Annotated in this window: 48 protein-coding genes and 4 pseudogenes (1 of these 52 running past the window's edge); 22 read left to right on the forward strand and 30 right to left on the reverse strand. The window is 38.7% G+C overall.

Features of this window, described 5'->3' with window-relative positions:
* Positions 1 to 63: 63 nt before the first annotated feature.
* The 5 genes and pseudogenes from PX700_RS00005 to PX700_RS00025 form a co-directional block, all read right to left on the reverse strand.
* A pseudogene (locus tag PX700_RS00005) lies at positions 64 to 213 on the reverse strand (transposase); the annotation flags it as partial.
* Positions 214 to 384: 171 nt separating this feature from the next.
* A complete protein-coding gene (locus PX700_RS00010; protein ID WP_479519475.1) occupies positions 385 to 747 on the reverse strand; it encodes a hypothetical protein in 363 nt (120 codons plus the stop codon).
* Positions 748 to 1,026: 279 nt separating this feature from the next.
* Entirely contained in the window at positions 1,027 to 1,551 is a 525-nt protein-coding gene (locus PX700_RS00015) for a hypothetical protein (protein ID WP_479519476.1), read from the reverse strand.
* Positions 1,551 to 1,898, reverse strand: a complete 348-nt coding sequence (locus tag PX700_RS00020; protein ID WP_479519477.1) for a hypothetical protein — start codon at positions 1,896 to 1,898, stop codon at positions 1,551 to 1,553. Before PX700_RS00020 ends, PX700_RS00015 begins: the two co-directional genes overlap by 1 nt.
* A 283-nt stretch (positions 1,899 to 2,181) precedes the next feature.
* The gene (locus tag PX700_RS00025) at positions 2,182 to 2,847 is read right to left on the reverse strand and encodes a cold shock domain-containing protein (protein ID WP_479519478.1); all 666 of its coding nucleotides are present in this window, start codon (positions 2,845 to 2,847) and stop codon (positions 2,182 to 2,184) included.
* 460 nt (positions 2,848 to 3,307) lie between these two features.
* On the opposite strand from PX700_RS00025, the gene PX700_RS00030 reads away from it, so the two are divergent.
* Positions 3,308 to 3,925, forward strand: a complete 618-nt coding sequence (locus tag PX700_RS00030) for a trimeric intracellular cation channel family protein (RefSeq protein ID WP_165728663.1) — start codon at positions 3,308 to 3,310, stop codon at positions 3,923 to 3,925.
* Positions 3,926 to 4,016: 91 nt separating this feature from the next.
* Here PX700_RS00030 and PX700_RS00035 read toward each other — a convergent pair whose 3' ends face one another.
* Positions 4,017 to 4,520 carry a DUF421 domain-containing protein gene (locus tag PX700_RS00035; RefSeq protein WP_479519479.1) on the reverse strand — a complete coding sequence of 168 codons (504 nt, stop codon included), beginning with the start codon at positions 4,518 to 4,520 and terminating at the stop codon, positions 4,017 to 4,019.
* Between the two features lie 63 nt (positions 4,521 to 4,583).
* A complete protein-coding gene (locus PX700_RS00040) occupies positions 4,584 to 5,036 on the reverse strand; it encodes a DUF302 domain-containing protein (RefSeq protein ID WP_479519480.1) in 453 nt (150 codons plus the stop codon).
* 200 nt (positions 5,037 to 5,236) lie between these two features.
* Here PX700_RS00040 and gloA point away from each other — a divergent pair, with 200 nt between their 5' ends.
* The 3 genes from gloA to PX700_RS00055 all read left to right on the forward strand — a co-directional run bounded on the left by gloA (position 5,237) and on the right by PX700_RS00055 (position 7,530).
* On the forward strand, positions 5,237 to 5,764 hold the full coding sequence (gloA, locus tag PX700_RS00045) for a lactoylglutathione lyase (RefSeq protein WP_479519481.1): 528 nt from the start codon (positions 5,237 to 5,239) through the stop codon (positions 5,762 to 5,764).
* A gap of 303 nt (positions 5,765 to 6,067) precedes the next feature.
* Positions 6,068 to 6,994 carry a permease gene (locus PX700_RS00050; RefSeq protein ID WP_415636125.1) on the forward strand — a complete coding sequence of 309 codons (927 nt, stop codon included), beginning with the start codon at positions 6,068 to 6,070 and terminating at the stop codon, positions 6,992 to 6,994.
* 134 nt (positions 6,995 to 7,128) lie between these two features.
* Positions 7,129 to 7,530 (forward strand): ArsR/SmtB family transcription factor, encoded by a 402-nt coding sequence (locus tag PX700_RS00055; protein WP_415636126.1) that lies wholly within the window; start codon positions 7,129 to 7,131, stop codon positions 7,528 to 7,530.
* A gap of 233 nt (positions 7,531 to 7,763) precedes the next feature.
* Here the strand turns inward: PX700_RS00055 and htpX are convergent, their stop codons facing one another.
* The 6 genes from htpX to bioB all read right to left on the reverse strand — a co-directional run bounded on the left by htpX (position 7,764) and on the right by bioB (position 14,480).
* Positions 7,764 to 8,627, reverse strand: a complete 864-nt coding sequence (htpX, locus tag PX700_RS00060; RefSeq protein ID WP_165741594.1) for a protease HtpX — start codon at positions 8,625 to 8,627, stop codon at positions 7,764 to 7,766.
* Positions 8,628 to 8,909: 282 nt separating this feature from the next.
* Positions 8,910 to 10,463, reverse strand: a complete 1,554-nt coding sequence (locus tag PX700_RS00065) for an FAD-dependent oxidoreductase (RefSeq protein ID WP_479519482.1) — start codon at positions 10,461 to 10,463, stop codon at positions 8,910 to 8,912.
* A 163-nt stretch (positions 10,464 to 10,626) separates the two neighbouring features.
* Complete coding sequence (gene bioD, locus PX700_RS00070; protein WP_197175146.1) at positions 10,627 to 11,310, reverse strand: dethiobiotin synthase; 684 nt, start codon at positions 11,308 to 11,310, stop codon at positions 10,627 to 10,629.
* A gap of 45 nt (positions 11,311 to 11,355) precedes the next feature.
* The gene (locus PX700_RS00075; RefSeq protein WP_479519483.1) at positions 11,356 to 12,273 is read right to left on the reverse strand and encodes a methyltransferase domain-containing protein; all 918 of its coding nucleotides are present in this window, start codon (positions 12,271 to 12,273) and stop codon (positions 11,356 to 11,358) included.
* On the reverse strand, positions 12,270 to 13,427 hold the full coding sequence (locus PX700_RS00080) for an aminotransferase class I/II-fold pyridoxal phosphate-dependent enzyme (protein WP_479519484.1): 1,158 nt from the start codon (positions 13,425 to 13,427) through the stop codon (positions 12,270 to 12,272). The genes PX700_RS00075 and PX700_RS00080 overlap by 4 nt, the downstream gene beginning before the upstream one ends.
* Before the next feature lie 12 nt (positions 13,428 to 13,439).
* Entirely contained in the window at positions 13,440 to 14,480 is a 1,041-nt protein-coding gene (gene bioB / locus PX700_RS00085) for a biotin synthase BioB (protein WP_479519485.1), read from the reverse strand.
* A gap of 94 nt (positions 14,481 to 14,574) precedes the next feature.
* On the opposite strand from bioB, the gene bioA reads away from it, so the two are divergent.
* Positions 14,575 to 15,873: an adenosylmethionine--8-amino-7-oxononanoate transaminase gene (gene bioA, locus PX700_RS00090; protein WP_479519486.1), complete on the forward strand. Its 1,299-nt coding sequence runs from the start codon at positions 14,575 to 14,577 to the stop codon at positions 15,871 to 15,873.
* Between the two features lie 57 nt (positions 15,874 to 15,930).
* On the opposite strand, the gene PX700_RS00095 is transcribed toward bioA, so the two are convergent.
* From PX700_RS00095 to PX700_RS00105, 3 genes are all read right to left on the reverse strand, one after another.
* Positions 15,931 to 16,329, reverse strand: a complete 399-nt coding sequence (locus tag PX700_RS00095; RefSeq protein ID WP_479519487.1) for a hypothetical protein — start codon at positions 16,327 to 16,329, stop codon at positions 15,931 to 15,933.
* A 7-nt stretch (positions 16,330 to 16,336) separates the two neighbouring features.
* Complete coding sequence (gene lhpI / locus PX700_RS00100) at positions 16,337 to 17,281, reverse strand: bifunctional Delta(1)-pyrroline-2-carboxylate/Delta(1)-piperideine-2-carboxylate reductase (RefSeq protein WP_479519488.1); 945 nt, start codon at positions 17,279 to 17,281, stop codon at positions 16,337 to 16,339.
* 223 nt (positions 17,282 to 17,504) lie between these two features.
* Positions 17,505 to 20,498 (reverse strand): TonB-dependent receptor, encoded by a 2,994-nt coding sequence (locus PX700_RS00105; protein WP_415636136.1) that lies wholly within the window; start codon positions 20,496 to 20,498, stop codon positions 17,505 to 17,507.
* Positions 20,499 to 20,904: 406 nt separating this feature from the next.
* Between PX700_RS00105 and PX700_RS00110 the strand changes: the two genes are divergently transcribed.
* The gene (locus PX700_RS00110) at positions 20,905 to 21,873 is read left to right on the forward strand and encodes a dihydrodipicolinate synthase family protein (protein WP_415636137.1); all 969 of its coding nucleotides are present in this window, start codon (positions 20,905 to 20,907) and stop codon (positions 21,871 to 21,873) included.
* A 394-nt stretch (positions 21,874 to 22,267) separates the two neighbouring features.
* Here PX700_RS00110 and PX700_RS00115 read toward each other — a convergent pair whose 3' ends face one another.
* From PX700_RS00115 to PX700_RS00130, 4 genes are all read right to left on the reverse strand, one after another.
* A complete protein-coding gene (locus PX700_RS00115; RefSeq protein ID WP_415636138.1) occupies positions 22,268 to 22,936 on the reverse strand; it encodes a GntR family transcriptional regulator in 669 nt (222 codons plus the stop codon).
* A 236-nt stretch (positions 22,937 to 23,172) separates the two neighbouring features.
* Positions 23,173 to 24,669 carry an aldehyde dehydrogenase (NADP(+)) gene (locus tag PX700_RS00120; RefSeq protein ID WP_479519489.1) on the reverse strand — a complete coding sequence of 499 codons (1,497 nt, stop codon included), beginning with the start codon at positions 24,667 to 24,669 and terminating at the stop codon, positions 23,173 to 23,175.
* Positions 24,670 to 24,682: 13 nt separating this feature from the next.
* Positions 24,683 to 25,684: a 4-hydroxyproline epimerase gene (locus PX700_RS00125; RefSeq protein WP_342876133.1), complete on the reverse strand. Its 1,002-nt coding sequence runs from the start codon at positions 25,682 to 25,684 to the stop codon at positions 24,683 to 24,685.
* Positions 25,685 to 25,687: 3 nt separating this feature from the next.
* Complete coding sequence (locus PX700_RS00130) at positions 25,688 to 25,912, reverse strand: hypothetical protein (RefSeq protein WP_294117064.1); 225 nt, start codon at positions 25,910 to 25,912, stop codon at positions 25,688 to 25,690.
* A gap of 255 nt (positions 25,913 to 26,167) precedes the next feature.
* Here PX700_RS00130 and PX700_RS00135 point away from each other — a divergent pair, with 255 nt between their 5' ends.
* The 8 genes from PX700_RS00135 (at position 26,168) to PX700_RS00170 (ending at position 36,762) form a co-directional block, all read left to right on the forward strand.
* Entirely contained in the window at positions 26,168 to 27,457 is a 1,290-nt protein-coding gene (locus PX700_RS00135; RefSeq protein WP_479519490.1) for an NAD(P)/FAD-dependent oxidoreductase, read from the forward strand.
* A gap of 22 nt (positions 27,458 to 27,479) precedes the next feature.
* Positions 27,480 to 28,700 carry a M24 family metallopeptidase gene (locus tag PX700_RS00140; protein ID WP_479519491.1) on the forward strand — a complete coding sequence of 407 codons (1,221 nt, stop codon included), beginning with the start codon at positions 27,480 to 27,482 and terminating at the stop codon, positions 28,698 to 28,700.
* A 307-nt stretch (positions 28,701 to 29,007) separates the two neighbouring features.
* On the forward strand, positions 29,008 to 31,470 hold the full coding sequence (locus PX700_RS00145; protein ID WP_479519492.1) for a hypothetical protein: 2,463 nt from the start codon (positions 29,008 to 29,010) through the stop codon (positions 31,468 to 31,470).
* Between the two features lie 243 nt (positions 31,471 to 31,713).
* On the forward strand, positions 31,714 to 32,526 hold the full coding sequence (locus PX700_RS00150) for a hypothetical protein (protein WP_415636474.1): 813 nt from the start codon (positions 31,714 to 31,716) through the stop codon (positions 32,524 to 32,526).
* Positions 32,527 to 33,567: an extracellular solute-binding protein gene (locus PX700_RS00155; RefSeq protein WP_166419599.1), complete on the forward strand. Its 1,041-nt coding sequence runs from the start codon at positions 32,527 to 32,529 to the stop codon at positions 33,565 to 33,567.
* A complete protein-coding gene (locus PX700_RS00160) occupies positions 33,567 to 35,066 on the forward strand; it encodes an ABC transporter permease (RefSeq protein ID WP_479519493.1) in 1,500 nt (499 codons plus the stop codon). The genes PX700_RS00155 and PX700_RS00160 overlap by 1 nt, the downstream gene beginning before the upstream one ends.
* A 14-nt stretch (positions 35,067 to 35,080) precedes the next feature.
* Positions 35,081 to 36,097 (forward strand): ABC transporter ATP-binding protein, encoded by a 1,017-nt coding sequence (locus PX700_RS00165; RefSeq protein ID WP_479519494.1) that lies wholly within the window; start codon positions 35,081 to 35,083, stop codon positions 36,095 to 36,097.
* Between the two features lie 35 nt (positions 36,098 to 36,132).
* A complete protein-coding gene (locus PX700_RS00170; protein ID WP_415636147.1) occupies positions 36,133 to 36,762 on the forward strand; it encodes a Vat family streptogramin A O-acetyltransferase in 630 nt (209 codons plus the stop codon).
* Between the two features lie 3 nt (positions 36,763 to 36,765).
* Here the strand turns inward: PX700_RS00170 and PX700_RS00175 are convergent, their stop codons facing one another.
* Positions 36,766 to 37,200, reverse strand: a complete 435-nt coding sequence (locus PX700_RS00175) for an AAA family ATPase (protein WP_166419606.1) — start codon at positions 37,198 to 37,200, stop codon at positions 36,766 to 36,768.
* A 297-nt stretch (positions 37,201 to 37,497) separates the two neighbouring features.
* Between PX700_RS00175 and asnS the strand changes: the two genes are divergently transcribed.
* Entirely contained in the window at positions 37,498 to 38,895 is a 1,398-nt protein-coding gene (asnS, locus tag PX700_RS00180; RefSeq protein ID WP_479519495.1) for an asparagine--tRNA ligase, read from the forward strand.
* A 136-nt stretch (positions 38,896 to 39,031) separates the two neighbouring features.
* Here the strand turns inward: asnS and PX700_RS00185 are convergent, their stop codons facing one another.
* Both PX700_RS00185 and PX700_RS00190 read right to left on the reverse strand, forming a co-directional pair.
* Positions 39,032 to 39,958, reverse strand: a complete 927-nt coding sequence (locus tag PX700_RS00185) for an electron transfer flavoprotein subunit alpha/FixB family protein (RefSeq protein ID WP_479519496.1) — start codon at positions 39,956 to 39,958, stop codon at positions 39,032 to 39,034.
* Complete coding sequence (locus PX700_RS00190; RefSeq protein WP_197239122.1) at positions 39,959 to 40,708, reverse strand: electron transfer flavoprotein subunit beta/FixA family protein; 750 nt, start codon at positions 40,706 to 40,708, stop codon at positions 39,959 to 39,961.
* 221 nt (positions 40,709 to 40,929) lie between these two features.
* On the opposite strand from PX700_RS00190, the gene PX700_RS00195 reads away from it, so the two are divergent.
* The 6 genes and pseudogenes from PX700_RS00195 to PX700_RS00220 all read left to right on the forward strand — a co-directional run bounded on the left by PX700_RS00195 (position 40,930) and on the right by PX700_RS00220 (position 47,877).
* Positions 40,930 to 42,576, forward strand: coding sequence for an electron transfer flavoprotein-ubiquinone oxidoreductase (locus tag PX700_RS00195; RefSeq protein ID WP_479519497.1), 1,647 nt, complete (start codon positions 40,930 to 40,932; stop codon positions 42,574 to 42,576).
* A gap of 133 nt (positions 42,577 to 42,709) precedes the next feature.
* A complete protein-coding gene (locus tag PX700_RS00200; RefSeq protein WP_479519498.1) occupies positions 42,710 to 43,174 on the forward strand; it encodes an acyl-CoA thioesterase in 465 nt (154 codons plus the stop codon).
* Between the two features lie 267 nt (positions 43,175 to 43,441).
* A complete protein-coding gene (locus PX700_RS00205; RefSeq protein ID WP_479519499.1) occupies positions 43,442 to 44,011 on the forward strand; it encodes an outer membrane beta-barrel protein in 570 nt (189 codons plus the stop codon).
* A gap of 206 nt (positions 44,012 to 44,217) precedes the next feature.
* Positions 44,218 to 44,922 carry a tRNA (N6-threonylcarbamoyladenosine(37)-N6)-methyltransferase TrmO gene (tsaA, locus tag PX700_RS00210; RefSeq protein ID WP_479519500.1) on the forward strand — a complete coding sequence of 235 codons (705 nt, stop codon included), beginning with the start codon at positions 44,218 to 44,220 and terminating at the stop codon, positions 44,920 to 44,922.
* A gap of 89 nt (positions 44,923 to 45,011) precedes the next feature.
* A complete protein-coding gene (locus PX700_RS00215) occupies positions 45,012 to 46,736 on the forward strand; it encodes a proline--tRNA ligase (protein ID WP_479519501.1) in 1,725 nt (574 codons plus the stop codon).
* Positions 46,737 to 47,121: 385 nt separating this feature from the next.
* A pseudogene (locus PX700_RS00220) lies at positions 47,122 to 47,877 on the forward strand (UDP-2,3-diacylglucosamine diphosphatase).
* A gap of 42 nt (positions 47,878 to 47,919) precedes the next feature.
* On the opposite strand, the gene PX700_RS00225 reads toward PX700_RS00220, so the two are convergent.
* The 4 genes and pseudogenes from PX700_RS00225 to PX700_RS00240 form a co-directional block, all read right to left on the reverse strand.
* Complete coding sequence (locus PX700_RS00225) at positions 47,920 to 50,979, reverse strand: ATP-binding protein (RefSeq protein WP_479519502.1); 3,060 nt, start codon at positions 50,977 to 50,979, stop codon at positions 47,920 to 47,922.
* Between the two features lie 384 nt (positions 50,980 to 51,363).
* Positions 51,364 to 52,158: a hypothetical protein gene (locus PX700_RS00230; protein WP_479519503.1), complete on the reverse strand. Its 795-nt coding sequence runs from the start codon at positions 52,156 to 52,158 to the stop codon at positions 51,364 to 51,366.
* 95 nt (positions 52,159 to 52,253) lie between these two features.
* On the reverse strand, positions 52,254 to 53,414 hold the full coding sequence (locus PX700_RS00235) for a hypothetical protein (protein WP_479519504.1): 1,161 nt from the start codon (positions 53,412 to 53,414) through the stop codon (positions 52,254 to 52,256).
* Positions 53,415 to 53,766: 352 nt separating this feature from the next.
* A pseudogene (locus PX700_RS00240) lies at positions 53,767 to 54,824 on the reverse strand (transposase).
* 176 nt (positions 54,825 to 55,000) lie between these two features.
* Between PX700_RS00240 and PX700_RS00245 the strand changes: the two are divergent.
* A pseudogene (locus tag PX700_RS00245) lies at positions 55,001 to 55,290 on the forward strand (IS4 family transposase); the annotation flags it as partial.
* A 48-nt stretch (positions 55,291 to 55,338) separates the two neighbouring features.
* On the opposite strand, the gene PX700_RS00250 reads toward PX700_RS00245, so the two are convergent.
* The 3 genes in view from PX700_RS00250 to PX700_RS00260 are tightly spaced (each overlapping or abutting the next) and all read right to left on the reverse strand, a layout consistent with a single transcriptional unit that may run on beyond the window.
* Positions 55,339 to 56,547 (reverse strand): ABC transporter permease, encoded by a 1,209-nt coding sequence (locus PX700_RS00250; RefSeq protein WP_479519732.1) that lies wholly within the window; start codon positions 56,545 to 56,547, stop codon positions 55,339 to 55,341.
* Positions 56,540 to 57,328 (reverse strand): ABC transporter ATP-binding protein, encoded by a 789-nt coding sequence (locus PX700_RS00255; RefSeq protein WP_479519505.1) that lies wholly within the window; start codon positions 57,326 to 57,328, stop codon positions 56,540 to 56,542. The genes PX700_RS00250 and PX700_RS00255 overlap by 8 nt, the downstream gene beginning before the upstream one ends.
* A protein-coding gene (locus PX700_RS00260; protein ID WP_479519506.1) for a DUF3025 domain-containing protein crosses the window boundary here: on the reverse strand, positions 57,325 to 57,671 show its 3' end. The gene runs 466 nt beyond the window's last position; the window shows 347 of its 813 coding nt (coding positions 467–813); its start codon lies off the right edge, out of view — the gene reads right to left on this strand; its stop codon occupies positions 57,325 to 57,327. Before PX700_RS00260 ends, PX700_RS00255 begins: the two co-directional genes overlap by 4 nt.

Genomic DNA, 57,671 nt, shown 5'->3' on the forward strand with positions numbered 1-57,671 from the left:
ACAAAGGCTAGCCTCTAACTTCGAAAAGCGCAAAATTTAGGGTGGGTGTCTTGTTAATTTAAACTTATCTTCAACCCACCCTCGTCGATGCTCGTAAGATTGACCAGTAAAACGGTCTTCCCCACATAAAAATGCACGTCGCACGCACCGTGAAATACAGTGATAGTATTTTGTATCAACCAAACTTACTTGACGCTTTCTTGCAATTGCCATAAGACACCCTGCCTGTTTTTTACACTAAACAAAGGCTAGCCTCTAACTTCGAAAAGCGCAAAATTTAGGGTGGGTGTCTTGTTAATTTGTTTCAAATTTAGGGTGGGTGTCTTGTTAATTTGCTGTTAATTTGTTTCCATATATGTCATTGTTAATCTTTTTGCTTATTAATTAGCTTGTTAACAAGCTTACGAATGGAGCGCCATACCCCCAAACTAGTGTTCCAATGATAATAATATACAACTCTATTTTACGGATTTTTTTATTCAATTCTTCTTGTCCAGAATTAACAAGAGATTTGATTTCTTTCAATTCTTCAAAGTGTTGTGAACTGAGGTTTTCCGCAAGTTCGTTAAATGCGTCATTATGCTTATTTTCATAATATGCCGCGTAATCATGAAAAGCCATCCAAACACCATAAACTGATAATAATGCGCCAGAACGTTCAAACCATGTCCAATCTGAAGTCATTATACTCGGGGTAATTCCTAATAGAGCCAAAATAATTATTGAGATAAAATATACTTGAATCATAATATTGCCTGTTAACGAGCCTGTAGAGTTTCTATTTTAGAAAAAACAGCCTCATAATTTATTAAAAATTTAGCCTCAAATTGCGTTGCTACGTGAAATCTGAGGGAATAATCCACTAGAAAGTAAATTCTACGGGTTATATGAACACAAAAAACATCCGCTACTTTCCACTTTTGAGTAATTCTACAGCTTCACGCTTTGCTAAGCGGATAAAAACAGTTGGTTAAAATCGCGCAGCGATAACCAATTGTTTTTATCCATTTAAGCAACTTGTTAGAGCTAATTTTCATGTCGATGCCATTCTTTGTACATCTTCCAAATGGCTTCATAGTTTGAAGTAGACTCTGGATGCATCAATCTCTCGTAAGACATTCTTTTAGGATCACAAATATTCTTAATTTCGTTAATGTAAGCTTTCTTAAACCTAGTTTTATCTGTTTTACCATCAATACACTTACCACATGCATCTTCATAAGCATTTAAGTAACTTTCAGTTGAAGAACGCCAGCCATTTTCAAGAAACTCTAGATGTGGAAGCTCTTCTTCAGTAAGAGTTTCCTTTTTTCGTCCTTTTAGAAAATCTTGAATTTTAAAACCACAATCCTCCATGCGATTACGAGCATTCATAATCTGTTCTCTTAAGGATGTTTCTGTTTGACCAATAGCAATATTATTTGCTTTTTCCGCATTATTTAATGATTCTTTACTTGCACTTGAAGCTCTTGACGAGAAATAAATCGAGACAAACATACTTACTACAGCAATCCCTGCACTGCCTATTGCAATATAATCACCTGAATCCATTATTTCTTACCGCCTAACACATTTTCGATAACATCAGCTAAATCAGACAAATCATCATTACTTGCAGACTCAACGATGTTAAAACTTTTCTGGACAGTTGTCGGTAATCCAAGCTCTTGATCGACTTGCTCAATAATATTTCGCTTGTCAATATCACTGATAGGCTTATTGCTAGGAGTGTAAATTAACCCATCAATTTCACGCTTAACTTTTCTTAATTCGATTAATGTCTTCGAATTTTGTAGTTCTTGCGGTGATACTCTAGCTCTGCTAGTAAAACCATCAGATGCGATAGCATCTTTAATTTGTTTGGCGTAACCTCTTGCCAGTTCTTGAATTGTTGCCATTTAAAATTCCTTTGATAAATTTACGGTATTTAGCTCTAACAGCTTATTGAACCCCACTCTGGGTCTTATAACACCCCAAAACGGTGTGCATTACGTTGTTCGGTAATTAAACCAAACAACTCATTTATACAAGTAATAACAATAGCTACTCAGTAGCCTTTGTTATTTAACCCCAAAACGACTTTTAATAGTGTTATGGGACAAAACTCAAATCGCTGAATTTATACACAGCAATTAATTCTATTTTTATTTAACCAAACCTTTAACTAAACGGTTTATAAAATTACCACTCATTTTCAAACCTTTTATCCCTCTCACAAGGGTCACCATCCCTATCGCCATCCATTTTTGTATTAGGGCAATTATTAATAAAAAATACCGCGTCAGCTCTCGAATTCATTTGGCTGCAGTGCTGCCTGCCATCACAAGTAAAATTTTGTGTGTTTGGAGGAATAACTATTTTGGGGTATTTTTCATCAAAAGTGACTAAATCATCATTAGTGGCTAAATCGTCATTAGTAATAACAGGAGTTTGGCTGCTTGAGTGAGCGTTGTATTTATTAATCGCATAAAAGCAAAGTGCAGCAATAAGCGCTATTGAGGCAACTTTACCTAAAAAGCTATTGGCAAAATTAGATTTAGCAATACGGTGCGGCTTGTTATGGCTTGTATTAGGATGTGGTGCATTCGCCGTTTTATTAAATGTTGCATTAGCTGTTTGATGTGGTGCTTTAAGCTCTGTAACGCCTTCTATGCGGCAGTTAATTGCTTTGGTTTTACCGTCGGGCTGCGTTGCTACTTCAAAGTAAATAGTGTCGCCAACTTTAGGCTTGCGGCTCATGTGTTTGAGCGCTGATATGTGTATAAACGTGTCGTGTTCTAGAGTGTCTGATTTAATAAAACCAAAACCTTTGTCTGATTTCCACGACTTTAACAATCCTTTGTGCATATGTGTGCCTTAATAACCTGTAATGCTTAAACTGCGCTTTACGCTAGTTTCATTTAGTTAACACTTGTTATTATACGTCCCTAAATTAAAACCATGGAACTATTTATTCATATTACGTTAATTTTACGCTTTATCTATTAAGCTTAATTATTAAACTTAACTATTAAATTTAGCTATTAATTAAAGCGCTAAAACTAGTGCCCTAACAATGCTCATAGGATTAAAACCAAGTGGAAAATCAACCAGCTTTATTTTATGGCTAACGGATAAATGTCCTTTAAATTTTAATAATTAACCCTCAGCCCCACAGTGACTTAACAGGCTGTTTACACTGTGTTTTGTCATTAGTTATTTCTATCTGAATTAAGCTTTTTTAGTATGATTTCTCATTCGTTTTTTTGCTCATTTATCTATACAATCACTCCTTTATTTTTACGCACATATTTCAAGTGATTATCTCATGCTATTAACGATTGTTTATATTATTGGTATTACAGCAGAAGCCATGACCGGCGCACTTAGCGCAGGAAGAATGAAAATGGATTGGTTTGGCGTAGTGCTAGTAGCCAGTGCGACCGCAATTGGTGGTGGCAGCGTACGAGATATATTACTAGGCAATTACCCGCTTACGTGGGTTCAACACCCTGAGTATTTATTAATTACCTGTATAGCCGGTATTGTAACTACGTGGCTGGCTAAGTGGGTGGTTAAATTTAAAGGTATTTTTATGCGCTTAGATGCCCTTGGTTTAGCTGCATTTAGTATTATTGGCTGCCAAGTGGGGCTTAATATGGGCTTGCACTATGGTATTTGTGTTGTGGCAGCCATTGTTACTGGCGTATTTGGTGGCTTATTGCGTGATTTAATATGTCGTCAAGCGCCGTTGGTATTACACAACGAACTGTATGCGAGCGTGGCGTTAATTGTAGCGTGCTTATATTTAGCGCTGCATCATTACAATATTGACGACAACATAAGCATTATTGTAAGCCTAGTTGCAGGATACTTGATACGTATGGCATCAATACGCTTTAAATGGCGCTTACCTACGTTTAGTTTATTAGAACCGGCTAAATAGCTAAATAGTTATATGAGACAGGCTTGAATCTGCTAGGCAATAAAGCCTGTCCTCGTTTTATTACTCTTTAATACTCTTTATTATTTAATACTCACACTACATCGCTTAACGCGGTTTTAGAGCCGCTGTTATTGTGTGGCATTACGCTAAAGCTGCCGTCTGTTTCGAGCACAACTGCGGCGACCTCTTCTAGTGCAATAATACCTGCGCCTCGCACTGCAGCACGAATTTCTGACTTTGTTACCCGTTGCGATTTAAGAGCTGAATCACAATACTCGCCATTACTTAATAATAACGTGGGTTTTGCTTTTACAAGCGCTGCAAATTTTGACGAGCGCACACTAAACCAGGTAATAGCGTATTGAAGCCCTATTAATACTACAAAGGCTAGTATGCCCTCAGCTAACGGGACGCTTTTTGAAATAATAACAGACGCTAATATTGAGCCCAGCGCAATGGTGACTACAAAGTCGAACACATTCCACTTTGAAAGCGTACGTTTACCCGATACACGTAACCAAAACACCAGTGCTATATAACCCAGCACACCAATTATAAGTACACGTAATAACCCCTGCATGTCATCGTAAAACATAATGGCTCCTTTTCTATTTTAACGCTTAATGTAAGTGCTCGTTACTTGCTTACATTTTTTAATTTATTGCTTAACTGTAGTTGTTGCGAGTGTGTGTAATACTTTGCTTATTTTTTTAGCCGCTGGGCAATTTACAGCATTATGGCGCGCAGCTATATAAGTAGGATCGTTGTAACTTAACCACACTTGCGATTGTGCGTCTTCCCATACCAGTGCTTTTAGTGGTAAATCAATACCTATTGTTTGTGCGCACTGCATAAGTGGTGTGCCGCCTTTAGGGTTACCAAATATAAGAACCTCTGTTGGGCGTAGTTGTTGCTCTACTTTTTTAGCTCCGGCTGCGTGATCTATTCGTGCAAATATATTTAGCCCTTTTTGTTTTGCCAAATTCTCAAACTTATCCATAGTGGCTTTTGCACTTAATGGGCTTTTTACTGAAATTAGCCCCTCTACTGCGTTAGCATTTGTAATAGCAAAGAATAATGCGAGTCCAAAAATAATGTTTAGTGTTTTCATACTTTCTCCTTTGGATATAAGTAACTAAAATTTACAATTTTAAAAGTTAAATCGAAGAGTTTCACTTTACTATATTAAATTTACTTCTTACACGTTGAATTACTCTTGAATAACTTAAAGCGGTTTAAATTTATCTTACGGTTGATTATGATGGGTCAATAATTATTTATTCCGCTTTATAATTTTCAGTAAGGGTTACCATGTCTAGCTATAACGAATCTCCAGAGCAAATTGAACAAGCCACACAAGGCTATGTAATGCAGCAAACAATGTTGCGTATTAAAGATCCAAAGCCGTCTTTAGAATTTTACCAAAATGTATTAGGTATGAAGCTGTTAGGTAAGTATGACTTTCCTGGTATGAAGTTTACGCTTTACTTTTTAGGCTACGAACAAGAGTTGCCAGAAGGCGATGATAAAGCAAAAGCTGAATGGGTGTTTCGCCGCCCTGCGTTAATTGAGTTAACCCATAACTGGGGCACTGAAAACGACGACAGTTTTGAGGGCTACCACAGTGCCAACCAAGAACCTAAAGGCTTTGGCCATATTGGTATTAGCGTGCCCGACGTTTACGAAGCTAGTGAGCGCTTTGCAAAATACGATGTAGAGTTTGTTAAAAAGCCAGATGATGGCTCAATGAAAGGTCTCGCGTTTATTAAAGACCCTGACGGCTACTGGATAGAAATACTCTCTGCTGAAGGAATTACCGAGATTATTCTTTCTCAGTAGTTACTATTTATACCTCTTTAAAATAAGGCCCTCAAACATAGACTGTTTTAGGGCTAAATATGGATCAAAGCTATCCATTTTATAATATAAAAAGCAAATCAAATACTCTCTAACTTATTAATACTAAAGCCTTTAGCGTCATCTAGTATCTCTAATATATAAACCATTACTCTGATAAGCCTACTCTCTAAACTTTATAAAATAAAAAAGCTATATAAAAAATAAATAAAAGCACACTTGCACAAATGTGCTTTTATGATTATATTGCGCTTTCAAATTTAATTCTATTGATAAGAGGTTTTTGTGAATACTGAAAAAATGATGGTTGCACTCGATGAATTTATTCATGTTGGTGGAGGGCTGGTCATAATTATTGCGGCTGTTTCGATTCTGACTGGATTAATAAGAGAGTTTGTACCTCAAGACAAGCTTCAAGAAAAACTAACAAAACACGACAAATGGGGATCTCTTTTAGGCGCAAGCTTTGGCATGCTAACCCCTTTTTGTAGTGCTGCAGTGGTGCCTGTAACAATGGGAATGGCTTCAATGGGCACCTCATTAGGAACGATTTTAAGTTTTCTGATTTCTGCACCGTTATGTAATTTTATTGTACTTGCGATGATTTATGCTGCATTTGGATTTAAAGTAACGGCTATTTATTTGTTACTGACTTTTAGTGCCGCCGTTATAGGTGGATGGCTAATCTCAAAATCGCCATGGAAAAATGAAGTTCGACGTGGTGATGAACTTGAACTGGCTACAGGTGGTCAAAGTTGTAATGCGACTCCTAGCAATGGCACAGCTTCAGAGAGTACTAACTCTGATAAGTTTAAAAATGTTTTAAACTTTGCTTTATCTTTATTTAAGAGAATTATCCCTTATGTTTTATTAGGCGCATTAATTAGTGGTTTATCAGCAGCATATTTACCTTCTGAACTTGTTGAGAAATATGTAGGCGGAGGTGATTTACAATCAATAATTATTGCAGCTTTGATTGGCATTCCATTGTATTTACGAATAGAAATGGCTATACCACTTTTAAACATATTAATACTCAAAGGTATGGGAATGGGCCCTGCTATGGCACTTATTATTGGTGGAACGGGTGCTAGCTTACCAGAGATAGCGTTAGTATCAGCTGTCCTTAAAAGAAAGGCGGTATTTGCATTTGTTTTAATAGTACTTACCACAGCCATAACCGGTGGTGTTATTTTTCAATATATTCTTTAATCAAAACGCATCACTTATCTTAGTGATGCGTAATTAATACAGGACTCATTCTTACCAGAGAACTTTATTTAATATTCTGATATGATCTTCTGGATAAATATATTTTAAGTATTTCTATATTATAAGAAAGGTGCATGATGGATGAGAAATATATTGATGCCCTCAAGGCGTTATCAGACCCTACTCGTTTACGATTATTTTGGTTAGTTGTTGATGCTGGTCAGCGTATCAATGTTGCTGAAGCAATGGATATAATTGGAGATACACAGTATAACGTTTCGCGTAATCTTAAAATGCTCCATAAAGCAGGTCTACTTACTCTTGAGAAGCAAGGTAAGTGGGTTTACTACACGTTAAAAAATCAAACTGCCCCACACTGTGAAGCTTTAGTTAATTCAGTTAAGTTTTTACCTAAAGAAACCTTTAATGATGTAACAAAAAGGTGTGAATTAAGGTTATCAATGCGCGTTAATGGTGAATGTATTATTGGTGCTAACAGTGATGAGTGGTTGGCAACTATAGAGAAAATAAGCTAGAACAAGCCTAAATAACCTAAACTCTGGATAATAAATATATATATCGTCATGATTCAATATGTTAGTAAGTCTCAACCAAAGTTCGGGTTAAATAAGTAACGATTTTATAAATCAATATAAACAACTGTATATAAATACAGTACACTTGTTTTTAGTATTTTAACGTAAATATAAAAAAGCCAGCGGTTAAGCTGGCTTAGTATATTTACTAATTTACATAGTTACTTACATAGTTACTTACGAAGTGCGTCTATTCTCGCATCAAGCGGTGGGTGAGATGAAAACAGCTCAGCCATACCTTTACCACTTGCTATACCAAAGGCCATCATTGAACCTTCTAATTGCGATGGGTGGTTTTGCTTTAATCGCTCAAGCGCTGATCGCATTTTGTCTGCACCTACCAATTTAGCTGCGCCACTGTCGGCTGCAAACTCACGTTTACGGCTGTAGCTTGCAACCACTATGCTGGCAAGTACGCCAAATAATACTTGGAATAACATATCGAATAAGAAGTAAGTCCAGCTACTGCCGCCCTCTTCTTCATCGCTATTTATAAAGTTATCTACAATGCCTGCCAGTACTTTTGCAGCAAATATTACAAAGGTATTTACCACGCCTTGTATTAGCGTAAGCGTTACCATGTCGCCGTTGGCAATGTGCGATACTTCGTGGGCAAGTACAGCTTCGGCCTGATCTTGGGTCATGTTGTGCATTAAGCCTGTGCTTACTGCCACTAATGAGTTGTTTTTACTCGGGCCGGTTGCAAATGCGTTCATTTCTGGGCTGTCGTAAATTGCCACTTCTGGCATTTTAATACCTGCTTTTTGTGCTTGCGCAGATACCGTTTGTACAAGCCAGCGTTCTGTTTCATTACGTGGCTGCGTAATTACTTGTGCACCGGTTGATTTTTTAGCGATCCACTTAGACATAAACAACGAAATAAACGATCCACCAAAACCAAACACCGTGGCTATCAGTAAAATTCCGCCAAGGCTACGATGGCTCAAGCCCAGCGCGCTCATTATAATTGAAAGCACTACACCTAATACCAACATAACCGCTAGGTTAGTTAATAAAAACAAAAATATACGTTTCATATTGTCCTCACAAAAATAGATTTGATCACTAAGCGATTAATGCATTTGGAATTAAATCAGCTAAAAGCAATCACTGCGCCATGACACACTATGTCATAGCGTTAGTGCTATTCTGTGACAAACTATGTCATAACGCAAGGGTTATTTATGTGTTTATAAATATAATTTTATGAGGTAATAAAACAGCTAAGCAGCAAGGCTTATTGTTTTATATTTATTACAGAAAGCCTATAAATATTGTTTTAAATCAGCCAATTGAAACACAGTCTGTTAGTCCACTTTTTAAATGCTGTTGTTTACTAATGCCATTTCAACAGGAAATTTTCGCTCTTTGGCTAATACTTGAGCTACTTCGGTTATATCTGCATGGCTCGTTTTATTTAGATATGTCCATTGGTGGTTTTCACGATGCTTATTAATATCGGGCTGATTGCTCACTAAACCTAACTTTATAAACTCTGTAACAATTTCATCGGCTGCTGTAAGGGTTGATGACGCTTTTACATTTTCAGCACGCGCATAACTAATATGCGAATATAAGCTTAAATCGGCTACGCGCAAAGTGTCGTCATCCCCTGGTATTTGTTGGCCGCCAAACAGCGCATTGCTTTGTGTATTGGCATTTTTAAATGCAGGGACAAACTCGGCTACATAATCAATGGCCTTTTGGATGCGTGTTTGCAGTGCTGCTTTGTCCCAGCCATCTTCAATATAATGTAGGTACTTATTAGGTAGCTTAGGTTGTGCACTTATTGCTGTTGTATCTGCTAAGCCATCGTTAAATAGCGTAATGGCGTTGGTCATCCCGTGTATTTGAAAATACCCATTAGGGTAAGGCGTTAACTGCGCCATGCCCTCTGGTGTGCCTCGCTTTCCATAAATAATAATTTCGGGTATTTGCCCACCTGCGCCTTGCCAATGTGTAATGTAGGATGCTTTAAATTCAACCATACGCTTAACATTTACCCCTACCATGTCGTCAATAATGCCAGTTTGAAAGCCACACGCATTAATAAGGTAATCTACCTCAAGTGTTTGGGTAGTTGCGGATTGCGATGATTGGTATTCAATATTCCACTTTGATATTTGCTCGCGCGTATTGGTACCGTTAGTGTTTACTGGCGATACCTGTTTAACAAGTGTGTTTGTTAAAACATCAGCATGGTCGTATTGTGCCAGCGCTAATTGCGCACTGGCCGATAGCCGAAATATATTCCAGCCATATTCTTGCACCACTATAAGTGGGTATTTTATTTTGCTTAAATTTAAATGCTTAGCTACCGGTATCATCCATTCATCAAGCGTTTTGGGCTCTGTTACTTGTTGCTGATTTTTAAGCTCAAGCATTTGCTCACGACTATATAGCTGGTAGTAGTTATCGGGTTCACCTAATACTTTGTTTTTGGCGTCTTGCTGAATAAGTTCTTTGTAGGCTTGAGTTAACTTATCTAGCCTTGGTAGTAAATCTTCAGGCGAGTCGTCATCACGCGTAGGGACTGCAAATACAGTTGGCCTTACATCGATGGTGTAAGGATAAAGGCGCAAAATATCTATACATTGCTTAAGTAAATCTATGCAGTCTTCGTCGGGTATTTCACGGTATAAATTACCACCAGCATGCAAATGGCACATTGGTGGGCCATCAATTAGTGACTTTTTTTTCTCAAAAATGGTTGTTTGTATGCCCAAAGCAGCTAAACGAATCGCAATTGTTGCCCCCGCTGTGCCTCCACCTAATATGCCTACACGCGTTTTTGGTAAACGACGACCTAGTGCGTCCACTTCAGATTTTTGGTGCACATTTTGGGTGTAGTGTTTAATAAATGGGTGCGTCATGGTGTGAGGGCTGTCCTTGATGGCATTATCGTAAATGTAGGCTGCGGTTATTAGGGTTGATATGTGTACTAAGGTAGGCTATTTCAAGGCTTAAATGCAATAAATAAGCGCATGTATTTAATACAAAAACTGCTTTGTATTTAACAAAGCAGTATTTTAACTTTTAAGAATTTAGATCGAGAGTATTGAGTAAGCTTTTGTATATTTGTAGTTTAGGAGTTTGTTCGCTGTATGGGCTTATAGCCAAAATAGGAAATGGCAAACGTGCTTTAAGCGTATCAAGATTTGCTTGGTATTCTTCCATATTGGGATCTACTTGGTTTGCAATCCAACCAACACAATTTACGCCTAGGCTTTGCATATGGGCGGCTGTAAGTAAGGCATGGTTTAAGCACCCTAGCTTCATACCAACAACGAGTATGACTGGTAGCTGCTCAGCCTTTACCCAGTCGTATAAATAGTCGGTATTATTAATTGGTAGTGCCCAACCACCCGCGCCTTCGGTTAGTAGGTAATCAGCGCCTTGTTGTTTTACGTTTTGATACGCCTCGGTAAGCTTATCAACAGTAATGGTAACGCCTACTTGCTTAGCCGCTATGTGCGGTGCAATAGGTGGCGCAAACGCAAACGGATTAATTATATCGTACTTGGCACTAACGGTTGCGCTTTCCATTAGTATGAGCGCATCGGCGTTTACAAGCTGATCGAACGCCATTTCGCAGCCTGCAGCAAGGGGTTTATAACCAATAGCGTGTTTTTTATGTTGGGCAAGTAGCTTTAGTAGCAAGCTGGTAACGTGAGTTTTTCCGGCATCGGTGTCGGTGCCTGTTATAAAAAATTCTTTCATGCGTTGCCTTATGATCTGAATCTAAGTTTGGTTTAAGTTTAAGTTTTAACTTAAGCAATTAATCGCTTTTTTGTAATGGCTTTTTTCTAATGATAACAGCACCACATGATAAGACACACATGCTTTGTTGTTTATTAGCGGATACGCACTACATACTTTTTGTAGCGCAGATTTAGTAAGTAATCCACGGCGTGTATTACTGTGATTTTGCGTTGTAGCGCCAATGGCTTTAATCGATTTAATGGCTTGTAAAGGCGTTGGGTAAGTATCAGTATAAACCACTTTGTGCGCGCTGTTTATAACAAAACCTGCCTTTTGGACTGATTGGTTTATATAAAGCTCGCTATTGAATGTATTTATATGGCTGTTTGAATCGAGCGCTGCAAAGGCTGTTTTAATTTCATTAAGTGACCCTGCAATTACTGTACTTATATACGCTTTTCCACCGGGTTTTAAAGCACGGTAAAGCGATTGCATCAGCTTTTCAAAATTAGCTGACCACTGCACTGCAAAGTTACTGTAAATAACATCAACACTGTTTGCTTGTAGCGGTAAGTTATCCATATCGGCGCAAATACGTGGCGTGTTTAATGCGCTGCTTTTTAGCATGTTTATGCTTAAATCCATTGCTATAACACTGCCGAATATACTTTGTAATGAGTACGTATTAACAAGCGGACCCGCACCTAAATCTACACATACCTTGTTTTTATTGTGTTGCTGCGTGTTTATTAGTTCAACTAAATCACTTGCAGCCTGTTTTTGCACATTAGCATGGGCGCTGTAGCCATCGGCCGCTTTTGAAAACTTACTTTGTGTAGATTTTTTTAATGTATTGCTACTCACATTTTTATGAGTATTAACGCCATTAGGATCATTTTTTATAGCTTTAAGCGTTGTAGGCGTGTTTATATATTCCTGCTTTTGCACAGTGCTAGTATTGCTAAATTTTTGAGCAATCATGCAATTGCGCCTTTTAAGTGCTCAATAAGCGTGGTTATATCTTGCTTTGTATGAGCGGCAGTAAGTGTAACGCGCAAACGCGAGGTATTATGTGCAACCGTCGGGGGCCTAATTGCAGTAAGCCAAATACCATTTTGCTTTAGTTTTTCAGCCGCTTTTAAAGTATGTTCAGCACAGCCTAAAACAATGGGTTGAATGGCTGTGTTTGATTCCATTACAGCAATATTATGGCTGTTAGCGAGTTGCTTAAACAGTGCAATATTAGCATTTAGCTTATCGCGTTTATCATCAGCTGTTTTTATGCTTTTAATACGCTCAAGCGTGTGGCTTGCCATAAGTGGCGACATTGCAGTTGAATACGTGTAATCGCGATTAAATTGCAGCATGTAATCAATAAACTGTTTACTGCCTAGTACACACGCGCCACTACTAGCAACGGCTTTGCCAAAGGTAATTACTAAAATATCTGGAAGTGTAATACCCTCTTCTAAAAATGCTTCACAACTGCCAAGCCCTGTTTTACCCAAAACGCCAAAGCCGTGGGCATCGTCAATCATTAACCAGGCATTATGTTGCTTTGCCAAAGCGAGTAATTCTTTTAATGGCGCAGTATCGCCATCCATCGAAAATACGCCTTCGCTTATAATTAGCTTGTTTTGTGCTTTTGATTTTTCGAGCCGTGAGCGTAAGTGTTTTAAATCGTTATGATTAAAGCGCACTAATGCGGCGTTAGAGTGCATTGCACCGTCAATTAAGCTTGCATGATTTAACTTATCTTGAAAAATAGCGCTGTTTTGCGCAGACGCTTTGTCTTGAAACAACGCTTTAATTACGCTGCTATTAGCACTAAACCCTGAGTTAAATAACATACCTGCGCCATAACCCAATTGCTCACATAAATATTGTTCGAGCGATTTTTGCTGCGCTTGGTAACCTGTTACTAATGCAGAGCTGTGGCTGCCTAATGCGTGGGAGTCATAAAGATTAACAGCCACATCTCCAAAGCCTAAGTAGTCGTTACTGGCAAAGTTAAGGTAGGTTTTATTATTAACCGTAATAGTACGCGCGGTTGAATGCTCTACTACTTGGCGTTTACGAAGCAACGCATCTTGCAGGCGTGCCTGCAGATGCGTGTTTATAAAATCAAAAGGCATAGATATAAAAGCCTACGCTTCGTAAAACAATTTAGAGGTTGCTTTGTCGGCTACTTGCGATGAAAGCGAGGCTTCTACTGCTTCGTCTGAATAGTCGTGACGCTTTTCTGGGTTCATACCTAATTTTTTAATTAGGTTCATATCTGCATCAGCGTCTGGGTTTTCGGTGGTAAGTAGTTTATCGCCATAAAATATTGAGTTAGCGCCTGCAAAAAAGCACATTGATTGCATTTGCTCGTTCATGGCGTTACGCCCTGCCGATAAACGCACATAGCTATGTGGCATCATAATACGGGCTGTAGCAATGGTACGCACAAATTCAAAGTGATCTAAATCGTCTATGTTTTCAAGCGGTGTGCCTTTAACTTTTACAAGCATATTAATAGGCACGCTTTCTGGCTGTTGTGGCAAATTAGCTAGCTGCATAAGTAGCCCGTAGCGGTCGCTTGCTTGCTCGCCCATACCGACAATTCCGCCCGAACATACTTTCATACCGGCATCGCGTACGTGGTCAATGGTATTTAATCTATCTTGAAATGTGCGGGTTGATATAATTTGCTCGTAGTACTCAGGTGACGTGTCGAGGTTATGATTGTAGTAATCAAGCCCAGCGTCTCTAAGTTCATGCGCTTTTTCGTTAGTGAGTTTACCCAGCGTCATACAGGTTTCTAACCCTAGCTCTTTTACTTCTTTAACCATTTGCGAAATGTATGGCATGTCTCTGTCTTTTGGATCTGACCACGCAGCACCCATACAAAAACGCGTTGCGCCTTTTTGTTTTGCCAGGCGTGCTTGCTCTACTACTTTTTCTACTTCTATTAAGCGTTCGCGCTCTAAATCAGTACGGTAGTGCCCCGATTGAGGGCAATATTTACAATCTTCTGGGCAAGCGCCTGTTTTAATTGATAACAACGTAGAAATTTGCACTTCATTGGGATTAAAATTAGCACGGTGAACCGATGCAGCTTTAAAAAGTAAATCGTTAAATGGCATTTCAAATAATGCTTTAACTTCAGCGTGGGTCCAATCGTGACGAACAGGTGCAAGTTCCATAATACTCTCTTATTTTTTTCATAACGGTGATATTGGCTTAGTCTACGAGTTGAAGTACCATTGTCAACGAAGCCCACCAAGTTAAAGTTTACATATGAGCAAAAAGAATACGATTGACCTTGATTTTGATCGACAGCACATTTGGCACCCATATACCTCTATGACACAGCCAATTCCGGTTTACCCCGTTACCCACGCAAATCACAACATTATTCATCTTGAAACTGGCGAGCAATTAATTGATGGCATGGCCTCGTGGTGGAGCGCAATACATGGCTATAACCACCCTGTTATAAATAACGCGATGGTTGAGCAAATTAACAGTATGAGCCACATTATGTTTGGTGGTATTACGCATAACAGCGCAGTTGAGCTGTGTAAAAAAATAGTCGATATAACGCCGCCTAGTTTAACCAAAGTGTTTTTAGCCGACAGCGGATCGGTAAGTGTTGAAGTAGCAATAAAAATGGCGCTGCAATATTGGTTAAGCCAAGGTATTACTACAAAGCAAAAATTAATGACGCCCTACAAGGGCTACCATGGCGACACCTTTGCAGCCATGAGCGTATGCGATCCTGTTAACTCAATGCATAGCTTATATAGCGGCTTTTTACCTGAGCATATTTTTGTACCTGCACCGGTGAGTAAGTTTGGTAGCGAGTTTAACCAAGCAGAAGCCATCGAGCTTGAAGAATACTTTAAAACCCACCATAGCCAAGTAGCTGCATTTATAATTGAACCTATTGTGCAAAACGCGGGGGGGATGAACTTTTATCACCCCGATTACCTAGCCTGCGTACGCAAGCTTTGTACGCAATATAATGTGCTACTCATTTGCGACGAAATAGCCACAGGCTTTGGCCGTACAGGCAAATTATTTGCTGTAGAACATGCCAATATTGAACCCGATATAATGTGTATTGGCAAAGCCCTTACTGGCGGTTCAATGACGCTATCGGCCACTATCACTAGCGATAAAATAGCCATTGGCATAAGCGAAGGTGAAGCAGGTGTTTTAATGCACGGCCCTACTTTTATGGCTAATCCGCTTGCCTGTGCTGCGGCGTGTGCAAGTATTGATTTATTACTTGAGCAAAACTGGCAACAACGAATAAAGCAGCTAAACACCCAACTACAACAACTCAAAAAATGTAATGAACTAGATGCAGTTGCCGATGTACGTACCTTAGGTGCAATAGGTGTTGTTGAGCTAAACGATGCAACTGGCAATATAGATGTTGCTAAAATTCAGGCTTATTTTGTAGAGCAAGGTGTGTGGATCCGCCCTTTTGGTAAACTAATTTACCTTATGCCACCGTATATAAGTGATGATGCAAGTATAAAAACACTGTGTGATGCCATTTATAACGCAATTAACAACAAGCAGTATTAACGCTTGTTGTTAATTGATCTAAGCTCTGAATAATAAATCTACCTTACAGAGTTCAGACTAGTTAATGAAATGACTTAAACCAAGTAAAGCCAACCCTGCAAAAAGCCATATATAACCAAAGTTCTGCCAAAGCAGCGCATTTTTATAGACCCTCGATGGGTTGTCTTTATCAACCAACAATGTACACGACTGCCCTTGTTTGTATAAGTTAAATAAGGGCTCATCTAAGTCAACCACGACACTGTGCATATCACCATTAAAACGAAAACTAACCAGCATTGACTGCTGTTGAACGAGATCCAAAGGTAATACCCGCGTATTAACCACTGATGTAATTGTGCTAATTTCGCATACTCGCCAATGATGCTTTCGTATTTTACATTTCAACCATCTAAAAAATGGCAGTAAACCAGCACCAATAAAACACACACTCAAAATCAATAGTATATTCGTCATCAATATATTAACCTTCTAATGATTGGTAAACGCTATTCGCTGCAATCAAATCACTCAGCGCCGTTCCTACCGATTTGAATACCGTAATATCTGTTTCATTAGAACGGGCGTAGCTATTTACTTTTACTAAATCGGATAACTCAGCGCGAATATCGTGTGCACTAAACACTCCTTCTTTAATTGGTTGCAGCACCTCGCCAGCCTCGCCTAGCACATTTACTCTGCTATCAACGTATACATGACTGCGGGTAATCGTTGTCGTGTCGCATTCACGTTGCTCACTATGGTGATTACCAATTAAATCAATATGAGTGCCTTGGTTTAACCAAGACCCTTTAAATAAAGCTGTTGGCGATCCCGTTGCACAGCTGATCACATCAGCACTGTAAACAACTTCCTTAGTGCTTTTACCAATGACAAACTCTATATTTGGAAATGCCTCCTCTAGGGTATGTTTTAACGCCGACACTTTTTGAGCATTTCGTGCAATAAGTGTTACTTTCTCAAAATTACGCACCGATATATGTGCTTTAATAATATATAAAGCTAAATTTCCGCTACCAAAAAATACTAAGTGCTTACTGTTTTTTCTGGATAAATACTGGCTTGCTAATGCAGACACAGCTGCAGTTCGCCAAAGCGTAATACGCGTGCCATCGACTAATGCTAATGGTTCACCATGATTACGAGAAAAAAGCATTATTTTAGAATAAAGCGATTGATATTCTGTTTCTGTGTTTGTAGGAAAGTAAGTAAACGCCTTAACGCCAATAACATGCTCATTCCATGCGGGTAATACCGCAAAAGCATCATGATTTGACTTGTCTGTATTAAGTTCGTACACATTACGTTTAGGCATACAAAAAGCAGATGCAAAACCCTTTTGGAGTGCTTTTATTAAAGATTCAAAATTAAGAGCGTAATCAATTTTTTCTGCATTTATTATTTTCATTTTTACTCCAACTTTAATAGTGCTTATTTTAACTGAACTTTATATTTAATGGCTCATTAGTACAGCACAATGGCCAGTACTATTATTAGTAATTAACTCAATAAAAATGCCGAACAGTCTCCTGTTCAGCATTGAGGTTGTATTGCTTCATTGATAGCGATTTTTTGCCTTATGTAGCCTTAAGCAAAGTTATTAAATCAAGTAACAACCTACTAGGGGAAAACTAAAATTCAATACGTGCAACTAACGACATATAACGAGCACCTTGACGGTCAGTAACTAAACCATAGTCAGGGTTTAACTCTAAGCCATTATCGCCATACTGAGCACGCTCTTCGTTAATGTTTATCGCACTATCGCTGTTAAATAAATTATAAACAGTGCCTTTTAAAATCATATCTGAACCAAAAAAGTCAGTGTAGTAAGTTAATGACATATCCACATTAGTCACCCAAGGTAAGTTACCTTTACTACCACGTGGTGCAGGGTTGCCATTTTCATCATAGTGCGATGCTTGGTCATAGTACTTACTAATACATGCATCCCAAGGACTACCTTGCTCACAGCTATCAACACCTTCTGGGTGAACTGAGAAGTAGCTCTGAGGGCGACCTGAAATAGCGCTTGCAACTAAACCAACGGTGAGTGCTTCAGTAATATTGTAGGCACCACTGAGTTTGAATGAATGGCGATGATCGTTTGGTAAATTACCATAACCATGATCCATCAAATCGCCGTAGTCATACGAGGTTGTCCAACCTGGATCGGCTTGGTTGTTATCCGTTTTGACTAATCCTTCAGTGTTACCATAACTATGTGACCACGTGTAAGACGTATTAATTCGTAAATCATCCGTAACATTACCATCTAAAGTAAATTCAAGAGCGAGGTATTTACGTTTAGCTTCTGGTAACGCAAGTTCTTCAGCGCTCAAATTAACATTATCTACTTCACCATCACCGTCGAAGTCATACGACATTTGAATCGCTTCACCAGGGTTATTGAGCACATAATATGAACCTTGCCCTACGTTATCCATGATACCCATTTCAGCAAGCTTTTTAGCAAGCACAGGGCCTACATCGGTATCTTCTACGCTGCGACCTAGATCACGGTAAATAGCACGTACACCTGCTGACATCGTATCAAACACTTCTTGTTGATAACCAATTGTAAACTCATCGCTGTACATTGGTTTTAAAGAAGCCGAAGCAATTAACCCAGGTTCAGTAATACCACGTTGACGCCAGCTTCTATCACCTATCATATCACCACGACTAGGTGAACCATCAGCAGTTAAAGAAGGTGAGCCATTGCCTTCTAATTGATCTAATTCGAAATACTCAAACCATTCAATAGACGCAGAACCTTGAGTGACATTCATGTTCGCAGATACTGGTTGGAAATAACGACCAAAAGTTGCAAATACTTTTGCACTACCATCACCACTAACGTCATAAATAGCTTGTAAACGTGGCGCGATTTGATTATCAATATCAACGAAAGCACGGCCATCTGAAACAGTGTTTTCAAACTGGCTATAACGCAAACCCATGTTAAGCACTAAATTATCAGTTGCTTGCCATGAATCATTAATATAAAACGCTAATGAAGTGGTATCAGAATCCACTTCACGACTACGAACTCGTCTTTCGATATAATCATTACCTAATGCTGCACCAGAGACATCGTTTCCACCAGCTGTTTTTATAGTCCACCAGCCTTCAGCGTCCCCAATACCATTTTGACCTTCAAAGTAATCAACTTTTACATTGGTGTAATCAATACCAAACTGGATTGAATGCATATCCAAATCCCAGTTAAAATCAATTCTAGCTTGGTCACGAATATATTCTTCTTCTGTTACTCCTGAATTAGTGTGCTGGCTCAATGTTAAAAAACCATTTCTTTCGTCCCAAACACCTGGGTTTGGTGATGCAACGACATTTTCAACATTTTCAGTTACGCGTCCAACAACTGCTGACACAGAGAACGTATCACTAAGGTAGCCATTGTAGTTAATGCTATAAACCTTGCCGCCATCTTCACCTGGTGCATCTACCCCTTGCTGATCACCAATAACATCATCCTGCCAACTATAAGCAAACGTTTTATTAGTCCAAGTACGTTTGTTATTCATTGCAGAGAAACCTACTGAGTGGTTTTCATTAATAAACCAATCAACTTTGGTAAACCAACGGTCTTCATCACGCTCAAAATCAGAAAATGTAGTTTGCCCAGCGCTGTTCGACTCTTCTCTACGTGGAGCAAATAGACCATAGAAGAAAAGCGTATCTTCAATAAGTGCACCGCTCGCCCATAACTGCACTTCTTTAAAATCGTAACTGCTCTGTTGCGTATTGGTGCTGATGGTGCCGCTATCTTGGAATATTGAATCATGCTGACTACTAAGACTATCAGGATCCCAGCGTACTTCTGCACCAAATTTAAAATCATTATCACCCGATTTAGATACAGCGTTTACAATACCGCCTAACGAACCACCAAATTCAGGGCTAACACCACCGGTTTTAACTTGAGTTTGAGAAATAGCTTCCCATGGCAGACGAATTGAACCCAACCCTGTCCGAATACTTGTTACATTCAAGCCATTAAAATAGTAGCCATTTTCAGCTGCTGATGCGCCACCAAAACTAGAAGCGCCTTTAAAATTAGAGCCACCTGGAGCCGCGGTACCTGGTGCAAGTAACGCAATACTCTCAAAACCCGTATTTACTGGCATTGCTTTGAGCTCTGAACTACTGAACGTTAAGCCAGAGGTTGAAGAGGCCATATCAACACGACGAATTGCTGAACCGGTTACTGCGATACGCTCTATGTCGGTACCAGCTTTAAAAAGTTGTACGTCAAGTATTATTGATTGGCCAATCGTTACGGCAACATTTTCTTCAGTCATTGTTTGATAACCATCTTTTACAATAGTTACATCGTATGTACCTACAGGTACGTTTCTTAATAAGTAATCACCCTTGGCGTTACTGATAATGGTGTAAACCAATCCCTTGCTTCTATGCTTAAGTGTAATAGTTGCGCCGGTTAAATCATTCCCCGATTGGGTAACAATGTTTCCTTTAACAACACTGCTACCATCAACAGCGTATGCCGCTGGCGCGATTAATAATGCTGCTGTTACTGCAGTTGCTAGCAGGGTTTTAGCACCCACGCCCCGAGTTTGTTTTTTGTTATTTGTAAACATGAAAGAGTTCCTTGGTCCTGTTGATTTTTTATTGTGAGACTAGCCTCGACATGAAAAATATACACTTATTACATATTGTATACAATATGTAATATACGTTTATTTTTAGTTAAATTTAAAATGCAGATCATACAGAACCTAAAACCTTTTTAATTTGTACCTAAAAACAGAGACTTGGAGTTCTGTGATTTAATACATAAAACTGAAATATTAAAAATAAATATTTATAACGATGAGTTACTGCTGGAGGCTCGCTTATGTAATCTATGTTATTTGGTGTAATAGACTCCTATATATTTTTAAACTAGATGCTTAATTAATTTTGACCTAGGTATTGCCGAAGTAAATTTTGCTGCTACAATAAATTGCACACTGTATACAATATACATAAATAAGAGGAAGTTTAATGAAAACAAAAAGCAAAGACTGGCGATATACTGTTATGCCAGCTGTATTTACTTGGCTTAGAGAGTCACAGTCCGGCACCCTTGAAATTGATTTTGATGCAACGCAAAAATATGCAGCTGATATTTTAAGCGTTAAAGGTAAAGGAGGAACTAAAATGGGAGGGCTTGTTGGCTCTGGCACACTGGGGGAGAATACCTATTTAAGTGACGAGCAGCGTCTTTCTTTACTAAAGGCTCTCTCAAGTGTAGCTAAACAACATAATGTACCATTAATCAGTGGAGCTGCTGCTGAAACTAAAGAACAGCTTGCCAAAATCGTTGCAGAACTTGCGACTGTTGGCGTTGATACCGTGATGGTAATGCCACCAAAAACCACATACACACCTTCTGATGAAGAAATGTATGCATATTATGCCCTTTCTGCAACAGCTGCAAAAGAGGCCGGCATAACGATAATGCCTTATAACAACCCTGACGCTGCCGGCTACCATGCGCTATCAACTGATCTTCTTACCAGACTTGCTGCTTTACCTGAAGTAACAGCGCTTAAAATATCTACTATTGATGTATCAGTTATCGAAACCATGATGCTAGAAAATAAAGACCTAAAAGTACTCGCTGGTGTAGATACCGTAACTGTACATGCAGGGCTTGCTGGCGCATGCGGCGGCATTACAGGCGTTGGTTGTATATTTCCAAAAGCAAGTGTCACTATGCAGGAATACGTGAACAACGGTGAGTGGGCCGAGGCAAACAAAATTTCTCAAGCGATGAATTCTATATCTTACCTTGATGCCCAGCCGTTACTTTTAGAGTATTTGAAGTATGCTTTTGGTATTCATCACAATGATACAACTGGAGGCCTTCGTACCTTTGGTAGAAAGTTAACTCAACAGCAAATTGATGACGTGCACACACGGTATGCTTTAGCAAAAGAACGACTTGAGAGCCTGGATTTAATAGACTGATTTTTCAAAAGTTGACAAGCAAAAGCTCCGTTTTTACGGAGTCTTTTTGTAGGTATACATAAGTTGTTTTTGCGGTGATTGCACTGACCCTATTAAATCATACTTATTGAGCATAAAAGAAAATCAGACATATAGTTTATTCGAATATAGCGTAAGGCTAAGCTTTGCATTTCTGAATTTTTACCCCATTTACCTCAATTATTTTTCAAATATCCAATTTAATCATGCAGATAAGTTGGTGAACCTTGTTCAATTATCTAACATCGCATTAAATAAACTAATCGAGATAAGTTAAAGATAATGTATACGTTAATAAATATAGTGTTCCTATTTGACTGCGGGCAGCAAGCTGAGCACATTATAAAAAATGTGCTCTTAAAGGCCTTATTTAAAACTACCTTTTTTCATCTTCTATTTTAAGTAATAGCTTTTTAATGTCGTTTTTAGCGCCTAAGATATGTTTTTTCAAAAAGTCACAGGCTTTTTTGCTCTCTTTTGCGCGACAGTGATTTAATAATATACGGTGCTCTTCGGGCGCAGTGGTTAAACCACCTGCTAGTAAAATATGCATGCGCACATAACGCTCTGAATTTTTACTATACATATCAACAAGTTCACGAGTTTGTGGGCGTTGTGCGCGTGAATACAACTTACCATGAAAACGGCTGTTTAAATCGCCCGTAGCTAGGTGGGTATCACCTGCATCCATGGCGCTTTCTAGCTCAGTTAAGATCAGCTCAGCATCAATTAAATCTTGATCTGTTAAACCTTCTATTGAGTGACTTAGCAGCTCAGCCTCAAGTAACGCCCTTAAATCAAAGATTTCATCAATTTGTGATGCTGAAAGCTCTGTTGCCGTGGCTCCTTTGTGCGCTTCAAAATTAACAAGCCCTTCAGCTTCAAGCTGGAGTAGTGCCTCACGTACAGGTATTCGACTCACATTAAGTTCAGCAGCAAGTGCGGCTTGACGCAACGGATCACCAGCTTTTATCTCACCGGTTAATATTTTTTCACGAATTGCTTCTGCGACTAGTTGGGTGCGGGTTTTGTGTTCGATAGCCATGATGATCCTCTTATACCAATCGTGTAAAGTTACTGGCCATTTATAGCGACAAGTAAACGCAGTTAGCGCTTTATTTAGCTCGCTAGAATGGTTAAATATTTAAGTCGATTGGTATTATATTGCATTTAAAATACATTATACTCAAGTTCACTCATATGCCAAGTTAGAATCTGCTTAAGCCCCCTATAAATAAGGGTAAGCGGGAAAGTGCAATTTTACAATCCCGCCTATAAAACTTATGCTTGATAGCAAATTGGTCGCATAAATCGCAACATTGCATTTGTGCCCACAGAAGTGCTGCGCACATCCGTTGAGCTTGGGAATGGCCCACCGTGGTTCATTGAACCACATACTTCTACACCTGTTGGCATCTGATTTTTAATCAAGCGGCCTACTTTGTACTGCAGTGCTTCAATAACACTATCAGCTTTATTTAAATCAGCCTCAGTACCATGAACACTGGCAGTAAGCTGACCTTGGAGTTTATTTATCAATATCATGAGCTGTTGTTCACTGTCGTAGCGCACAACTAATGCAGCAGGACCAAACACTTCTTCATGCAAAATTGGGGTTGTTAAATAATCGTCGGCATTACATACAAATACATGCGCATTAGCATGAAACGTTTGTTCAAGCTTACCTTTCCCTAACACGCTGACTTGAGCAAGTTGGCTTCGCTCTTCGACTTGTTGTTTAAACGTTTTAACAATCCCAGGAGTGAGTAAGGTGTCTGATGGTGCATCATTAATACACGCAGTAATGTGTGCTTCAAGTTCATCACACCCCGTTGGCACTAACCAAAGCCCAGGACTGGTACAAAATTGCCCGTTGCCCATCAACATAGACTGGCAAAGTGACTGTGCGATTTCTTTGCTGTTTTCAATCGCTTTATTGGGCAAAATAACTTGTGGGTTAATACTGCCTAATTCACCATAAAATGGGATGGGTTCTTCACGCTTGGCAATCGTTGCTTGTAGTTTACTTGCCACATTAAATGAGCCGGTAAACCCCACTGCTTTTATTACAGGTGCAGCAACTAGCTGATGCGACATATCATAATTTTTACTTTGCACCATAGCAAACACGCCTAACGGCATCGCACATTCTTTAATGGCTGCAAGCGCTGCACGTGCCATCAATTCACCCGTGCCAGGGTGCGCTGTGTGATTTTTTACAATCACTGGGCAACCTGCAGCAAGCGCTGCGGCAGTATCGCCACCTAGTGTAGAAAAAGCATAAGGGAAGTTAGATGCGCCAAATACAGCCACCGGCCCTAGTGGTAAATAGTTAAGCTCAGTGTGTGGCTTTGGCAAAGGCGCTCTTGTGGCATCGGCTTCATCCACTACTTTTAAACCCAAAGGTGAATCTGGGTTTTCACGTAAGGCACTAGCAAACGCTTTAAGTTGATTTACGGTGCGCATGCGCTCACCCTGTAAGCGCGCAAGCGGTAGGTTAGTTTCTTGCTGTGTTTGCTCAAGTAGCTCATCGCCAAGTGCTAATATTTGCTCTGCAATGCACGTTAAAAAATCTGCACGTTGTGCAAAGCTGGTTTTACGGTACTCATAAAACGCCGATTGTGCGACCTCTATTGCACCGTTTAATTCAACCGTACTTAGATTAAAAAAGCGCGTTGGCAGCGGTTCATTACGTGCTGGAGAAAATCCATTAAATTCACCATTCGCTGAATCACCTATCCATTGCCCTGCTACTAAACTTTGTCCTGTTAATGTCATGCTTTGCTCCTGATTAAATTACTTGAAATCCAAATGCATATGGGTCGTCGTCGTCCACTGTGATCGTGCTTGTGCCCGTCACTCTAGACCAGCCTTGTATGCTTGGCAAAATGGCTGTTACGCCTGCGATTTCTGTTACCTGTTCAATGCAGCCGACAAATTGGCTACCGATATAGCTTTCGTGGATAAAATCTTGCCCTTGAGCCAACTGTCCTTTGGCAAAAAGCTGTGCCATACGGGCACTGGTGCCTGTTCCACATGGTGAGCGATCAATAGCTTTGTCACCATAAAAAACAGCATTTGCGGCGTGTGAATTGGCATTTTTTGGTGTGCCAGTCCATAAAACATGACTTGCACCTTGAACGGTTGGGTCAAGCGGGTGAACACATTTTATTTTTGCGTTTATGGCATCACGCACTTGCGGGCTGTACTTTAAAATTTGCCCAGCGGTTAAATGCTCAATGCCTTTGTAATTGGCTTGCGGTTCAACAATAATGTAGAAGTTCCCTCCATAGGCAATATCCACATTAAGCTCACCCAATTCATCCACTTCAATGACAATTGACTTATGTGCTAAGTAAGCGGGAACATTATAAATTTTTACCCACTGAACTTTGCCACCAATCATTTCATAATTGATTTGAACACGCCCTGCTGGCATGTCCAATAACAGAGTCCCCGGCACTTTTGAATGAAGTAAACCATGCTCTAAAGCAAACGTAACAATGCCCATTGTGCCGTGGCCGCACATGGGCAAGCACCCTGATGTTTCTACAAATAAGATAGCGGCATCGCCGTCCTCTGTGGTGGGCGGGTATAAAAACCCGCCCGACATCATGTCGTGACCACGAGGCTCAAACATGAGCGCTTGGCGTATCCAATCGTGATTTTGCAAAAAGTCTTGGCGTTTCTCACTCATGCTCTGCCCGCTCAATTGCGGGTGACCACTGGTAATAAGCCTTACGGGGTTGCCACAGGTGTGACCGTCAATACAAAAAAAGGTCCCTTTGCGCATAACTTAGTCCAATTTTAATTTAATTAAGTCAACCCGGCTTGCCATCGCTTTGTTATAAAGCGCAGTGACAGTTACTTTTTTACATGATTTTCTCAATCCAATAATACACTGAGCACACTCATTAATTAGTTCGTCGATCGTTTTTACTACTGCTGTAAAGTTAATCGAGTAATCTGCATTTAACTGGGTCTTTGCTGCAACAAAGACTGTTTGCCAATTTACTGTCATTTTAACCACCTGATTGATGTTTAGACTTGATATAGTATGTATATTGTATACAATAATCAACATTCTATTTTAGCATTTTATTAATTTACTCGTCGTATGGATCTACGACGAGCCTAATTAGCAATCATAAGACACTGAAAAAAAAGAATTTAAGTGATTTTAAGATTTCACATTATTGCAGGTTGAATTATTAAGTAATAAGTAAAAAACGGCCTGTAAGTTTTAATGCACATTGTATAAGTGAGGTTACACATTTTGGCAGAGCAAAATAAACAACAAATAGCTGTGGTTGGTGCTGGAATTATCGGCATTTGTTGTGCACTTAACCTACAACGAGCTGGCTTTGACGTCACTTTATATGACGAAAATGGATTAGCTCAAGGCTGTTCAAAAGGTAATGCGGGGCATTTTGCTACCGAACAAATTTTTCCACTTGCACACCCGTCATTACTGAAAAAGTTACCGGGTATGCTATTCAACCCATTGGGCCCATTAAGAATAGATTGGCGTTATCTAATTCAAGCCCTGCCATGGTTTTGGTTATTCACTAAAAATATGAGAAGTAAAATATATAAAACCAACACGTTAGCACTTAAAGCGTTAAATAAGAGTGCAATTATCGCATACGACAACTTACTAAATGAGTTCAACTTAGGACACTTGCTAACTAAAAAAGGCAGTTTACTAACATTTGAACTAACACCACTTAACCAAATTAATACAATTTATAATAACTTTATAGCTCAAGGTATTGCTGTTGAACTACTCAGCGCTGAAGAGGTAAAGTTATTAGAGCCCAATTTATCAGAAACAATAACGTATGCATTATTGTTTAAGGATGTAGCCCATAGTGTAGATCCGCATCTATTTTGTTTAAATTTAGCTGCGCAATTTAGTGCTTTAGGTGGCAATTTTTGTCAACAAAAAATAACCAGTGTAAAGCTAGCAGAGAAAGTGTTTACCCTTGGTAATAATGAGCAAACATTTACTGCTGATAAAGTCGTTATCGCAGCAGGTGCATGGAGTAAGCCTCTAATTGTGCCGTTTGGTTATAAAGTCCCACTTGATACTGAGCGAGGATATCACTGCATGCTGGCAAGCAATTATGGCTTAACAAGGCCCGTTGCTTCAGCGGAGCGTAGTTTTATCATGACTCCAATGAGTCAAGGCCTGCGTATTGCTGGCACTGTTGAGTTTGCTGGTACACAACGCGAAATGAATAACAAACGTGCACTTGCATTGTTACCAAATGCCAAAGCAATGCTCAAAAATACAGCACCTCCGTTACAACCAAGCAGCATTTGGATGGGCTGTCGACCATCACTGCCGGATTCATTGCCAGTAATAGGTGAAGCACCTTATCACCCTAATCTATTTTTTGCTTTCGGCCATCAACATCTAGGTTTAACACAAGGTGCTATTACAAGTGAGCTAATAACTAGCTTGTGTTTACAACAAGTGCCTAGCATTGATATAAAACCATATTGTATCAGCCGCTTTTCAACTCAAGCTGCTTGCAGTCCACACGCCCCACTTGCACAATAGCCACACTAACGAGGAGAGCACTATGACCACCCAAGGCATTGGTACCCAAACCAAAGAACAAGCACTTGCCAGTTTATCTAACATGACTGACGATTTAACCCCAATTCAACCGCAAGAGTACCTAGAACGAATTAAAAAAGCTCAAATATACATGCAACAAAATGGTATTGACGCCATATATTTAAATGCAGGCACAAACCTTACCTATTTCACCGGAATGCGTTGGTATGCAAGTGAGCGTCTGGTGGGAGCCATTTTACCAGCAAAGGGAAATATTCAGTATATCGCTCCTTACTTTGAAATTGGTTCATTAAACGGCTTTAAAGTGATTGATGGGCCGATTCGTGGTTGGCAAGAGCATGAAAGTCCATACACATTATTTGTTAATATATTATCTGAAATGGGTATTGCTGCGAATGGCACAGTTGGCATTGACGAAAGCGCACAGTTCTTTATTTTTGATGGTATTAATAAAGCCCAAAATGGCTTAAAGTTAGTGAATGCACAGCCTGTTACTGCACATTGTCGTATGCATAAATCTGCCAATGAACTTGCATTAATGCAACGCGCGATGGATATGACGCTGGCGGTACATAAAGCAACTGCCAGTATGCTACATGAAGGCATCAGTACCACTGGAGTAGAAGCGTTTATAAAGCAAGCACACCAAAAAGTAGGCGCACCAGGCAATTACTTTTGCATTGTATTATTTGGTGTTGCAACTTCTTTCCCCCATGGTGTAAAAGACGCGCAAATATTAAAAAAAGGCGATATGATATTAATTGACACTGGCTGTAAAGTGCATGATTACTTATCAGACATCACCCGCACCTACGTATATGGTGAAGCAAGCGATCGTCAGCGCCAATTTTGGAATTATGAAAAAGCGGCACAAATTGCTGCATTTAATGAAGCAAAAATAGGTCAAACATGTGAAGCCGTAGATTCCGGCGCCCGTAATTATTTAGCGGCACAAGGCCTTGGTCCTGAATACCAAACGCCAGGGTGCCCACATCGTACCGGCCACGGCATTGGTTTAGACATCCATGAGTGGCCTTATTTAGTCGGTGGCGATAAAACTCTTCTAGCCACTGGAATGTGTTTTAGTAACGAACCAATGCTAGTGGTACCTGGTGAATTTGGCGTACGATTAGAAGATCATTTTTATATGACTGATCATGGCCCTAAGTGGTTTACCGAACCCGCACACAGTATTGATAATCCATTTTGCTTGGCTAAGTAAGCCTGATAAGCAAAAATAAACTCGGCTACATAATCTAAAACAGCACTATTACTCAAACTGTGCTGTTATTATGCCACTTTATGCGTGTACTAATAAAGTTAAAGTTCTCTGCAGCTTGTGTCAACTAAGCCCTCGTTACCCTCTGTTTTACAAGTAAATAATTGCTGTACAAACCTAAAGGACCGCATGTTTTCACTCACCTTTTAAATAGTAAGTTAAGTATGTAAACATTATTAATAGTTTACTTTTAAACCCAAACACCATACCATTTATTGTATACAATATACATAAATCCAGGGTGATGATAATGATAAAAAGTATAATCCTTCTACTACTCGCATTTTTAACTGTAGCTTGCCAACCACAAGCAGCGTCTTATATTAAAAATCCTGTTAAACCAATAACACCAGCACCATTAAAAGCTGATATAGCAGTGAACGGTTATACAAGTACACTAAAGGACATAGATATTAAATTTTTGGGTAAAGAAGTTCCCTACACTTATAGTGAGGGTAAAATTGCTAATAGTCGAGGTTATAATTGGTGGATAAGCAAGCACTTTGCACTTAAAAGCGACCTACCTGAAGAAAAGGTAAGGCTATATTTAGAGTTATTAGAGATGTCTTATCCACACTATGTTGCGCTGTTTGGGATGGAGCCACCTAATATTGAACGCCAACGGATTGCTGTGGTTTATGGTAGTAGTCGTTCAAGAGTCCGTGAAGCCATGCTTGATGATGGTTTTTTACGTGGCGTTCATAAAACAGCTGGTGGTGAAACCATGTATTATAATCGCGCAGGTTACAACTTTCCTTACCCTAGAGAACATCATCAGCGCTACATCGTGATCCACGAAACAATGCATGCATTTCATATGGCATTAAATGGCCATTCTACATGGGCACCCAATTGGATAACAGAAGGTCTTGCTGATTCAGTTGCTCATCATGTTTATGATCCAAATCTAAAACAACTAACAGTAATGGTATTTGATCGCGCCCCAATGAACTATATAGAGATGGGCTTAAAACAGTATTACAGCGCGAACAAACCCACTATTGAACAAATTAACGATGATCCTGCACTTAAACGCGGTCTTAATTTTTTTATCATCCATTACCTTTTAAGCTCACCAGAGCGAGCACAATTTTTTGCTTACTTTTTAAAACAGCTTAGAGTAGCTAACCCCCATAGTGAGTCGACCCTTTCAACGGCTAATTCATTACTTAAACACACTTTTAAAGATTGGCAAGCAATTGAACAAGGCTTCGCTGAGTTTGTACAAAATATTAAGCCGAGTTTTCATATAGTGTCAGGACCATGGGAGCAAGATGGCGCTTCCTATTGGTTAAGAAATACAGACTCAACAGATTTATCTCGTTTAGATATTAACCCACCGAGAAAACAAACCCAACCTGTCATGGATTTTCCTGGGCCATTATCGAATAAGATTATAAATATTTCTAACAAGAACCAAGTGGCTGTTTTAATCGATTTTGAACAATCACAGATACATCGAAGTGAAGTCGGTGTTGCTTTACAAGCAAAACGTAGCAAACATAATCAACTATATAGGCAGCGTTTTATTGGGAAAGAACAAATAAGTGATGATCAGTTGCTGGAATTTATTATCGTTGATGGTGAACGCTTGCATATAAATGGGCAAAATATAAATAAATTTAGTTCATTACAGCTAGGCTTAACTTCTGAAATTAGGGAAGCCTTAATTAAAAATAAGTCTATTGCCATCCTACTTTCTTTAGAGGAGGCACATATAAAAATCACCTTAACTGCACTAAATAATAAATTAATAGAGCAGCAAATTATTCTGCCTATCGCTCGCGATATATTAACAATATTAAACACCAAAAAAATCAGCTTACTAAGTAAAAATAACAACCATTTACTTACTCCTTATTTATACCCTGCTAACTCAGTTAGTAATACACAGCCATCTGTTGCCAAAATACCTAATCCCTGGGTGTTTAAAAATTATAATTTACTAAGCCGCTTATTCAGAACGTGCCAAATGTATACTTTTAAACTAACAAATTGTGAACTTGAATTAAGTAAGTTAATGGCAAAGCTAACAGATAAAAAACACCATACAACTATTAACTCCGAGTTAAACTTAAAGCTTAACGATTACAAGAAGCACTTAGGTGATATTGGTTTTAACGCGCTTTCTGATATTGATTCAAGTATATACTTTAATAAAAATGATGCTTTTTTAAGAGTTTACAACCCCACAGATTTTGAATTAAAGATTTCAGCTAACATCCAATTTTTAGATACTAAAGGGAATGTTATTGCAAAACAAAAAATAAGTAATGTGCTAAAACCCGGCACTCACAATCTCGATTTAACGAAAGTACAAGGCGCTAAAAGTTTAAAGGTTGAGCAAAAACTACAATGGCAGTCACTTAGCTATCAATCGCATTTTTATGAATCTCTAACGCCCTTTAATGGTGTTGGAATGAAATATAAGTACACCAAAAACAACGAAAAAATAGGTGTTTTCAGTGTAACGCTTACAGGACCATATTCAGGTAAAACTGATGGTACGCTTACTCTTTCTGCTATTTCTGATTTAAAATCTTTAGTAATAAAAGAACTCAAACAAAAGGTGAAAATAGAACCTTATGAGAGCAGAACCTACCACTTTGAATTAGCAAACAACAGTGAGTTCACTCGTGCAAATATTACAGCATATTTAGATGTAGATGGTGAAAATATAAGATTAGTAAAAAACGTAAACTTAACTAAATAAAATCATGCATTTTAAGTTGTTCACAAAAGCAGCTTAAAATACTCGCCAACCTGCGCAAAAATAAACCTACTTGGTAGTAAAATTTATAATCGCTACAAAGTAAGCTATCTTACATAACATTAAGTTATTTAAATCAAAGAGAAAAATGGAGTTTTACGAGTAAATATAGATATATTGATTTTGGCAATCATTATGGATATGATAATGTCTATCATTTACAATTACCCATTCGGACTCTCTACTATGAAACACCTTTCTAAATCTGTAAAAACATTAGGTGCAAGCTTATTGTTAGCTTCTGCTTTCGTAACACAACCGGCATTAGCTAACGGCCCTATTGGCGAGCATGTTAATCATCTTCAAGCTAATCTAAAAAGTTACGCCGAAGAAGTAGAATGGATGGTAGGTAAAGTGGATACCATGGTAAGCGACTATGATAAAAAAGGCGCTAAAGCGGTTAAAACTGATGATTTAATTGAATATTGGGAATCAGTTAAGTTTCATAGCGCAATAGAAACTAATTTCGTACCCGTTTACGCTTCTATTTGGCAAGGTATTTATGGCGTGAAAATGGCCATTGAAAATGGCAAACCAGCGGCAGAAGTACGTAAAGAGCAAGAAGCGATGAACATAGCCTTGTGGCAGGGTCTTGGGGCTGTTAAGCTTGCTGCAAAATTCCAGCAAAAAGGCTTGTTAGAGAGCATTAAAGCAACTGCAACTACTGAAATGACACAAAGTGCGACAATTGACGAAATTAAGCACAAATTAGACCGTGTAGTCGCTAAATTTGCTGAGCGTTTACAAGACGAAGCAACAGATATTGTTCATGATACTTATCTGCACCTATTTGAAGGTGTAGAAGGTACGCTTATTGAACAAGATGCTAACCTAGTTGAAGTGCTGGAAAAAGACTTTAACGTAACACTGCCACAAGCAATTAAAAATAGTAAAAGCGTAGACGATATACGCGATGTGGTAAGTGACATGCAAACTAAATTAGACCGCGCTAAAACGCTTATAGAAAAAGCTGAAAAGTCGCGTAAGGATGTATTTTAAGTGAAGCGTAGGACCTTTATACAAGGCCTAGCTGCGTTAGGGGTTGTTGGCTCATTGCCACTTCCTCTTTCTCGCGCACTAGCTGCCAATATAGCAAACCCTGTTTCGGTTGATGATTTACCAAAGCTTAAAGGCGAATTAACGCTTTATTTAGGCCGTGGCGAAGGTGGTTTGTATGAAAACGTATTACAAGCAATCCAGAAAAAAAATCCCGACTTTAAATTAGGCATACGCCGAGGTCCAACAGCTGCACTTGCAAATACAATCGTAGCCGAGGCTAAGGCTGGTGTTAAACGTGCCGATATTTTTTGGGCGGTAGATTCTGGCGCCATTGGTTTAGTGACCGATGCAGGCCTTGCTCAAACAATTCCAACCGATTTATCTGATCAATTACAGCCACAATTTAGATACAAAGAATGGGCACCTGTTACAGGTCGTATTCGTACATTGCCATACAACACGTCGCGTTTAACTAAAGATCAAATTCCGACAAGTATTATGGAAATTGCCGACAGCGACTTAAGCATTGGTTGGGCGCCCGCTTATGCGTCGTTTCAATCGTTTGTTACCGCTATGCGTATTTTAGAAGGTGATGACAAAACAGCTAAGTGGCTTAAAAAAGTTAAAAAACGTTCTAAAACATACGCCGGTGAACTCGGTGTGGTTATGGGTGTTGAACGCGGTGAAGTAGATATTGGTTTTGCTAATCACTACTACACACTACGCCTTAAGTCGGGCAAGCCCGATGCAAAACTCGATTTAGCCTTTACCCAAAATGATGCAGGTTGTTTAGTTAATGCATCGGGTGTATTAGCGCTTAACGACGATCCACTTGCTACTAACTTTATGCGTTATTTACTCAGTAAAGAAGTGCAAGGTTATCTGGCAACTGAAGCTTACGAAATTCCGTTAATCAATAATATTAGCCAACCAGAGGGATTACCTTCACTTGCTGATATTTCACCGCCTAAAATAGATTTAACCCAACTGGCAGATTTACGACCTACCATCGATTTGATGAGAAATAACGGCGTTTTATAATGCGACTACCCGCTTCTTACCCAATGGCGCTGCTTGCAGCGCTCATTACGCTTACCCCTGTTTTTATATTAATGGTGCTTGCTAGTGATGCCAGTACTGTTTTTGATAGTCATAATTTAAAAATTTTAGGTAATACCTTAGCCCTAATGGGGTTAACGGTTTTAGGTTCTATTTTAATTGGTGTGCCACTGGCCTTTATTAGTGCGTATGTGCATTTACCATTTAAAAAACTATGGCTGGTATTTTTTGCAGCGCCTTTAGCTGTGCCCAGTTATATTGGTGCGTTTACCTTATACGCGGCCTTTGGCCCGGGCGGCGAAATAAACACGTTAACCGGTATAGAAACCCCTTCTATGTATGGTTTAACGGGCGCCGCGATTGTAATGACCTTATACACATTCCCATTTGTAATGATGACCACTCGCTCGTCCTTACTAAGCCTTGATGCAAGTATGGTTAACGCCGCGCGTACACTGGGTATGTCGATGACGCAAAGCATATTTAAAGTCATATTACCGCGTGTAGTAAACGGCATAGCCGCAGGCTCATTGTTGGTAGCGCTTTATACGTTGTCAGACTTTGGTACACCCGCAATGATGCGCTTAGATACATTTACCCGTGTTATATACGTTGAATACAACGCCTTTGCGTTAGGCCGTGCAGCCATGCTCTCATTGCAATTAATGGTAATTGTTGGCTTTTTATTATTAATAGAATCGCAAATAAAAACAGACAGCGAAAAACAAGGTCGCCCACTTATTTTGTTTCCAAGCAAATGGCAGCTAAGTGCCATGTTTGCTACCTTTGCGCCAGTGTTACTATTAGCTATTGGCTTACCGCTTGCGATATTTTCGTTGTGGTTAGCTCGCGATGGCTTTACCTCGTTCGACTTTAATATTGCATGGAACTCAGCGTATGCATCAGCTATTGCCGCTGTTGTTGCCGTAATTGTAGCCGTGCCCGTTGCCCATGCAGCATTAAGTGGCAAAGCAGGTAAGGTAATGGAACGCGTTACTTATTTTGGTTTTGGTATACCGGGTATAGTTATGGGCACAGCCCTTGTTTATGGTGGATTACAGCTGCCATTCTTATATCAAACACTGGGTTTGCTTATTATTGCTTACATGCTGCGTTTTTTACCGCTGGCGGTAGGCTCAGTTCGAACTAGCACCGAGCATTTAGATCCTAGTTTAGTAAAATCAGCTCGCGTACTGGGTGCAAGCCCGCGTGAAGTATTTACCCGAATTACGTTACCACTGACTATGCGCGGTATAATTGCCGGTGCAGCACTGGTATTTTTAGAGTCGATGCGCGAACTAGAAGCCACCCTATTGCTCGGCCCTACTGGGTTTGAAACCCTCTCTACCTATTTATGGCGTGTTTACGAAGCGGGTTATTTTGGTCGTGCCGCTATACCAGGGTTATTGTTAGTAGTGATTTCTGCGTGCGCGTTAGCTATTATGCTCTCAGGCGAAAAACGCAACCAGTTAGAACATTGAGGATTTAAAAACACATGCTATCTGTAAGTCAGTTGTCTATAGATTACGGCAGTAACCGCGTAGTAAACAATTTAAACTTTTCGCTAGGCGAAAGTGAAATCCTTATGCTTGTTGGCCCTACGGGTTGTGGCAAGAGTACTATTTTACAAGCGCTTGCAGGTCTTATTCCTATTAGCGAAGGCGAAATAAACGTAGCTAAGTGGCGAGCAACGCCAAAGTTAAACGTGCCGCCAGAAAAGCGTAGCGTAGGTATGGTGTTTCAAGACTTTGCATTATTCCCGCATTTAACGGTTGAGCAAAATATTTGCTTTAGACTAAAAGATACGGCCCCTGCCGAGTATTGGATAAACTTACTTGGACTGAACGATTTTAGAGGCAAAAAGCCCGCAACGCTATCAGGCGGTCAAAAGCAGCGCGTAGCACTTGCGCGCACGCTTGCCCACCAGCCTGACTTTGTATTACTAGATGAGCCGCTTTCTAACCTTGATGCCGCATTAAAAGACATGTTGCGCTGGGATATAAGAAACGCACTTAAAGATGCTGGCGTTCCAGCAATTTGGGTAACGCACGACCAAGAAGAAGCACTTTCTGTTGGGGATCGTGTTGGCGTTTTAAAAGGCGGTGAAATTCAGCAAATTGATACACCTGAGCGATGTTTTAGTACGCCTAACAATCGTTTTGTAGCTCGCTTTTTAGGTGAAGCCAGTTTTATTGCTGGTAACTTTGAAAACGGACAAGCTACTACCTCAATTGGTAATGCCCCAGCCCACGGCGTAGACTGTGAAAGTGGTGATGTTGATGTACTGCTTAGGCCAGACGATGTATTACTTGTACAAAGTAGCGTTGGTAATAACGGTGAAGTTGTATGGGTACGATTTGAAGGTGGCAGCCGTTTGTGTGCTGTAAAACTTGCGTGCTCTACTATTGTAACTAGCCGAGTGAGCCATGAAGTTGTGGTAAATCCTGGTGATGCCGTACATGTATCATTAAGTACATCGCACCCGCTAGCGGTTTACAAATCTATAGATTAATATTTTTACCTAACTCAAGATTAAGAGGAAACCCCATGAACGGACCAAACCCAAATAATCCTTCACCAATGGAAGGTTTTCCTCAAGTTGGTTTTTTAAAAAATTTTATTACTTCTGCCAATATTGAAGTAGGCGATTATACATATTATGACGATCCTGATGGCCCTGGGAATTTTGAAAAAAATGTGCTTTACCATTTCGATTTTATAGGAGATCGTCTCATTATCGGAAAGTTTTGCGCCATAGCTAAAGACGTTACTTTTATAATGAATGGTGCTAATCATCAAACTTCTGGATTTTCTACTTATCCATTTTTTATATTTGGTAATGGCTGGGAAAAGTCTGCACCAAAATCAAATGATTTACCCTTTAAAGGCAATACAGAAATTGGTCATGATGTGTGGATTGGTTATAACGCTACAATTATGCCCGGGGTAAAAATTGGCAGCGGCGCTATTATTGCCAGTAAATCAGTTGTCACCACCGATGTACCTGCTTACAGTGTTGTGGGTGGAAACCCAGCTAAAGTGATAAAAACCAGATTTGACGATAAAACAATAAATGCGCTGCTAGACATAGCTTGGTGGGATTGGAGCAATGATAAAATCACTGCTCACTTAGATGTAATTACTCAATGTGATATATCCGCTTTAACAGCACTCTAAGTACTACCACTCAAACATGTAAGCCATTTTGCTTATTGTTTTAAGCGGGACATTATGCGAATTACGTTTAGCATATAAGTGCTGCATTGATTTGTCTTTCACTTCACCCACTATCACTTCTTTTACTTGATAGCCTAAAGCAATAGCGGCTTGCGAGTACGCTATAAATTCCCACTTTTTAATATTGGTATTATCTACAATTACCAATGGCATATTTTGAGCAAGTGCATTTATAAAACGCGCTAAGTTTAAATTATGAAATTGCGACAATTTAAATTTATCGAAATGATATTCGCCCTGCTCGTTAATAAAGTAATCATCAGTTGAGCAGATTAGGTATTGGCTTTCGTCAACTCCACCTAATTCGTCAGCAAGGCTTTGCGCATAATAAGACTTACCACTTCCTGGTAGTCCTCGTAAAATAAAAACTTGTTTCATAGCATCGATTTTTTAAGTGTGAATAAATATTAATTTAATTTGTGTGTTAATAATGCCACAAAATCATTAAATTTAAGAGTAACAAATCATAATAGTGGCAATTAAACGCTAAAAACTGTTTAAAAATAAACCGCATGCATAAAAACTTTTAAAGAGTTGCCCACAATAGTTTTTTTATTCAACTTTACTAGGTAAGATACAGGGTTCAAGTGCAGCGCCGTTTATGTGCAATTTATGCCCGAGTGTTGCGCACAGTTAAAATAAAATAGTTAGGCAACTTATATCATTGGAGTGAAGATGAGCCATTTAGCGATTTCAGAGCTATTAAAAGGCAATGTTGCGGTAGACAGCCAAGTAACAATTAAGGGCTGGATCCGTACTCGCCGCGATTCAAAAGCAGGAATTTCATTTTTAGCCGTTCATGACGGTTCGTGTTTTGATCCTATTCAAGCGGTAGTTCCTAATTCACTGAATAATTATGATGAAGTTACTAGCTTAACAGCCGGTTGTTCTGTGTCGGTTACTGGTGTTTTAGTGCAATCTGCTGGCCAAGGTCAGTCTTTCGAAATTCAAGCTAATACTGTAACTGTATTAGGTTGGGTAGAAAATCCAGATTCTTACCCAATGTCGGCAAAGCGCCACAGCATTGAGTACTTACGTGAGCACGCTCACCTTCGCCCTCGTACAAATATGATTGGCGCGGTAACACGTGTACGTAACTGCTTAGCACAAGCTATTCACCGTTTTTACCACGAGCAAGGCTTTTACTGGATCAGCACGCCAATCATTACGGCAAGTGACTGTGAAGGCGCTGGCGAAATGTTCCGTGTATCAACGCTTGATATGCAAAACTTACCGCTTACAGACAAAGGCGAAGTTGATTACAGCGAAGATTTCTTCGGTAAAGAAGCATTCCTTACTGTATCTGGCCAGTTAAACGGCGAGACTTACGCGTCTGCAATGTCTAAAATTTACACGTTTGGTCCTACGTTCCGTGCAGAGAACTCAAATACATCTCGCCACCTTGCAGAATTTTGGATGGTAGAACCTGAAGTAGCATTTGCTGATTTAGAAGATATCGCAAAACTTGCTGAAAACATGCTTAAGTATGTATTTAAAGCTGTACTTGAAGAGCGCCGTGATGACATGGAATTTTTTGCACAACGTGTAGAAAAAACTGCAATTACGCGTTTAGAAGAGTTTGTAGATAAAGACTTCGCACAAGTTGATTATACCGACGCTGTAGAAATTCTTAAAAACTGTGGTAAAAAGTTTGAGTACGCTGTTGAATGGGGTGTAGATTTACAGTCTGAGCACGAACGTTACTTAGCAGAAGAGCACTTTAAAGCACCAGTAGTTATTAAAAACTACCCGCGCGATATTAAAGCATTTTACATGCGCCAAAACGAAGACGGTAAAACCGTTGCCGCAATGGACGTAGTAGCGCCTGGTATTGGTGAGATCATTGGTGGTTCACAACGTGAAGAGCGCCTTGATGTACTTGATGCTCGCCTTGAAGAAATGGGCTTAAACAAAGAAGACTACAGCTGGTACCGCGATTTACGTAAATACGGTAGTGTGCCACATTCAGGCTTTGGTTTAGGCTTTGAGCGCTTAGTTGCTTATGTAACAGGTATGGGCAACGTACGTGACGTTATTGCCTTCCCTCGTACTAAAGGCAGCGCAACTTACTAATACTAAGTTAGCCGTTTCTAAATACTAAAAACCAGCCAATTGGCTGGTTTTTTTGTGCCTTTAATTTACCGTATAAAAAAGCCGCAGCACTCAAAGAGCACCACGGCTTTCAACCAGAATAAATTTATATTAGATGCTATAAAGCACTTTCGAGCTGTGGCAATACTTCAAATAAATCAGCCACTAAACCGTAATCAGCAACTTGAAAAATAGGTGCGTCTGGGTCTTTATTAATTGCGACGATTACTTTTGAGTCTTTCATACCGGCTAAATGCTGTATAGCACCGCTAATACCTACTGCAATATATAGGTTAGGCGCTACAATTTTACCTGTTTGCCCTACTTGCATATCGTTAGGTACGAAGCCTGCGTCAACTGCTGCGCGCGATGCACCAATGGCTGCACCTAGTTTATCGGCAATGCCATTAAGTAGTGCGAAGTTTTCACCATTTTGCATACCACGACCACCTGATATAACAACGGTAGCTGCTGTAAGCTCTGGGCGTTCTGATTCGGTTTGTTCAACACTTACAAAGCTACTTAATTGCGAATCAGATACTGTATCAATACTTGTTACAGTGGCTGCTGATTGCTCGCCTTGCAAATCAAAGCTACTTGCACGCACGGTAATTACTTTTTTGCTATCGAGTGACTTAACCGTTGCGATTGCATTACCTGCATAAATAGGACGTTTAAATGTGTCTGCGTCCACAACTGCGATAATTTCAGAAATTTGTGCAACATCTAATAACGCAGCAACACGTGGCATAAAGTTTTTGCCCGTTGTAGTGGCACTTGCAACAATATGGCTATAGCTGTCGCTAAGCGATAAAACTAAATCAGTCATGCTCTCAGCTAACTGATGCTCATACACGCTGCTATCGGCAACTAAAACATTAGCTACGCCATCAATGCTAGCAACTTGTGAGCTCATTGCACTTAAGCTGTTGCCGGCAATAAGTACATCAACAGGAAAACCCATTTTTAGTGCGGCGTTAATTGTTTTTGAGGTTTCTGGTTTTAAGGCACCGTTGTCGTGCTCTGCAATTACGAGTGTTTTCATTTAAATCACCTTTGCCTCTGTTTTTAATTTTTCTACAAGCTGTGCTACGTCTTCAACAATAATACCTGCTGTGCGTTTAGCTGGCTCTTCCACACTTACTAATTGAATGCGCGGTGTTAAATCAACACCTAACGAATCAGCAGCTATTACTTCAAGCGGTTTACGCTTGGCTTTCATAATATTTGGCAGTGATGCGTAACGAGGCTCGTTTAAGCGTAAATCAGTTGTAACAACCGCTGGTAAGTTAAGTGCTACCGTTTGCAGGCCGCCATCAACTTCACGGGTTACGTTTACTTTGCCATTTTCAATAACAACCTTTGATGCAAACGTACCTTGGCCACGTTTAGTTAAAGCCGCTAACATTTGACCTGTTTGGTTGTTATCTGAGTCAATTGACTGTTTACCTAAAATAACCAGCTCTGGTGATTCTTGTTCTACAATTTTGGCAAGAAGCTTAGCAATATGAAGTGACTCGAGCTTTTCATCGGTTTCGATGTGAATGGCTTTGTCGGCGCCAAGCGCTAGTGCGGTGCGTAATTGCTCTTGCGATGCTTTTGGACCAATTGTAACAGCAACAACTTCGCTTGCAGTACCAGCTTCTTTAAGGCGGATTGCTTCTTCAATGGCAATTTCACAAAACGGATTCATTGCCATTTTTACGTTGGTTAAATCAACATCGCTTTTATCACTTTTAACGCGTGCTTTTACGTTGTAATCAATCACTCTTTTTATTGGTACGAGAACTTTCATAGGAACTCCATAATTATTTAAGCCTACAAGGTAACGTGCACGTCAACCTAATTATTTTATGAAATTAGACTACTTCCTGTTGACGTAAACGTCAACCTAAAATAACCTTTAACTATTCACAGTCTGTAACGTTTAATTTGCAAGGTTAATAATAGGCTGTACACCTTATTTAAATGTGTAGTAAACATTCGAATAAGTCCGTCATAGATAAAGAGGTTATTATGGTCGAACGTGAAACCATGGAATTTGATGTAGTTATTGTTGGTGCAGGCCCTGCAGGGCTTTCAAGTGCAATTAAACTCGCGCAACTAGCACAAGAAAAACAACAAGAGTGCATGATCTGCGTCGTCGAAAAAGGGTCTGAAGTGGGTGCACATGTACTCTCTGGTGCGGTTTTTGAAACCAAAGCTTTGGATGAATTACTACCAAATTGGCAAGAACTGGGCGCCCCTGTTACGACAAAAGTAACTAACGATGAAATTTATTGGTTTAATAACGAACAAAAAGCGACATCAATACCCCACTTTGCAACGCCTAAAACATTTCATAATGACGGTAACTACATTGTGTCTATGGGTAACGTATGTCGATGGCTTGCTGAGCAAGCCGAAGCGTTAGGTGTAGAGATATTTCCAGGGTTTAGTGCTCACTCTTTAATAATTGAAGATAAAGCAGTGAAAGGCATTGTTACTGGCGATATGGGTGTAGACAAAGACGGTAATGAAAAAGATGGTTACATGCCCGGCATGGAGCTTCGTGCAAAATACACTATTTTTGCAGAAGGCTGCCGAGGTCATTTGGGTAAGCAACTAATTAATGAGTTTGCACTTGATGCGGATTCATCGCCACAGCATTACGGTTTAGGCTTTAAAGAAATTTGGCAAATTGATGAAAGTAAACATGAGCTTGGCAAAGTTGTGCATGGTACAGGTTGGCCACTAAGTGGTGACACTAATGGTGGTGCATTTATGTATCACAGCGAAAACAATCAAGTTGTTGTTGGTTTAATTGTTGATTTAAATTACTCAAATCCGCATTTAAGTCCATTTGATGATTTTCAGCGCATGAAGCATCACCCTGTATTTAAAAGCGTACTTGAAGGCGGTGAACGTATTGCATACGGTGCACGTGCAATCGCTAAAGGCGGCTTACATTCATTACCAAAAATGCATTTTGCTGGTGGTTTAATAGTAGGCTGTGATGCAGGCACACTTAATTTTGCAAAAATTAAAGGTAACCACACTGCAATGAAATCAGGAATGATTGCTGCTGACGTTATTTTTGAAGCGCTGCAAAGTGAGTTAGCAAATACCGATTTAGCTAATTACCAAAAAGCCTTTGAGCAATCGTGGGCATATAAAGAGTTATATCAATCTCGTAACTTTGGCCCTGCAATGCACAAACTGGGTAAGTTTGTAGGCGGAGCATACAACACGCTAGATCAAAACATTTTTAATGGCGGTTTACCGTTTACATTTAAAGATAATACGCCCGATCACTCTACCCTTGTTGATGCTAACGCCGCTGACAAAATAGCGTACCCAAAGCCAGATGGACAATTAAGCTTTGATAAACTCTCGAGCGTATTTTTATCAAATACAAATCACGAAGAATCGCAGCCGTGCCATTTAAAGCTTAAAGATGCGTCGATACCTATCAACGTAAACTTAGTAAAATTTGATGAGCCCGCTCAGCGCTACTGCCCAGCAGGCGTATACGAAGTGCAAGAAGTAGAAGGCAGTAAAGAGTTTGTTATAAACGCCCAAAACTGTGTGCACTGTAAAACCTGCGATATTAAAGACCCTAGTCAAAACATTACATGGGTAACGCCAGAAGGCGCTGGCGGGCCAAACTACCCTAATATGTAGCTAAATTATGCGCAGAATGACTAACTAAGCACATTTTTTACATACAAATTATAAACATATCCTAAATTGCAGGGGCTTCGGCCCCTTTTTTACGTTATGCTTATAATAGTTTTAATAAATGTGAGTGTTAACTATGCCGTCGTCAAAAGTTGTTTTTCGTTTTTTAGCCGAGCCTACCGATGTAAATTTTGGTGGTAAAGTTCATGGTGGGGCCGTCATGAAATGGATCGACCAAGCTGGTTATGCATGTGCTGCTGGTTGGAGTGGTCATTATTGTGTAACGGTTTCGGTAGCTGGTGTTAAATTTAGGCGCCCTATTCTCGTGGGTCAAATTGTAGAAGTAGAAGCTAAAATTGCCCATACGGGTAGAAGTAGCATGCAAATATTTATTCAAGTTAGATGTGGCGATCCTAAAACACAAAATATGGTTGAAACAAATCATTGTGTTATTAGTTTTATTGCTATGGACGAAACGGGTTACCCAATAGAGGTGCCTTCGTTTAAAGCTGTAACTGACGAAGATATTAAATTAGAAAACTACGCTATAAAAATGAAAGAAATAGCCATTGAAACAGAAAACTTGCTTCATAAAGTTTAAATTCCAATTAACACTTTAGAAATGTACCTAATAGGTATGTAAAATACTCATAATGTTTTGTAAAACGTACATCTTTTTTTAGAAAGCAAAATCATCGAAAAGTTCAATTTGTTTACAAAACAACCTAAACGTCATGGTAACTAATACAAAAGTAGCTATTATGGCGTTTTAATACCCTCTTTTAAAATTGGCATGTTCGCTGCAAGTAGTTAATTGTCGTTTGATAAATTTAATCAAACATTTAAATTATTTTAAAGGAGCTATTCAATGATTAAAACACTTTCTTTTTCTGCGCTTGCTTTAGCAGCAATGGGTTTTAACTCTGCAGCACACGCTGACATTTCTGATTTCGATTCTCCGCGTATCTACACAGGTATTGGTTACGGTCAATATTCTTTTGAGTTTGAAGATAGCGACAACGACACTGACTTTGACGACGACGCACAAATGCTTAAAGGTTATGTTGGTGCGCAATTTAACGAGTACTTAAGCTTAGAGCTTGCTTATCAAAACTTTGACGAAGTAAGTGATATTAGCAGCAAAGCCGAAATTGATGGCGTATCGCTTGCCGCACGTTTAGGGTACCCAATAACAGAGAGCTTTTCTGTATATGCAAAAGGTGGTTGGCTTGAGTGGGATGCAGATTACACACAAGATTTACCAGTAGGCGGCGTAACAGCTTCTACAGATGGTGGTGATGCATTTTACGGCGCAGGTATTGAATACGCACTTACAACAAATGTTCAGTTTCGTTTAGAGTACGAACGTTATAAACTTGATGACGATATTGACCCAGATATGGATGTAGCGTCTGTATCAGTTCAGTACATGTTTTAATTAATATTTAACGTGTGTATGAAAGGTAAGCCTAATGGCTTACCTTTTTTATTTTTATGCTCTTTTTAAATATATTAATATAAACCAATCTGTTTAGTTAATAAGTTTAAACCATTCGGTTTATAAGCAATAAACTTATTTACATTAATGCCATAAAGACTAAATGCGGGTAGAATAGCACTCTATTTTATTTGTACCCGAGTACTATGAGCGATTATACCATTTCGGCTATTGGCCACATCGAATCTCCTTACAAACAAAAGTTTGCTATACCTAGGCAACCTCGTTTAGTGCCACAAGCTAAAGCAAAGCTTATATTTGCCCCCGATTTTAATCGCGAAGAATTTGTACGCGGGCTCGATGAGTTTACTCATATATGGTTGTTATTTCGTTTTCACGAAACAGCAGATAAAGGCTATTCAGCGATGGTACGCCCTCCTCGCTTAGGTGGTAATGAGCGAAAAGGCGTATTTGCAACGCGCGCTACATTTAGACCCAACGCAATAGGTATGAGCGCTGTAAAGCTTGAAGGTATTGAGTATAAAAATGGCCAGCTTAGTTTATTACTCGCTGGTATTGATTTACTGGATGGCACACCGATTATTGATATAAAACCGTATTTGCCGTACTCAGACTCTATGCCTGATGCCAGCGCTGGTTTTGCCGATACGCGTCCAGAAACCGAGATGACGGTTGAATTTAGCCCTCAAGTAATCGAGTTTATTAATACGCAAACCCAGTACCCAGACTTACAAGATTTTATAGCCAATGTATTAAAGCAAGATCCTCGCCCCGCTTATAAAAAACAAAAAGAAGGCGAGCAGAGCTATGGGATGACTTTGTACAACTTTAATATTCGTTGGCAGGTTAATGACTCGCATAACGTAGTAACAAACATAGAAAAAAACTAAATAACTCACTTAGCGCTTTAGTGTAAAAGCATCCGCTGGTAAACTTAAGCTCTATTAAAAGAATATAATTACTCTATTTCGGAAAAAAAATGCGTACAAGCCAATATATACTCGCAACACTTAAAGAAACGCCATCAGATGCTGAAATCGTATCGCATCAGTTAATGCTTAGAGCCGGTATGATCCGTCGCGTCGCTTCGGGTTTATACACTTGGTTACCCTCTGGTTTACGCGTGCTACGTAAAGTAGAAAACATTGTACGTGAAGAAATGGACAAAGCTGGCGCCATTGAAATGCTAATGCCTGTAATTCAACCTGCTGATTTGTGGGAAGAGTCTGGTCGTTGGAATGAATTTGGTCCTGAGCTTATGCGCTTTACAGACCGTCATAACCGTACGTTTGCACTTGGCCCAACACACGAAGAAGTAATAACTGATTTCGTGCGTAAAGAAATAAGCAGCTACAAGCAGCTACCTGTTACTTTATACCAAGTACAAACTAAAGTACGCGACGAACGTCGTCCTCGCTTTGGTGTTATGCGCGCCCGTGAATTTACAATGAAAGATGCGTACTCTTTTCACTTAAGTGAAGAATGTTTAGATGCAACTTATCAAGTAATGCACAAAGCATACTGTAATATTTTTGAACGCTTAGGCCTTGATTACCGCCCTGTACTTGCTGACACAGGCTCTATTGGTGGTAGTTTGTCTCATGAGTTTCATGTACTTGCTGAATCGGGCGAAGATGCTATTGCATTTAGTGATGGCAGTGATTACGCCGCTAATATTGAAAAAGCAGAAGCGCTGGCACCAAGCGAGCCGCGCCCTGAAGCATCAAAAGAGTTAAAAGCGTTTCCGACGCCTGATGCTAAAACTATTAACGAGCTTAAAAAACACTACGGTGTTAAACCACATCGCGGTGTTAAAACGTTAATTGTTTATGGTACGCCTGATGAAAACGAAGTACGTGGTTTAGTAGCCTTAGTACTGCGTGGCGATCACGAATTAAACGAGTTAAAAGCTGAAAAGCACTCATTAGTAGACTCTCCGCTTGAAATGGCAACAGAGGCTGATATTGTTGCTGCTATTGGTGCAAAACCAGGCTCGTTAGGTCCTGTTGGCTTATCAATGCCTATTATTGTTGATAGAACAGCTAACATACTTGCTGATTTTGTTGCCGGTGCAAATAAAGACGACGAGCATTACAGCGGTATTAACTGGGATCGTGACGTAACTGATTACGACGTTGCTGATATTCGTAATATTGTTGAAGGCGATATGAGCCCATGTGGCCAAGGCGTTTTGCAAATTAAACGTGGTGTTGAAGTGGGTCATATTTTTCAGCTTGGCACTAAATATTCAGAAGCGATGAAAGCCGGCGTATTAAACGAAGGTGGTAAAAACCAAACAATGACGATGGGTTGTTACGGCATTGGTGTTTCACGTATTGTTGCTGCTGCTATTGAGCAGAACAACGATCAATACGGGATCATTTGGCCGAAATCAATCGCGCCATTTGACTTAGCAATTGTTCCTATGAACATGCACAAATCGCATCGTATTCCTGATATTGCAAATAACCTTTACCAAGGTTTAAAAGATGCAGGTTTAGAGGTGTTATTTGATGACCGTAAAGAGCGCCCTGGTGTTATGTTTAATGACATGGAGCTAATTGGTGTGCCATTTACGCTAGTAATTGGTGAGCGTAACCTTGACGAAAACAAAGTTGAGCTTAAAAACCGTCGTACCGGTGAAAAGCTAATGATTGATATCGATACAGCAATTGATGCAATTAAAGCAGCGGTTAAAGGTTAAGCTAAAAATATTTATAAGTAATTTTAAAACCGCTTTTTAAAAGCGGTTTTTAAAAGCGGTTTTTAAAAGCGGCTTTTTTATACCTAAATTTTATGTGTGTATTTACCGCTTATTTACTGTCGTGTAGTTATCATTTGTATTCCCTAAAGTATTTAACCTGAACTCTGGATAATAAATCTATCTCGAGCAGCTATTTTCAGCGCTAACTGCGTTGAATTTACTTGCAATAGGCTCGCTATTGACGCGTAAATTCGCCTTGTTTTCACTGAAAATCTCTGGCTAGAGAAAATAAATTTAAATATCACCATGATTCAATACCTTAGTAAATCTCTTAACCAGAGTTCAGGTTATTTAACTATTACACTCGATACTCTAGGGAATGAAAATGAGTAATGGCGCAAACACTGATAAGAAACATTATCCGACTATTTGGATATCTGATGTTCATTTAGGTTACAAAGACTGTAAAGCCGATTACTTACTCGATTTTTGAAACTCAGTAGAATCTGACACTCTTTATTTAGTGGGTAACATTATTGATTTATGGTCAATGAAACGACAGTTTTATTGGCATCCCTCGCATTATCAAGTGTTGAGTTGTATACAACAAAAAGCAGCTAACGGTACACGCGTCATTTATATTCCCGGTAATCATGACGAAACGTTTAGAAACTATATAATACCAACCTGCATAAATCTCTGATCAATTTAACGAATTAAATTGCACTAAAACGTCGTTAAAAATTTTTTATTTAGAACAACTAGATACAAAAATTTTTGCCTAGTTCTAGCGTAATTTTCTTAACGTTAAATAGACCTCATATATAAACAGATTGGTATAAATCAAACATTATTTGGTATTGAAATCCACCAGCAGTTTATTCACACCACTAAAGCTAATAAACAAAACGTAGACGGTATTATTTGTGGACACATTCATCATCCCAAAATAAAAGTAGATGACGGTATTGTGTATTGTAACGATGGGGGTTGGATTGAGAACTGTACGGCGCTGGTAGAGCAGCAAGATGGAAAAATTAAATTACTGCACTGGTCAGACACACAAACCGTACTCGATAGCGCCGACATAACAAAGTTAAATATATCAACTGATACTAAACCAAAAAAATCAGCTGCATAAGCAGCTGATTCTCATTTTATGGTGTTTAACTTAGCCAAATGATTAACTTAGCCAGGTGATTAACTTATCTTTTAGCGTTCGTGGCTTGATTGGTTTAGTAATATAGTCGTTCATGCCAGCAGTTAAACAGCGCTCTCTATCACCTTCCATCGCACTTGCTGTCATCGCAATAATAGGTATGTAAGTATAATCTACCCCTGCCTTAGCATTTCTGATTTCACTTGTTGTATCGTAGCCATTTAAATTAGGCATTTGGCAATCCATTAAAATAACATCAAAAGCTTGCTCTGTGTTTTCTCTCAATGCTTCTAATGCCTCCACACCGTCTGACGCAGAGGTGATTTTTGCTTTAGTGCGTTTTAAAATTGCCTTAGCTACTTCAATGTTTATCATATTATCGTCTACTAATAATATATGATAAGCAGATAAGTCCGGCTCTACTTGTTCTTCTGTTAAGCCTTTAGGTGGCGCTATAATGCAGTCATTACTAGCACCAAATAAGCTGGCTAATTTATAGCTAAATTGATCTTGGGTAAGCGGTTTATTTAAAATATGACTACCTTCCGGTAACACCGTTTTTGTTGGTTTGTCGGTCACCATGTCGCGTAAAATTAAGACGTACTTTTTATTAAATTGTTTACAGTGATCAATTAACGCATCAATTTGAGGGTGCTCATCATCAATTAACAATAAGTCGGCTTCAAACTCTTTATGCTCACTAAAGTAATCAAGCCTAACTATATTCTCAGCATTTACTTTACAGGTAAGTAGTAATAAATCGCATACGTTTTTATAAACGTTATCGCGCGCTATTAACGCCGCTACGTTAATACTAGTAGCAAGCTCAATACCAGTATTTAGTTTTTTATCTTGTGCTACGTGTAGCTCAACCGTTGCGGTAAACGTACTACCAGCGCCCTTTTCACTTATAACTGTAATATTACCACCCATTAGCTGAGCAAGTTTTTTACATATGGATAAGCCCAAGCCTGTACCACCAAAGTGACGGGTTGTACTTGAGTCTTCTTGTGTAAATACTTCAAATAGTTTGTCTATGTTCTCTGGCGCTATACCAATACCCGTATCTTTTATTGTAAAGCTCATTAATAGCTTTGAGTCGGTAATGTACTTAGAGCCAACAGTTAAACTTACTTCACCTCGGTGGGTAAATTTAAATGCGTTATTAACTAAATTAATTAAAATTTGTTTAAGGCGATGGCTATCACCAATAACCATTCTGTCTACTACATCTTTAGTATCTAAAAATACTTCAAGACCTTTGCGCTGGCCCTGTAACGCTAAAGAGCTAATCATATCGCTACATACTGTAACCACATCAAATGTATGATTATCAATATCGAGCTTACCCGCTTCTATTTTAGAAAAATCGAGAATATCGTTAATCAAATTCATCAAAGAGTTAGCACTGCTGTTGGCTAGCTTTAAGTAATGATATTGTTGTTCACTTAAACCATCTTCTTTGAGCATTTCAAGCATACCCAAAACGCCATTCATCGGTGTGCGTATTTCGTGAGATATGTTTGCTACAAAATCACTTTTTGCTTGGCTAGCTGCTAATGCTTGATCAATTGCGCGCTCTAACTCAATAGTCCTTTGTGATACTTTTAGCTCTAAAGTGCTATTTAATCCTTCAAGCTCTGATTGAGTATTTTTTAATGAGCTAATATTTCTTAAAATGGCCGCAACTTGGTAACGGTTATTGTAAACATCAAAAATACTGCTTAGCGTAATTGAAAAATATTGTTTGTTGCCATAACCATCTGTGTAGATAGCTTCAAATGGCATTTTTGAACCGTTTGAAATAGTCTCTTCAATACAATTATTGTCAGCGTCATTTAAATTAAACAGCGAAACAAAGTCAGAACTATTACCAATAATTGAAGTACCAAAAATCTCTTTAGCTGTATTATTAAAGTGTACAACCTGACCGTTTTGCTCAATTGTAAAAATAGCATCGAGCGAATTTTCAATTACTTTGTTATTTTGCTCTTTTAAAGAATGTATTAGCAATTTACGATTTATAAAGCGTTGGTATAAAAAGGCGATAACTAAAAATATACCAAAAAACATGACCAGCATAACAATAAAGTTTTGACGTCTTTCATTCACTTTTTCAAACAATGTTTCTGAATTGACACTTACAGCAAGATCTAAAGGTAACATAGCAATATCACCATCAAACGAAATACGCTTTTTTAATGTATAAGCAATTGGATAATTACTTAGCGGTAAAGTACCTTGCTCTGCCATTGTAGTGTCAGTTGTAAACTCTTCAGCCCACGTTTTAGCTTTATTAAATTCAAAACCAAAGCGGAGTTGAGGGTTTGGATGATATAAAAATTCACCTTCATTGTTCATAAGGTAAATTTGTATTCCTTGAGGGGATTCTACCGTTAAGCTTTTTATTAATTTATCTGCAAAGTAATTAGTGACTAATATTGCAAAGATCTTATTTTTTTCATCAAAAACTGGCTTAGCTACACGAAAAGTACTGATGTAAGGTTCTTGTATTTGTCCATTTTCACGATTGTAGTTAATTGGTGAAATATAAACACTTTTATTATCAAGCATACTCGCTTTGATTATGTAGTCGCGTTGGCCTTTCTTTTGTAATTGCAGGCCTTGTAAGCGATTAATCTCTCCGAGTTGATTTCTATCAACCCTGACAACCTCTTGGCCACCATCTTCAAGCGTAATATAGCGGGCTTGTAATATACTGTCATCAGTTTGCATAAAGCCTGTAAATATACTTGCTAAGCGCTCTTGCCAAATATCAATAGGTGTTCCAAGAATTGGATCAATGAGTTTATTTTCTTTTGCGCGAGTAATACCTTGAATAGGAGGCGTTGCATCTAAAAAGCGGATTGCGGTAACACTATCTTTAAGATGTTTTTTTAGTGAAAGGCTTTTTGTTTCAAGCTCACGCTTTAACTCTATTTGAGCTGAATGGTAAACATCACTTCTTACTTTTTGATCGAACAGGTATAGAGAAGGCAAAGCTATAAGAACAAATATTATTGTTGCAACGAGCATTAATTTATTATTTTTTGTTACATTCAACAAAATATTTCTTTTTAACATTTACTTCACCACTAGATTTTAATACCTCCATTATAGAGCAATAAAAGCTAAAAAGGACCCCGAGACTAATCAGTTATGACTATTAATTTACACATTTAGCATAAAAAAACACTAAATCATTAGTTTTAATCCCACATAAATAACAGATAGCGGTATAAATAACGTTCTAAATAATTAGGTTTATTTTTCAAATTTTTAGCTGTGCGCAATACCTTTTTTAAAAAGAAGGCAACGCCAGTGCAGCTTAAAAAACAACAGATATAGAGGGTATTTATTCAAAAATTTAATTCTATGATAAGTATCATTGAAAACAGCCCATAACTTACTGACAACAGGCTACTTTAAAAGAAGCAACTAGTCCTGTAAGGCTTATTATATGTGTATTCACTCTATAACGCCTGTTTCCTTAGCAATACTCTCTAAATTCTTCAAAAATTGAATCGATTCATGAGTTATGTCTTTGACCTTAAACTGCGCTTTTATTTCGAGTTCACCTTCATCTATTACACTGTTACTAACAGTCTTTAAAGAAACGGCTTTCCCTTCATTATTCAGTGTGATTTCCGTCGGCATTTGATTTGTGTCGTACTTAAGTTTACGCATAAAATCTATTAAAGGCACATCTAAAAAACCAACAAATGCTTTTCCAAAATAAGTATCTTCTCGTGCTCGTTTTAAAAGCCAAGTATATTCAACAGATGATAAAAATTGGTTTGGGAACGAACTCGTTTTGACTGTTTGGACTTTTTCATCATCAAAATATCCTACAAATAAGTTAGCCCCTTCCTTTTCATAAGCAATATAGTTATTAGGGTCGTTTTTAGGATCTAAGCTCATTTCGTAAATTTGCTCTTTGGTGAATCCTGGCGCATATTTCATCATATCAGTAAGAGCTTTATCACTATTTTCTTTATTTAAAGCATAATCTAATCTGTATGCGATATTTTTTTGATGATCTAAAATATATTGGCCATCATCTTTAATAGTCATTTCTGTAAAGGTTTTATTTGGCAAAACATAGTCTGTACGAAGGTATTTATCGGTGACTTTTATTTTTATGTATGCAAAATGATTTAACTCTTTAGTTACTTGATAATTGAGTGAAAGGTTATTTTTCGCGTGTGCAGAACAACATAAACTTGCAGTGAGTAATATTATAAATTTAAATATATTTTTCAAAACCTTATCCTTAAAATTTAATGGTTAAAAAGCTACATAACTACAATGGCTTATAATTAACACTATCAGTAACCCAACACTAAATACAGTACCTATTAAAGAGATATAACTTTTGGCAGAGCAGTAGCAAGTATAATGAGTATAAACAAGCAAACGAATAAACCAACATGCCGCTTAAATGGGTAAACCATTTGACTAGTTCTATCTATTGAGACTGGGTATTTATGTTTTAATAATGAAAACACAAGCTCTTCACTATCAACACTCCAGTGCGTCAGCGAAATGCTCTGCCCCTTACTTGTATTAAATACTAATGAAATTAAATATGACCTTTTAGTTTTCCTGGCAGAGCCTTCAACTGACTTGTAATCGTAATTCCACTTAGCCTCAATGCTAATAATCTCCGGCTTAGTTAGCGTACGCGGTGTTTTATCAGTAAATAGTAACGCGGGTAAATAAAGCTCATTATTGTTTATGATAATGGAACTTAAAGGCGCTGTTTTTATAAAATAGTATTTATTACAAATAATAACCCTAGCAAAGTAATAACTTACATAAGTTATTACTAAGAATGCAAAAGATGGCTTCCAATTTTGTGATGAAAACGCAATAAATAGCGTAAGTAAAGCAAAACACACTACGATAAAATGAACTAAGTTTTTCTTACTATCAGGGAGCGGCAGCGCGCACCTGAGGATGGGAATATTATTTTTAGCCTCCGCATTACCCAAAATAGTATGTTGCGGAAATATTTTTGTAAATTTGCTCACCGTTGCTGAGTTTGTTTTTGCAGCCTCGGCCTCTTCTCGTTTAGCAGTATAAACGATCTCAACGGTTGAAAGCTTATTCACTACTAGCTGCGCTTGTTTAGCTTGCTTAAAACACCTAAACGTATAGGTGCTAAGCTTGCCTTCTGCTGAGGTGTAATTAATATCAATCACGCTAATGGCTTTATTATCTTGGCATGAAATTGTTTTAATCGTGCTAGTGTCAATAGTATGGTGACTATACGTGAAGATTTCTTTCTTAAAAAAATAAGCGCCTAACTTTATATCTATTTGATTATTGTGTTCATCAAATTTTAATCGATGTTGAAACATCAAAAGCGCAATAATTAATAAAACATCAAGCCCATCACTTGTATCAAAAATCAAACCTTGACTTAAAACACCTAATACAAGCCCTGCTACAGTTAGCCAAATGAGTAACCATTTAATCGTTTCTAATAGTGATTTTAATATAATTGAATTAGCCAAAATTCCCTCTTTAAATAAAAAGAGCATGCTTAACTGCATACTCACATAACATATAAATACATAAGGTATTCGAAAGCTGATTAACTAGACGCAATAATGATTATCCAACAGCAATTAAACTAGACCAATTAAACTAGACCAATTAAACTAGACAGCCACTCTAATTGTGCAAGCTAAACTGTGCCATAAAATCTACTTTTTAGGTTAAAAAACTTACCTTTCCTTATCTATTTCTTTTATTTAATTCATTAAATAATACATTACCGCTGTTAATCTTAAATTACATGCACGAAAATAAATGCATGATGCAGTTGTGATTTATTACTGAATAACTTTACTGAGTAGTTTAAGTTTATGCGAGAAGCTTTTGGCAGTTACTGATATTCCCTCGCCGCTTTCGGTTTAAGTTTTCACAATAACTGGCTTGTGAGGCTGGCCTGCCAACTGCACCATGAAATACACGTGTAAATTGGGTTGTGAGTCTTAACCAGTTTTCTGGAGATATATTCACTCTTTCTAGTAAAGGCAAATATGTACTTTCAATATACCCTCGCTTGTCTTCTCGTATACAACGTCCTGTTAATTCAACAAGTTTAAGGTACGATTTAAGCTCAAACGGTAATCCTTTTGGCATTATTTGACGTGGTATACCTGCAAAGCGAAGTAGTTGTTTTGGTTGCTTGCCTTCTTTTGCATATGTTAAACGTTGTTGGACACTGGTATGGTCTGATTCTTCAGGGGTTTCTGCCATTTTCGCTCTGATGGGGTTTAAATCAACATACGCCATACAGGCTGCAAGTGCTGCTTCATCTAGTAATGCTTGCGATTACTTTTTATTTTAAGGAAAGGCCCTTCCCACAAAGTTGTGTGGAACAACTTTGAACGCCTTAGGCGGCCCGAAGGGTGAGCGCCATGGATGGCAGCGAATAAAATCGTCCTGTGCAGTTATCTTCTTTATTTGCCCTGCGCGCAATGTTTTCATTTAGTAACCGCATAAACCAACTGATACTTGCTAAGCGTTCACGGTATTGTTTAACCGTTTGATTAAAAATGATAAGTTCAGCTTTACTTAGCTTTTCACCTTGTATGTACTTTTGCGTAAGTACGGTGCCTTGCACAGCTTGTGCCAACGAATAACAATCGCTTTATCATTTAGCCTATTCGCTTTTTTATCATCAACATACAGTACTAAATGGGGATGGTTACTCATTACGGCATAGCACACACGTTAATACAAAACACCTTGGCTAACTCAAGCAGTTTATTTTCAATCCAGCCTCGTCGATGTTCGTAAGACTTCCCTGTAAAGTGGTCTTCACCACATAAAAATGCACGGCGCACGCAACGTGAAATACAGTGATAATATTTTGTATCAACCAAACTTATTTGTCGTTTTCTTGCAATTGCCATGTGACACTCTGCTTACTTTTCACACTAAACAAAGGCTATCCTCTAACTTCGAAAAGTGCAAAATTTAAGATGGGTGTCTAGTTAATTAGTAATTTACTTTTTACACTAAACAAAGGCTAACCTCTAACTTCGAAAAGTGCAAAATTTAAGATGGGTGTCTAGTTAATTAGTAATTAGTGGATGGAGTCAATCAAGAGCTATGGGGTATATTGCTAGCCTACAATTTAATTCGAGTAGAGATAAGTCGAATAGCCAAGGAGGCTAAAGTCTCCCCGCTGAGAATTAGTTTTGTCATGGCTTTGCGGGATATACAGGATAAATACTCTGGTGTTCAATTCCAAAGAAATTAAGGGCAATGCGAGAACGAGTGAAACGTTATATTCTTCCAGAAAAAAGAAAACGGCCCAAAAGTAGGACCGTTCGAATTTCAAAAACTCGGTACACCATTAAGTCAAAGCATGCTTAACTGAATGGTGTTATCACTAAAGTGATGCTTTTTATTACCAATAAATTCTTATCTAAATAATACATCTTCTCGGTTAAACCATTTAACGCAAAATGCCAGTAGCCCTGCAGCAATGATTGCTGTTGCTAAAAAGATTAAGCCTATAAAGGTGTAATCAACAGTCCCTTTTACTATTTCTTTAATTGCTAATGCTACGTTTGTAACAGGAATGAATGCTGTTTTAGCAGTAAGCTCCATATTTGGCATTATTGAAATCATGATAGGAAAAATCACTCCCATGCTAAGTGGGGCCATATAGTTTTGTGCTTCTTTAAACGTACGTGCATAGATAGATATAGCCAAGGCTAAAGCCGAAAATATAGCTGCAACAGGTAATAGCAGTACAAATATCATCAGTAAATCGGTTACCGCTAATGTACTAAATGCCGCTTTAATAAAATCAAGATCAGCAAATGCTAATGCCAGTGCTATCCAACAGCCCATACTTAAGACCGTTATGGTTGTGGAGGCAATGGATGTAGTTAATAAGGTTATAAACTTACCAAGCACGAGCTCTGTACGCGTAATAGGTGTAAGCAGAAGTGTTTCTAGTGTGCCACGTTCTTTTTCGCCTGCGCCTAAATCAATAGCCGGATAAGTTGCTCCCATTAATACCAGTGGAATTAGTAAGTAAGGTAGGAAGCCGCCAATTTTTTCGCCTAGATTTTCACGTTTATCGGCTGTATCTACTTTTATTACTTCAATTGGGTTAAGAATAGATTTTTGAACAGACTCTTCAATACCAAAACTGATTAGCTTTTGAGTTTGGATCACGTCACTGTATTCTTTTGCGAGTTCTTTAACACGTTCGAATAAAAAGTTGATAGATTTTGAATCGTTAAACACAACCTGCCACTGGCTTTGTTCACCGCTATCTAGTGTTTGCTCAGCATGGCTTGGTAAATAAATACCCATATCAATATCGCCAGCTATAACGCCTGCTTTAAGCTCTTCAATGTTATTAAAGGTTTTAGCACCTTTATAAAGCTCAAAACTTTTGTGATAAAACACTTTGTCAGTAAATTCTTGTGCATATTCACCGTTAATAATAGCGTACGTATTTACTTTTTGTTCTGCGTCCATTGCTGCTTGTGAGCTTATAAATGCCATTACGGCAAACAATAAAGGAAATATAGCAACAGGTAGCGCTACAACAAACAGTAGTGTTTTTTTATCGCGAAGGAGTTCTCTTAATTCCTTTTTAAATACTTCAAACATCATGTTTCTCCGTTAATATATTCATAAAGGCTTGGTTTAGCTCTTCGCTATTACCGGCTTGTTTAAATTCTTCTACTGTCCCGTCAAAGCAGCTAACGCCTTCGTTAATTACAGCAACTCGGTCACATAAAAGTGCAACTTCATCTAAATGATGGGTAGAAAAAATAACAGGTGTACCTTGCGCCTTTAAGCCTTTAATAAACTCAATAACGGTTTGCGTGGTCATTATATCGAGCCCAGTTGTTGGCTCATCGAGTACCACTACTGCTGGGCGATGTACAACAGCACGCGCTATATTTGCTTTTTGCTTCATACCAGTTGATAGGTTTTCAGCACGTTTATCAATAAACTTATGCATATCAAGCAATGTGAATAGTTCATCACAACGCGATGCAATATCGCTTTTGCTCATGCCGTGTAATTTTGCAAAATATTCTATATTTTCTTTTACCGTTAAGCGACCATACAAACCGGTTGAACCCGATAAAAAACCGATAGATTTACGCCCTAATAACGGTTTTTTTACAATGTCGTTTCCAGCAATTGTTATTGAACCTTCATCTGGCTTTAATGCGGTTGAAATCATTCTAAGTGTTGTTGTTTTACCTGCGCCATTGGGTCCTAGTAATCCAAGTACCTCACCCTTCGCGCAGCTAAAGCTGACGTCTCGAACTGAGTGAAAATAGTCTTTATCTTCACGAGGATCGATGTCGTCTATTTTATTTTTTTTGTGATCTTTAGTTAGCTTAAATTTCTTTTTAAGCCCAGCAACTTCTATCATATTCGTATCCTTCGTTTCGCTCTAAAATAATCTGTATTGTTATAAAAAGAGTCGTCTTTGTTTTCATCATGCCAGCCAGGCACGCCTAATAAAGGCAGTGGTGAAAGCTGTTTATTATCGGCTAAGCAGTTATCTATTTTAATCATCTCATAAAGGGCTTGGTCTAGGTACTGATATTGAGTAACTAAATCTTTACAAAATATTTCATCCGGTACACAAACAAACAATGCTTTACCCGTTAAGCCTATATAAGGTTTGGTGAGCATTTCATAATTAGCATGGCCAAACATAAACGCTTTAATGCTTTTTCCCCATTCACTTTTATGCTCAACAAATGCTGTTT

It is taken from the genome of Pseudoalteromonas sp. TP27 (assembly GCF_056470645.1).

Coding starts and splice junctions, on each gene's coding strand:
- bioA (WP_479519486.1), top strand. CDS start 14,575: ATGAGCAAAAAGAATACGATTGACCTTGATTTTGATCGACAGCACATT.
- PX700_RS00010 (WP_479519475.1), bottom strand. CDS start 747: ATGATTCAAGTATATTTTATCTCAATAATTATTTTGGCTCTATTAGGA.
- bioB (WP_479519485.1), bottom strand. CDS start 14,480: ATGGAACTTGCACCTGTTCGTCACGATTGGACCCACGCTGAAGTTAAA.
- tsaA (WP_479519500.1), top strand. CDS start 44,218: ATGAGCGATTATACCATTTCGGCTATTGGCCACATCGAATCTCCTTAC.
- PX700_RS00250 (WP_479519732.1), bottom strand. CDS start 56,547: ATGTTTGAAGTATTTAAAAAGGAATTAAGAGAACTCCTTCGCGATAAA.
- PX700_RS00205 (WP_479519499.1), top strand. CDS start 43,442: ATGATTAAAACACTTTCTTTTTCTGCGCTTGCTTTAGCAGCAATGGGT.
- PX700_RS00160 (WP_479519493.1), top strand. CDS start 33,567: ATGCGACTACCCGCTTCTTACCCAATGGCGCTGCTTGCAGCGCTCATT.
- PX700_RS00075 (WP_479519483.1), bottom strand. CDS start 12,273: ATGATTGCTCAAAAATTTAGCAATACTAGCACTGTGCAAAAGCAGGAA.
- PX700_RS00065 (WP_479519482.1), bottom strand. CDS start 10,463: ATGACGCACCCATTTATTAAACACTACACCCAAAATGTGCACCAAAAA.
- PX700_RS00105 (WP_415636136.1), bottom strand. CDS start 20,498: ATGTTTACAAATAACAAAAAACAAACTCGGGGCGTGGGTGCTAAAACC.
- PX700_RS00185 (WP_479519496.1), bottom strand. CDS start 39,958: ATGAAAACACTCGTAATTGCAGAGCACGACAACGGTGCCTTAAAACCA.
- PX700_RS00020 (WP_479519477.1), bottom strand. CDS start 1,898: ATGGCAACAATTCAAGAACTGGCAAGAGGTTACGCCAAACAAATTAAA.
- PX700_RS00200 (WP_479519498.1), top strand. CDS start 42,710: ATGCCGTCGTCAAAAGTTGTTTTTCGTTTTTTAGCCGAGCCTACCGAT.
- PX700_RS00040 (WP_479519480.1), bottom strand. CDS start 5,036: ATGAAAACACTAAACATTATTTTTGGACTCGCATTATTCTTTGCTATT.
- PX700_RS00110 (WP_415636137.1), top strand. CDS start 20,905: ATGAAAACAAAAAGCAAAGACTGGCGATATACTGTTATGCCAGCTGTA.
- PX700_RS00225 (WP_479519502.1), bottom strand. CDS start 50,979: ATGTTAAAAAGAAATATTTTGTTGAATGTAACAAAAAATAATAAATTA.
- PX700_RS00115 (WP_415636138.1), bottom strand. CDS start 22,936: ATGGCTATCGAACACAAAACCCGCACCCAACTAGTCGCAGAAGCAATT.
- bioD (WP_197175146.1), bottom strand. CDS start 11,310: ATGAAAGAATTTTTTATAACAGGCACCGACACCGATGCCGGAAAAACT.
- PX700_RS00030 (WP_165728663.1), top strand. CDS start 3,308: ATGCTATTAACGATTGTTTATATTATTGGTATTACAGCAGAAGCCATG.
- PX700_RS00055 (WP_415636126.1), top strand. CDS start 7,129: ATGATGGATGAGAAATATATTGATGCCCTCAAGGCGTTATCAGACCCT.
- PX700_RS00165 (WP_479519494.1), top strand. CDS start 35,081: ATGCTATCTGTAAGTCAGTTGTCTATAGATTACGGCAGTAACCGCGTA.
- PX700_RS00175 (WP_166419606.1), bottom strand. CDS start 37,200: ATGAAACAAGTTTTTATTTTACGAGGACTACCAGGAAGTGGTAAGTCT.
- lhpI (WP_479519488.1), bottom strand. CDS start 17,281: ATGAAAATAATAAATGCAGAAAAAATTGATTACGCTCTTAATTTTGAA.
- PX700_RS00195 (WP_479519497.1), top strand. CDS start 40,930: ATGGTCGAACGTGAAACCATGGAATTTGATGTAGTTATTGTTGGTGCA.
- PX700_RS00215 (WP_479519501.1), top strand. CDS start 45,012: ATGCGTACAAGCCAATATATACTCGCAACACTTAAAGAAACGCCATCA.
- PX700_RS00140 (WP_479519491.1), top strand. CDS start 27,480: ATGACCACCCAAGGCATTGGTACCCAAACCAAAGAACAAGCACTTGCC.
- PX700_RS00150 (WP_415636474.1), top strand. CDS start 31,714: ATGAAACACCTTTCTAAATCTGTAAAAACATTAGGTGCAAGCTTATTG.
- PX700_RS00025 (WP_479519478.1), bottom strand. CDS start 2,847: ATGCACAAAGGATTGTTAAAGTCGTGGAAATCAGACAAAGGTTTTGGT.
- PX700_RS00095 (WP_479519487.1), bottom strand. CDS start 16,329: ATGACGAATATACTATTGATTTTGAGTGTGTGTTTTATTGGTGCTGGT.
- PX700_RS00145 (WP_479519492.1), top strand. CDS start 29,008: ATGATAAAAAGTATAATCCTTCTACTACTCGCATTTTTAACTGTAGCT.
- PX700_RS00130 (WP_294117064.1), bottom strand. CDS start 25,912: ATGACAGTAAATTGGCAAACAGTCTTTGTTGCAGCAAAGACCCAGTTA.
- PX700_RS00125 (WP_342876133.1), bottom strand. CDS start 25,684: ATGCGCAAAGGGACCTTTTTTTGTATTGACGGTCACACCTGTGGCAAC.
- PX700_RS00015 (WP_479519476.1), bottom strand. CDS start 1,551: ATGGATTCAGGTGATTATATTGCAATAGGCAGTGCAGGGATTGCTGTA.
- PX700_RS00190 (WP_197239122.1), bottom strand. CDS start 40,708: ATGAAAGTTCTCGTACCAATAAAAAGAGTGATTGATTACAACGTAAAA.
- PX700_RS00170 (WP_415636147.1), top strand. CDS start 36,133: ATGAACGGACCAAACCCAAATAATCCTTCACCAATGGAAGGTTTTCCT.
- PX700_RS00035 (WP_479519479.1), bottom strand. CDS start 4,520: ATGTTTTACGATGACATGCAGGGGTTATTACGTGTACTTATAATTGGT.
- htpX (WP_165741594.1), bottom strand. CDS start 8,627: ATGAAACGTATATTTTTGTTTTTATTAACTAACCTAGCGGTTATGTTG.
- PX700_RS00120 (WP_479519489.1), bottom strand. CDS start 24,669: ATGACATTAACAGGACAAAGTTTAGTAGCAGGGCAATGGATAGGTGAT.
- gloA (WP_479519481.1), top strand. CDS start 5,237: ATGTCTAGCTATAACGAATCTCCAGAGCAAATTGAACAAGCCACACAA.
- asnS (WP_479519495.1), top strand. CDS start 37,498: ATGAGCCATTTAGCGATTTCAGAGCTATTAAAAGGCAATGTTGCGGTA.
- PX700_RS00080 (WP_479519484.1), bottom strand. CDS start 13,427: ATGCCTTTTGATTTTATAAACACGCATCTGCAGGCACGCCTGCAAGAT.
- PX700_RS00255 (WP_479519505.1), bottom strand. CDS start 57,328: ATGATAGAAGTTGCTGGGCTTAAAAAGAAATTTAAGCTAACTAAAGAT.